A 57671-nucleotide genomic window follows, 5' to 3' on the forward strand; every position below is an offset into this window, starting at 1 on the left:
GACCCCTTATCGGGGTTACGGACAGTGCCTGGTGGGTAGTTTGACTGGGGCGGTCTCCTCCCAAAGAGTAACGGAGGAGCACGAAGGTGGGCTAATCACGGTCGGACATCGTGAGGTTAGTGCAATGGCATAAGCCCGCTTGACTGCGAGAATGACAATTCGAGCAGGTGCGAAAGCAGGTCATAGTGATCCGGTGGTTCTGAATGGAAGGGCCATCGCTCAACGGATAAAAGGTACTCCGGGGATAACAGGCTGATACCGCCCAAGAGTTCATATCGACGGCGGTGTTTGGCACCTCGATGTCGGCTCATCACATCCTGGGGCTGAAGTCGGTCCCAAGGGTATGGCTGTTCGCCATTTAAAGTGGTACGCGAGCTGGGTTTAGAACGTCGTGAGACAGTTCGGTCCCTATCTGCCGTGGGCGTTGGATGATTGAGAGGGGCTGCTCCTAGTACGAGAGGACCGGAGTGGACGAACCGCTGGTGTTCGGGTTGTATCGCCAGATGCATTGCCCGGTAGCTAAGTTCGGAATCGATAACCGCTGAAAGCATCTAAGCGGGAAGCGAGCCTCAAGATGAGTCATCCCTAGACCTTTAAGGTCTCTAAAGGGTTGTTGAAGACTACAACGTTGATAGGTCAGGTGTGTAAGTGCTGCGAGGCATTGAGCTAACTGATACTAATTGCCCGTGAGGCTTAACCATACAACACCCAAGGGGTTTTCCTTCTCATAAGAGAAGAGACGGACTCTGCAAACGCTTGAATGAGTGTGAGAACAACTAGTCAGATTTTTCCCAGATTGCTATTTATTGCCATAAGGCGATAAATAAAACAGAATTTGCTTGGCGACCATAGCGTTATGGACCCACCTGATCCCATGCCGAACTCAGTAGTGAAACGTAATAGCGCCGATGGTAGTGTGGGGTCTCCCCATGTGAGAGTAGGACATCGCCAGGCTTCAAATTTTAAAAGGCCATCCGTAAGGATGGCCTTTTTTCGTTTATAACGAAAAAAGTAATGACAGATATTCAGTTTGATATATCGTTTCCTGCGTTTCCTGCGTTTCCTGCGTTTCCTGCGTTTCCTGCGTTTCCTGCGTTTCCTGCGTTTCCTGCGTTTCCTGCGTTTCCTGCGTTTCCTGCGTTTCCTGCGTTTCCACTATTCTCTTTATCTTGACGAAAAAAAACCGCCTTGCGGCGGTTATATGTTTGAATGATTATTAGCTTTTCATCATTAGTTGATAGCCAATATAACAAGCAAACAAACTGACGGTTACGTTAAGTACGATGTTTAAGCCAGCCTTAATAAACTCACCTTGCTGCATCATTACAATGTTATCCATTGAAAAGGTTGAGAAGGTAGTTAATGCTCCAAGAAAGCCTAAGCCAATCATTGGGCGCCATGGTGCTGCCTCAATCATTCCTTGATTTAATCCCGACATTAATAGCCCCATAATTAGCGAACCAATAATATTGACGGTTAATGTTCCGTATGGGAAGCCACGGCCAAATAAAATAACGCAAAGCTCCGAAATTAAGTATCGTGAGCAGGCGCCGAATGCACCACCAATTGCGATGAATCCTAGTAATATATATTGGCTCATTGGTATCTCGTTTCAGTTAAAAGTGATAATTAAAAACCGTCATAATAATCGCTTGTTGAGTTGGTTAATACTCTCGATAACTGCAATCATTGATTTAAGCGTAAATTAAAATGTCGGCACATAGTTGGTTGTATAGCTACATTTATAGCATCATAATCACAACTAAGAAATTAACTACTGGGCGTTGGCTCATGGAGATAGGCTATGTCGCTATATCAAACAATATTACTTGCTGTTAATCCTGAAGATAAATTTGCGCATAAATTAATGGTAAAAGCTGGAATCATTGCGGACCAAAATAATGCTGAACTGCATGTTGCTTATGTTGAGCCTGGTGTTGGTAATGTGAGTTTTATTGATGTTGAGATTGAACTGCAAGAAGAGCACGATGCAATTGCTAAACAGCGGATGTCACAATTATCAGAGTTAGCGGCAGCTTCATCTTACCCTGTTTCGGGATTACATATTGCTAATGGTGATATTACTAAGCATATCGAAGAATTAGCTGAAAAAGTTGAAGCTAAGTTGGTTATTACGGGTTATCACAAATCTACTATTCATCTTTTTGGTGATGTAAGTGAAACATTAGCTCAGCACCTTAAGTGTGATGTACTTATCTCACAATAAACATTGTAGTGATTACCATGAAATTAAAAGCCGTGGAAAATTGCACGGCTTTTTGCTATCTGTCACTGTGTGTTGTTCATTGTTAATAAACTGTTGCGATTACAACCAAAGTACTTATACTAATTCACTTACTTGTCGGAGTGCCATATGGCTGAGACCGCATTGCGGGATCCGTTGAACCTGATCAGGCTAATACCTGCGAAGGGAACAAGAGGTTATCTTTACTGCATATCCTTATTGAGGATCACTGTATGTATTTGATGATGCATAACTGTATGCATTGCTCTTGTTTACGCCCATCTGATAAGCATTTTTCCCTATAACATTGAAAGGAAATTGCTGTGTCGAATCGCAAGCAAGCGAGATTGGAAGCGAAACAATTTATCGAGTCATTAACGGCTCAACCCTATCCTAATTCACGAAAAGTCTATATTACTGGTAGTCGTGCTGATATTTCAGTTCCGATGAGAGAGATCGCTTTAGCTGATAGCCTTATTAGTGGTCCTAAACAAAGCCCTATTTTTGAACCGAACCAACCGATTCATGTTTATGATACTTCTGGATTTTATACCGATCCCGACCACTCTATAGATATTTATCGTGGTTTGTCCCCTGTGCGCGAAGGGTGGATCATTGAGCGTAATGATACTGAATTATTATCTGAATTAAGTTCTGACTACGCCAATGAACGCTTACATAATCAGAGTTTGGATTCATTGCGTTTTAATCAGCGCGCTCCAACGCGACGTGCTTATAACGGTAAGTGTGTTACTCAACTGCATTACGCCCGCCAAGGTATTGTTACGCCTGAAATGGAATATATTGCGATTCGCGAAAATATGGGGCGAGTGCCCTCTAATGATGAAACGCTAAATCAACAACATCCTGGCGTTAATTTTGGTGCTAATCTTCCTTTACAAATCACGCCTGAATTTGTGCGCCAAGAGGTTGCGGCTGGGCGCGCGATTATTCCTGCAAATATCAATCACCCAGAAGTCGAACCAATGATTATTGGGCGAAATTTTTTAGTAAAGGTTAATGCTAACATTGGTAATTCCGCCGTCAGTTCATCCATTGAAGAAGAAGTTGAGAAATTAGTATGGTCGACCCGCTGGGGAGGAGATACGGTGATGGATCTCTCGACGGGACGTAATATTCATGAAACACGAGAATGGATCATTCGTAATAGTCCGGTACCAATTGGAACCGTACCGATGTATCAAGCATTAGAAAAAGTAAAGGGCGTTGCGGAAAATCTAAATTGGGATGTTTTTCGAGATACGTTATTAGAGCAAGCTGAGCAAGGTGTCGATTACTTTACTATTCATGCTGGCGTTTTATTACGGTATGTACCTATGACGGCTAAACGGGTGACAGGGATTGTTTCTCGTGGCGGCTCAATTATGGCTAAGTGGTGTTTGGCGCATCATCAAGAAAGTTTTTTGTATGAAAATTTCCGCAGTATTTGTGAGATTTGTGCCCAGTATGATATTTCGCTCTCATTGGGGGACGGTTTGCGTCCTGGCTCTATTGCTGATGCCAATGATGAAGCGCAGTTCAGTGAATTACGCACGCTAGGAGAGCTAACAAAAATTGCGTGGGAATATGATGTTCAGGTGATGATTGAAGGTCCTGGTCATGTGCCGATGCATATGATTAAAGCTAATATGGATGAGCAACTTAAACATTGTCATGAAGCGCCATTTTATACACTTGGGCCTCTGACAACAGATATTGCACCGGGTTATGATCATATTACTTCTGGTATTGGAGCGGCCATGATTGGTTGGTATGGCTGTGCAATGCTGTGTTATGTCACGCCCAAAGAGCATTTAGGATTACCCAATAAAGATGATGTAAAAGTCGGTTTGATCACGTACAAGCTGTGTGCGCATGCGGCAGACTTAGCTAAAGGCCACCCTGGAGCACAAGTTCGTGATAATGCATTATCAAAAGCACGGTTTGAGTTTCGTTGGGAAGATCAATTTAATCTAGGCCTTGACCCACAAACTGCTCGAGATTATCACGATCAAACCTTACCACAAGAATCTGGCAAAGTGGCTCACTTTTGTTCAATGTGTGGCCCTAAATTTTGCTCAATGAAAATCTCTCAAGAAGTTCGAGATTATGCGAAAACGTTATCACCTATAGATATTACGTTGAGTGATAATCCTCGTGTCGGTATGGAACAAAAAGCGGCAGAATTTCGATCTCGTGGCAGTAAGTTGTATCACCCTGCTAAAGAGGATTAATCAATGAACACGTTATCGCTTCCCCCTCATCTAATGCCATTATTAATGCACATCGAACCACTGTTAGTACCTGCTGAGTTATACCAACTAGGCGATACAGTGACAGTAACGGTGCATAGCAACGAACCATTAATTGATATCAAAACTATGACTAAGGCATGCTCATTAGCGTTTAATTTTGTTGCTGCAGATGAAGATTGTGCCCCTCCAACGTATCAAATTTGGGATCAGTGGCTCGCCCCTTTTACTGAATTAGCTCAGTTGCAACAAAAAGTCGCTGCAGATCCTAGCTTAGTGGTCTGTGGATTTCCTGCCAATGATGGTTGTGTGGATATTTGGCATCATCAAGGGCAGGCTCGAGCAGTGTATTGTCGTCATAGTGGTGCCAGTGAGGCACAACGGGCAATGTTATTGGTGGCACTTGCGCTTGATTATCCATTGGAAGATGCAGTGGTATTGGCACGTGCTTATGCGCGGAGTTATCACGAACACAGTTATCAAGATCATAATTATCGTACACAAGGTGAGCTTGTTTGGCCTACAGATGCCAAAGTATTTCCTCGTGCTTTAACGATAAATCATCCTCAAATAAAACAACTTGGATGGTTAATTGATGGTCAAGAGGTAGCTCCATTTGCGGCTTTAGGGTTGAGTAAGCTTGGATTATATCCTGTGCTAGAGAGCGCTGATTGGGTTGAGCGGGTATTACAGCTCGGTGTTAAAACTACCCAATTACGGATCAAAAATCCCCAAGTATCCGATCTGGAACACCAAATCCAACAAGCCATTGTTGCTGGTGAGTTAGCTCAAGCTCAGGTGTTCATTAATGATTATTGGCTGCTGGCAATTAAGCATCATGCTTATGGTGTTCATCTTGGTCAGGAGGATCTTGATAGCGCTGATTTAGTTGCGATTCAACAAGCGGGATTACGGCTTGGCATTTCTACCCATGGTTATTATGAAATCTTACGTGCGCTTGAATATCAGCCCAGTTATATCGCTTTAGGCCATATTTTTGTGACATCAACTAAAAATATGCCGTCATTACCTCAAGGCGTGAGCCGATTAGCACTTTATCAAAAATTGATTGGTGATCGAGTACCAACAGTGGCAATTGGTGGCATTACCATTGAGCGTGCAGCAAAAGTGTGGCGCACTGGGGTTTCTGGCGTGGCTGTTGTGAGTGCGATTACTCAAGCTGCCGATCCTGCACTTATGATCACTGAATTGCACAAGATATTGGTGCCCAACACTGAAGATGTGGCTGCAGGAGGGCGGAATGATAAACACTGCGCTCTCTGACACTGAATTTATGCGTTATAGCCGCCAGTTGATGGTGGCTGATATTGCCGAATCAGGACAGCAACAACTGAAAAATACTCAGGTGTTAATTGTTGGCGGTGGTGGTTTAGGTTCTGCTGTTGGGCTTTATTTGGCGGCGGCTGGCGTGGGTACGATTGTCATTGCTGATGATGACGTAGTTGAAGTGTCGAATTTACAGCGCCAAGTTTTGTATCGTGAAGCAGATGTTGGGTGTAATAAAGCGCAGGCTGCGTGTGCTCAAATGCGGGCGTTAAATCCACTTAATCGTTACCGCGCGGTCACAACGAGATTAGCTGGTTTGCAGTTAGCGTTGGAAGTTGATCAAGCTGATATTGTGGTTGATTGCAGTGATAATTTTTCGACCCGCTATGCGATTAATGATGTCTGTTTTACAGCGAGAAAGCGCTTAGTTTCAGGGGCTGCGATAGGCTGGCAAGGACAGTTAATGACGTTTGACTTTAGAACTGGGATTGGACCTTGTTATCAATGTTTATTGCCTCAAGCTGTACCAAATACGGACAAAGTGCGTAATTGTCGTAGTGGTGGCATTGTGGGGCCTGTAGTAGGAATTATTGGCACCATGCAGGCGCTTGCAGTCATAAAAGCGATTGTTGAGACGAATATGGTTGATGTAAATCACCTTTCTCAATTTGATGGTTCACAAGGGCAGTGGCGTCAATTTGGAATCAATATTGATCAACAGTGTCCCGTCTGTGGTGATCACCACCTTGTTAATGGAGGTACAGTGTAATGACAATGATAACCGTCTGGTTAAATAATCAAGCTGTGGAGTGTCATTCACAACAATGTCTAACCGAGTTAGTTGAGCAATTAACCCTACCAACGGTGGGCGCTGCAATTGCGATAAATCAAGCCATTGTTACGCGTAGTGAATGGTCAACAACAGTGTTGAACCATAACGATCAGATCACGCTCTTTCAAGTTATAGCAGGAGGCTAACATGCTCACTATTGCCGATAAAATATTTGATTCGCGGTTGTTTACTGGAACTGGAAAATATTCTCATCGTGATGTAATGACCGCATCGTTATTAGCCTCGGAATCTCAATTGGTTACCATGGCTCTGAAACGGGTCGACTTAGCCCATCAAGCGGATGATATTTTAGCGCCTTTAATGGCTGCTGGAGTCAATCTTTTACCCAATACTTCGGGGGCTAAAAATGCCCAAGAAGCCATATTTGCTGCGCAATTAGCTCGTGAAGCGTTAGACACTAATTGGCTTAAATTAGAGATACACCCTGATCCCAAATACTTAATGCCTGATCCGATTGAAACCTTATTAGCGGCAGAAGCGTTGGTGAAACAAGGTTTTGTGGTATTGCCTTATTGTCATGCTGATCCGGTGTTATGTAAGCGCTTGGAAGAGGTTGGTTGTGCGGCGGTGATGCCATTAGGGGCACCGATAGGTTCAAATAAAGGCTTGGTATCACGTGATTTTTTGCAAATAATCATCGATCAAGCGCAAGTGCCGGTAATTATAGATGCAGGAATTGGTGCTCCGTCTGATGCTGCAGCGGCAATGGAAATGGGAGCAGATGCTGTCTTAGTTAACACCGCTATTGCGACTGCTGTTGATCCAATTGCGATGGGGGAAGCATTTAAATGGGCGGTTATTAGTGGTCGTATGGCTTATCAAGCGGGATTAGCGGATAAAGTGAGTCATGCTGTTGCATCCAGTCCATTAACGGCTTTTCTCGATAGTGAATGCTAAGGAGTGAGAATGAGCTTTGTGAATGTATGGCAGCAATTGGACTGGGATGATATTCGCCTATCGATTTACGCTAAAACGGCTGCTGATGTTGAACGAGCACTGGCTAAACCGCAGTGTGATCTTAACGATTTTAAAGCGTTAATCTCACCCGCCGCGGAGCCTTATTTAGAATCATTGGCAAAACAAGCAGCGTTATTAACTCGGCAGCGGTTTGGCTATGCGATACATTTTTATGTGCCATTATATCTCTCTAATTTGTGCGCTAATGCGTGTACTTATTGTGGTTTTTCAATGGAAAATCGAATTAAGCGACGCACATTAACTACCGCTGATATTGAGCGAGAATGTAAAGCGATCAAAGCACTTCTGTTTGATAGTGTGTTGTTGGTAACCGGTGAGCATCAAACTAAAGTTGGGATGGACTATTTCAGGCATACATTACCTCAAATTAAATCCCACTTTAATCATATTGCGATGGAAGTTCAGCCGCTTGAACAACAGCAATATCGAGAGCTGAAAAGTTTAGGTTTAGATGCGGTGATGGTGTATCAAGAAACCTATCATGCTCGAACTTATGCCGAGCACCATTTACGAGGTAATAAAACCAACTTTGATTATCGGCTTGAGACACCTGATCGATTAGCGCAAGCTGGCATCGATAAAATAGGGATTGGAGCGCTATTAGGAATGGATGATTGGCGTACGGACAGTTTTTTTGTTGCGAACCATTTGGCCTATCTTGAGCGCCAGTATTGGCAGAGTCGTTATTCGATTTCATTTCCACGGTTGCGACCCTGTACTGGTGGTATTGAGCCTAAATCAATAATGACTGATCGCCAGTTAGTGCAATTAATCTGTGCTTATCGGTTATTTAATCATGAGGTTGAGTTATCGTTATCCACTCGTGAATCAGCTTATTTTCGCGATAATGTATTACCACTAGGGGTAACTAGCCTATCAGCGGGTTCGAAAACCCAGCCGGGCGGTTATGCTGATGACACGCCAGAGTTAGAGCAATTTGCAATCAGTGATGATCGCAGTGTGGTAGAGGTTGCTATGGCGGTGAAGCAGCGAGGATTTGAGGTGGTGTGGAAAGACTGGGACGCGGTTTACTCGGGGTAACCACATTTGAAGGTCACAATAAGCCAGTGCAAAAGGTGATGCACTGGCTTTTTTATTATTAATGCGACGTTATTATTAGCGTTGTAATGGTGCTGTTGCTTGAGTTAACCATGCTAAATCATCACCGTCTAAGGCTGGGCTAATAACCTCAAACACGGTGTGGTGGTAATGGTTAAGCCACGCGAGTTCGATATCTGTTAATAAGCTTAAATCAATTAAACGCTTATCAATCGGGGCGCGAGTTAGCGATTCAAATCCCATTACCGACATATCACCTTGGGTTGCCACTTCTACTACCGCTTCAAGGTTTTCAATACGAATACCAAATGCATCTGCGCGGTAATATCCAGGTTCATTAGACAACACCATACCTGGCAATAATGCCGTTGGATTATAGGCTTTGGCAATCCGTTGCGGTCCTTCATGCACACTTAGAAAGTGACCGACACCGTGACCAGTGCCATGATCATAATCAAACCCATACGCCCATAAATGTTGACGAGCTAACGCATCAAGTTGGCTACCTGTTGTGCCTTTTGGAAAGCGCGCTGATGCTAATGCAATATGACCTTTTAATACTAAAGTAAAGGCTTGCTTCACCTCTTCACCCGGCTGACCAATGGCAATAGTACGAGTAATATCGGTAGTACCGTCTGGATATTGACCACCTGAATCGACTAAGTACACGGTATCCATTTGCAGTTTACTTGGCTGCGGTTGGTTAAGGTGATTGTAGTGGCACATTGCCGCATTGCCTGCTGCCGCTGAAATGGTATCAAAGCTCACATCACTGCAACTTGGATCTAACTGACGGAATTGCCACAGTTGATCTGATAATTGGGCTTCATCCAGTAAATGACCTGTCGCAACTTGCGCATCAATCCAGGCTAAGAATTTACTAATCGCGACGCCATCACGAATATGACACGCTTTCATACCCGCCATCTCGGTGGCATTTTTAGTCGATTTTGGCAGTAAGGTTGGGTTTGCTGCTTCAATTAATAGGGTTCCTGCCTCTGTTAATTGTTGCGCTGCCCATGCGTTACTATTTGTTGAATCAAACAGTACTCGTTTACCTGCAAGAGCGGCTAGCCCAGTTGCTAGTTGCTCCGGTTTACAGATGGTCACGCCAGCACCTACATGGGCGGCAAAGCCTTCTGGTAAGCGGTGATGGTCGATATAAAAATCAACTGAAGCATCGCTGTGAATAATTGCAGCTGAAAGTAATACAGGTAGGCAATGGACGTCATCACCACGAATATTGAGTAGCCATGCAATACTATCGAGCTGGCTTAAAAAGGCAGCATTGGCTTTTTGTGTTGTTAGTAAAGCAGCAATTTGTTGGCGCTTATCTGTACTTGCTTGGCCAACAAATTCAAGCCCCATTAATTGGGCGTCAGACAATACAGGCGCTGGGCGGTCTAGCCATAGTTGATCAATGGGGTTTTCATCAATACACACTAAGGCTAATTCACCATCAATAGTGGTGGTGGCATTTTTAAGCCATGCTGCACTATGAAGGCGAGCATCAATCGCAATTTTGCTACCAGCGGCTAAATTTTCTAATGCCCATTGTACTGGTGGTTGCTCAATAAGATGGCAGTATTGAAAAACATCACTTGGGACTTGTTTACGTACTTGCACTACATATCGACCATCAACAAAAACAGCAGCATCATCACGAGTAATAATGGCAGCACCAGCTGAGCCAGTAAATCCAGTTAACCAGTGTAGGCGTTCATTATGATCAGGAATGTACTCACCTAAAAACTCATCTTCGTGAGGGATCAATAATGCATCTAACTGATTTTCAGTGAGCCAGTGGCGGATTTGTTCAACACGTTGCGAAATTGCTGCTTGCATGTTTTTCGTCCTTTAATTAAAGCATCATCGAGGCGATGACATAAACGGTGAACTTACATAACACCAGCGAATATTTAGCTGAGTGAGTAAGTTGATGCGGTTACGTTAGCGTGTTTGGCGGTTGGCTTCAATTAGCGAATCAGTAATTGATTGGCATTTATTATATTTTCGATAGGGCGGTGTTATTTCGGCGAGCATAGGAGCAATAGCAATCATTGCTGATATTCCCAAAAGGAAAAGTGCTATTGAATATATACCATTTCTATTCATATCTCTAAAGCCGTAAACTTGGCGCGATCATCTTTTAGGAACAACATATGACCTCGTCGACACCCCCTACTACCGATACCAAATTAGTCACTTTAATGGTGGTTTTGGTGCTATTTAGCCCGTTGGCTATTGATATTTATTTACCCGCTTTCCCAGCTATTGCCGATAGTTTTGGGGTTAATGCTGTGCGTGTACAAGATACCGTGACATGGTTTATGTTCAGCCTTGGTTTGGGGCAATTATTGGCAGGACCATTAGCGGATCGTTTTGGACGCCGCCCGATTGCGTTAGCTGGGATTGTTATTTATGGTTTTAGTGCCTTAATGGCGTATTTAGCCACCAATTTAGACATGCTTTTAACGGCGCGTTTATTACAAGGGTTTGGTGCTTGTGCGACTTCTGTTGCGGCATTCTCTGCGGTGCGTGATAGTTTTGGTGCTGAAAAAAGTGGTCGTATGATCAGTTACTTAAATGGTGCAATCTGTTTTATTCCCGCTTTAGCACCGTTATTAGGAACCTGGTTAACCCATGAGTTTGGTTGGCGTTCAAATTTTAGTTTTATGGCAGGCTTTGCACTCGTTGCTGGGCTGTTTATTATGACGATGTTTAAAGAAACCCGTCCTACGAATACTCATGTGAGTGGTTCAACATTAAGTCTGAGTCGTTATTGGTCGGTATTACGTGAACCTACTTTTTTATACCATGCGAGTCTGTGCATGTTATCAATGGCGGTTATTTTAGCGTATGTGACGTCGGCTCCTGTATGGTTAATGAGTCACCTTGGTGCTGATATGAACCAATTTACGCTGTGGTTTGGCATTAATGCGGCATTAAATATTACAGCATGCATGGTTGCGCCTAAATTTATGGATCGTTTTGGTACGCGAGCAACATTGCAAACCGGATTGATTATTTTAGCTGCCGCTGGTGGTTTAATGTTGGCTCTGAGTACAATCAATCAAGCATGGGCATTTATGGTGCCTATTTTTATCTGCTCATTTGGGTTTGCTTTTGTCTTAGGCTCTGCGGCAGGTAAAGCATTAGCGCCTTTTGGTGATCGTGCAGGTACTGCTGCGGCATTGTTAGGCCTATTTCAGATGAGTGGTGCTGGCGTGATGGTAAGTTTGACTCAGCGTTTAGATTTAGCAACGCCAATGTTGATGACCCTACAGATGTGGTTACTGATTCCTGGTTTATTTGTGTTGTGGTCAAAATGGGGTAAAAGCTGGCATCAAACGGTACTCACAACCGATAAGGTGTGAGTGATTGCGGCCAAAGGTTGCTTGAGTAGACGTTATGATTAAGCCTGTCATTGTGACAGGCTTTATTTTTATGGGGCAAATGATGAAGGGGGTGTTTATGATGCATTTAACGCGTTGAGTGGCAACAATAAACAGTGATAGTACTATCAATAAAAATCACTGAACTGGACATTTATCCAGTATCGACTTAGCCTTACAACAGAAATGGAAGCGTGTTTTTTGTAGAGTATTTGATATGACGGAATGGTTGAGTGGTGGCATGATTTCCCTGTTGGCAGCGATCTCTGGCGCGACAGTGGCGAGTGTTATTACCACACTATGGTTAAAGGGACGTTTTGAGCAAACATTACAATTACATCAGCAGCAAGCAGAGGCTGATAGTCGGTTATTGCAATTACGTGAGCAACAATTACAGCAGCAGTTAAATGAGCGTAATCAAGAACTCGAGCAGATGGATGACGAGCGTGATCGCCTAACCCATGAAATTCGACAACTGCATGGTAATTTATCGGCTGCGGTTGAAAAAATGCGTCATTTTGAAGCGCTTCAAAATGAAAAACTGTATTTATCAGAACAATTAGATAACGCACGAATCATTAATGCTGGTCTTGAAGCGGATTTACGTGAACAAGATGCCCGTCATTTTGAAGAACAAAAATCGGCCGAAGAAAAAATTCAATTATTAGAAAATGCCGAAGAGCGATTACGGGTGCAATTTGAAAGCCTTGCTAATAAATTGTTTGAACACAAAACTCGGAGTGTCGATGAGCAGAATAAAATCAGTCTTCAGCGTTTATTAATGCCATTGAAAGAGCAGCTGGAAGGTTTTAAAAAACAAGTTAACGATAACTTCACACAAGAATCCCGCGAACGTCATACTCTGGTCCATCAAATTAATCATCTTAAACAACTCAATGAGCAAATGGCGCAAGAAGCGGTGAATCTAACTCAAGCGCTTAAAGGTGATAATAAGGCTCAAGGTAATTGGGGAGAAGTGGTACTCGCGCGGGTATTAACCGAATCAGGACTGCGTGAAGGGCATGAATATCAAACCCAAGTCAGCCTAGAAAATGAAGATGGCAAACGCTATCAGCCAGATGTGGTGGTGCATTTACCTCAGCAAAAGGATGTGGTGGTTGATGCTAAAATGTCATTAGTGGCTTATGAACGGTTCTTTAATGCCGACACTGTGGCGGCGCGAGAACTGGCAATGAGTGAGCATATTGCTTCAATGCGAGCACACATGCGAGGTTTAAGCCGCAAAGATTATCATCAGTTGCATGGCGTTCAAAGTTTGGATTATGTGTTGATGTTTATTCCGGTTGAACCTGCTTTTCAAGCCGCGATTGCCGCTGATCCTAAACTGATTCGTGATGCAATGGATCTCAATATTATGTTGGTTAGCCCAACGACTTTGCTGGTGGCACTGAGAACCATTAATAATTTATGGCGTAATGAACGTCAAAATCAAAACGCCAAAGAAATTGCTGATCGAGCAAGTAAGTTATACGACAAATTACGCTTATTTGTTACCGATATGGAAGGATTAGGTACGTCATTAGATAAGGCCAGTCAAAGTTATCATAGCGCCATGAATAAATTAGTCAGTGGGCGAGGGAATGTTATTCGTCAAGCTGAAAGTTTTAAGTTATTGGGGGTAGAAGTGAAGCGTGATATTAGCTCGCAATTAGTTGAAAAATCGCAGTCACAATTGCATGATGCGAGAGGTTTTTCACATATCACTTCAGCGACTGAGTCTGATTTGTAGTGCTTAAAGAGTAAACCACTTTGAGCAAACGACAACCATCAAGTACACTAAGCCAGTTGAATAAATGAATTTAATCCTCGTCAGCTATTTTATTGTGATAATGGAATGAGCGCGAGGACACATAATGGATTGAGCATGACGGACACCACACAAGACACGACCCACTTTGGCTTTCGTACCGTGGCCAAAGAGGAAAAAGCAACCATGGTTGCTGAAGTATTCCATTCAGTAGCGGCAAAGTACGACATTATGAATGATTTAATGTCGATGGGTATTCATCGCGTTTGGAAGCGTTTCACGATTGACTGCAGTGGTGTGCGCCGTGGTCAACGCGTGCTTGATTTAGGCGGTGGTACTGGTGATTTAACCGCTAAATTTTCTCGTATTGTGGGTGACAGTGGACAAGTTATTTTAGCCGACATTAATAACTCAATGCTAAAAGTTGGCCGCAGTAAGCTACGTGATAGTGGCGTGATTGGTAACGTTGGTTATGTTCAAGCAAATGCCGAAGAACTGCCTTTTCCTGATAATTATTTTGATTGTATTACGATCAGCTTCTGCTTGCGTAACGTTACCGATAAAGAACAAGCATTACGTTCGATGTACCGTGTATTAAAACCCGGTGGTCGTTTATTAGTGCTAGAGTTTTCTAAGCCGATTTTAGAGCCTTTATCAAAAATATATGACGCTTACTCATTTCATTTATTACCGAAAATCGGTGAAATCATTGCTCATGATAGCGAAAGTTATCGCTATTTAGCTGAGTCTATTCGTATGCATCCTGATCAAGAAACATTGAAAGGAATGATGGACGATGCTGGGTTTGATCAGACAACCTATTACAACTTAACTGGCGGTATTGTTGCTTTGCACCGTGGTTATAAGTTCTGAGGCCCCTATGCCAATAGATGCATTTGTTACTGGCGCGGTAGAAACAGCGCTTAATCAATTAGTAAAAGACGATGCTGATAGTCAGCGTCGTTTGTCACGCTTACGCGGAAAAGTGATTAGCGTGGTTCTGAATGAATTTGGCAAAACGCTATATTTTGTTTTTAGTCAGCAAATTGATGTATTAGCGGCTTATGAGGGTGAGGTCGATTGTCAATTGGCCCTCAATTTAACGGCGCTGCCTGAATTACGCCAGCAAGCCAATCTCACTCAGTTAATTAAAGCTGATAAGTTATCTCTTGATGGTGACTTACAACTCGCCCAGCATTTTTCTAGTTTATTAGGTGGATTAAAGCCAGATATCGAAGAAAAGCTCGCTTATTACAGTGGGGATGTTGTGGCGCATACGGTGGTTAGCGGCATCAAATCAAGTGGACAGTTTATTCAGCAGCGATTACTAAAACGCCAGCGAAATGTAGCTCAAACACTAACGGAAGAGTGGAAATTATTACCACAGCCATTAGAGATCGCGTATTTTGCTGATCAAGTTGATGACTTGAAATCAGATGTTGCCTGTTTTGAGGCCCGATTAAATCAGCTACTTGAGCGATAATAGCCATGATGACTATTCGTGAATTTAAACGTCTTTACCGTATTATTGAAGTGCAATTACGTTACGGTTTGGATGATTTTATTCCGCAAGACCCACGAACAGTATTGCCAAAAAAATTACGTAAATCGTTATTCTGGATTAAAAATGAATATCCAGATAAACCGTTAGGTGAGCGATTACGGTTAGCGTTACAAGAATTAGGTCCGGTGTGGATCAAGTTTGGGCAGATGATGTCGACTCGACGTGATTTGTTCCCTCCCCATATCGCCGATCAATTAGCGTTATTGCAAGATCAAGTGGCCCCGTTTGATGGTCAATTAGCGAGACGTACGATTGAAGCATCATTAGGTGGCCCGATTGAGCAATGGTTTGATGATTTTGATGAGGTAGCGTTAGCTTCAGCTTCGATTGCACAAGTTCATACTGCGACCATGAAAGAAAATGGCCGTGAAATTGTATTTAAAGTCATTCGTCCTGATATTCGTCCTATTATTGAAGCAGATATTAAGCTGATGTACAGGATGGCCGAGATAGTTTCTCGGCTTCAACCACAAGCACGGCGATTACGTCCAGTTGAAGTGGTAAGGGAATACGAAAAAACCTTACTTGATGAACTGGATTTAATGCGTGAAGCAGCGAATGGAATTCAACTTCGACGTAACTTTGAAGGTGATGACACTCTGTATGTGCCTGAGGTCTTTACTGATTACAGCAGTGTAAATTTACTGGTGATGGAGCGAATCTACGGGATTCAGGTTTCTGACCTTGATGCCTTAAAAGCTAACGGTACTGATCTGAAATTATTATCAGAAAATGCGGTAAATATATTTTTTACCCAAGTGTTCCGTGATAGTTTCTTTCATGCTGACATGCACCCAGGGAATATTTTTGTTTCCTATGAGCACCCACATGATCCACAATGGATAGCATTAGATTGTGGTATTGTCGGCACGCTTAATCGTGAAGACAAACGTTATTTGGCTGAAAACTTACTGGCTTTCTTTAATCGAGATTACCGAAAAGTGGCCGAATTGCATGTTGATTCAGGTTGGGTACCCGCAGATACCAATATTGACGCGTTTGAAGTTGCTATTCGTACCGTGTGTGAACCCATATTTGAAAAGCCGTTATGTGAAATATCATTTGGGCATGTATTGTTGAATTTATTCAATACTGCACGTCGATTTAATATGGAAGTGCAGCCGCAATTAGTGTTGTTACAAAAGACATTGCTTTATGTTGAAGGTCTTGGACGCCAGCTGTACCCACAACTTGATTTATGGGCGACAGCAAAACCATTTTTAGAAGATTGGATGTCACGTCAAGTTGGCCCACAAGCCATTATTGATGCAGTAAAGAGTAAAGCGCCATTTTGGGCTGAAAAGTTACCAGAATTACCTGAATTACTTTACGACAGTTTGCGCCAAGGCAAGGTTATGAATCAACGACTCGATACACTCTATGATAATTTCATGGATAGTCGGCGTAACCAAGGTAAGGCAAGATTTTATTTTGGTATTGGTGCCACCATGATGGTGTGTGCTGCCATACTTTTCGGTGATCATGTTACCACCTATCCTGCTATTGCAGCTGGAGCAGGAGCGGTATTTTGGTTGCTGGGATGGCGAGCCTGTCGACAGTAGTCGCTGTAGGTTTCGCCTATACTTATAGTTGCGTGTAACAACGCACTCCGTTATTAACCACATAAAGCTGAGGTAAAATAAGCATGGGTGGTATCAGTATCTGGCAATTATTAATTATTGCACTGATCATTGTTCTGTTGTTCGGAACTAAGAAGTTACGCACATTAGGTGGCGACTTAGGTTCTGCTGTTAAGGGTTTCAAAAAAGCGATTGGTGATGATGATTCAGCACCTGCAGCTAAAAAAGAAACAACAGATGCAGATTTTGAACAAAAGAAAATTACGGATGAACAGCAAGCAGCTGATCAGACAACAACGAGTCAAAAAGACAAAGAGCAGGTTTAAGACGTGTTTGATATCGGGTTCTGGGAGTTAGTGCTGATCTCCGTGGTGGGATTGGTAGTACTGGGGCCGGAACGTCTACCCGTTGCGATACGTACTGTATCGCAGTGGATAGGTGCAGCCCGTAATATGGCAAACTCAGTCAAAGATGAATTGTCTCAGGAACTGAAAATTCAGGAACTGCAAGCCAATTTAAAAAAAGCTGAGCAAATGGGAATGAAGGACATCGCGCCTGAATTGCAAGAGTCGGTTGATGAACTTAAAAAAGTCGCCTCTGATGTGCAACGTCCCTATGCTGATAAAAGCGAGCAACCCTCAGCAACGACTTCTAATAAGCAGGAATAAATTACATCACTATGTCGACTGTCGAAGATTCGCAGCCGTTATTCAGCCATTTACTTGAGCTGCGTACACGGATCCTGCGCTCTCTCATCAGCGTGCTAGTGGTTTTTGTCTGTATAGTTTGGTTTTCGAAAGACATTTACGCGTTTGTAGCAGCACCTTTGGTTGAACGTATGCCAATCGGTGCCACTATGATTGCAACAGATGTTGCGTCACCGTTCTTTACACCGATAAAACTCACTTTAGTTACCGCTGTGTTTATTGCTGTACCAATGATTTTGTATCAACTGTGGGCGTTTGTAGCTCCTGGTTTATACAAGCATGAACGTAAGCTTATTATGCCATTACTGGTTTCCAGCTCATTGCTGTTTTATGCCGGTGTTGCGTTTGCTTATTTTGTTGTGTTTCCATTGGTGTTTAAGTTCTTTACCAGCGTCGCTCCGCAAGGAGTTGAAGTTGCAACAGATATTTCAAGTTATCTCGATTTCGTATTGTCGCTATTTATGGCGTTCGGTATTGCATTTGAGATCCCTGTCGCGATTATTCTGTTGTGTTGGACCGGTGCTACCGATCCTGAAACGTTACGCAGTAAACGCCCATATATTATCGTGGCAGCGTTTGTGGTCGGTATGTTGTTAACACCGCCTGATATTTTATCTCAGACCTTGTTAGCGGTGCCGATGTGCTTGCTATTTGAAGTCGGCTTATTCTTCTCACGTTTTTACATTCGTAAAGATGATGAAGACGAATATGGCGATGAAGATGAGCCGCAAGACATAAAGAGCATCAGCAAAGAATAGGGTTTATCCCCCTGTGATGATGAAAAAAACCGACCTTGGTGTCGGTTTTTTTATGTCTGTAATAATGTGATTATCACATAGTCAGTCAATTCGAGGCTCGATATACTGAGGTAAAGACGAGTTCATCAAAGAATGGAAAAAAATGATAGATATTGGTATTAATCTGACCAACAGCCGCTTTGATAAAGATCGCGCCGATGTTATTACTCGCGCGCAAGCAGTTGGAGTAAAAGGACTGGTTATTACCGGTACCAGCATTGAAGAAAGTATTGCCGCTCAGCAACTGGCTCAGCAGTGGCCTGATTATTGTTATAGCACTGCAGGCGTTCATCCTCATGATGCAAAATCGGTAACAGATTTCGCTTTACCTCAGATTCGTGCTTTAGCACAACTGTCACAGGTGGTTGCCATTGGTGAGTGTGGGTTGGATTTTAATCGTGATTTTTCACCACGTCCGCAACAAGAAGCGGTGTTTGAAGCCCAACTGGCGTTAGCTGCAGAGCTTAACTTACCCGTGTTTATGCATTGTCGTGATGCTCATGAGCGTTTTTTAGCTATTTTAAAACCATGGCGCGATAAATTACCCGCAGCAGTTGTGCATTGTTTTACCGGCTCACAGCAAGAACTCACTGATTGTTTAGCACTTGATTTACATATTGGTATTACCGGTTGGATCTGTGATGAACGCCGAGGCACTGAGCTGCGCCAAATTGTGAAACATATTCCAAGCCAACGGTTAATGATTGAAACTGATAGTCCTTATTTATTACCGCGTGATTATCGTCCTAAGCCTAAATCGAGCCGTAATGAACCGTTGTATTTACCCCATATTGCTGCCGTTATTGGTGAGTGTCGTGGTGAATCAGCCATAGATGTTGTCAATAATTCTTACCAAGTCAGCCAAGCTTTTTTTGCAATTTAATCCCACCTTGGTGGTGTGAGTGATATTATCAATATTCATTAATCTGTAAGGAGTTTACCGTGTCAGTATCTATTCAAGGTGCGTTTCCCGGACGTCGTATGCGTCGAGTCCGTAAGCATGATTTTAGTCGTCGTTTGATGGCGGAAAACCAGTTATCAGTTAATGATCTTATTTACCCAATGTTTGTACTTGAAGGCACTAATCGTCGTGAAAGTGTCGCTTCAATGCCGGGTATTGAGCGTTTATCAATTGATTTATTGTTAGAAGAAGCAGCGTATATCGCCAGTCTTGGTGTGCCTGCAATTGCGTTATTTCCAGTGGTATCACAACCGTTTAAATCTGAATTAGCTGAAGAAGCATATAACGTTGACGGTTTAGTGCAAACTGCGGTTCGTGCATTAAAAGCGCATGTACCAGAGCTGGGTGTGATTACCGATGTCGCTTTAGATCCGTTCACGGTTCATGGTCAAGATGGCATCATTGATGATGAAGGTTATGTGCTTAATGACATCACCACTGAGATTTTGATCAAACAAGCGTTATCTCATGCTGAAGCCGGGGCTGATGTTGTTGCTCCTTCTGATATGATGGATGGTCGTATTGGCGCAATCCGTGAAGCATTGGAACAAGCGGGTCATATTAATACGCAAATTATGGCTTACTCAGCTAAATATGCGTCAAATTACTATGGCCCGTTTCGTGATGCAGTAGGATCAAGCAGCAATCTTAAAGGGGGGGATAAAAAAACCTACCAGATGGATCCTGCTAACAGTGATGAAGCGTTGCATGAAGTGGCAATGGATATCAGCGAAGGTGCTGATATGGTGATGGTGAAGCCGGGAATGCCGTATTTAGATGTGGTACGTCGTGTGAAATCAGAGCTACAAGTGCCAACGTATGCTTACCAAGTGTCTGGCGAATATGCGATGCACATGGCTGCTTTCCAAAATGGTTGGCTTAAAGAGCGTGAAACAGTGATGGAATCACTAATGTGCTTTAAACGTGCAGGTGCTGATGGCGTGTTGACCTATTTTGCGAAAACAGTCGCAGAATGGTTGGCGGCAGAAGGCGCTGAGCGCGGATTAAATTTGAAAAAATAACGTTTATTGAACGTGATAAAAAGCGAGCTAAGGCTCGCTTTTTTTATGGCAAATTTTCACTATGGCTTTACATTTCGATTGATCGGATTTTGCAGTGAAATTAAGGTTTCTGTTGATTGTACTTCTTCAATGGCTTGCAGCTTATTGATCAATACATGCTGCAGTTCTTCAATTGAGTGACACATCAATTTAACAAAAATATTGTAAGCGCCTGTGGTGTAATACGCTTCGACAACCTCATCGAGCTGATTGAGTTTTTCAAGCGCTGAGTGGTAATCACGCGCAGCATAAAGGTTGATACCAATAAAGCAGCATACGTCATAACCTAATAATTTTGGGTTAACGATTACCTCGGTCCCGGTAATAATGTTGGAGGCCCGCATTTTTTCAACCCGCACATGGACAGTTGCAGGGCTGACGTTAAAACGTTTCGCCATTTCAGCATAAGGCACTCGCGCATCCGTCATTAACGCGTTAAGAATGTCGCGATCTAAATCATCGATGCGAACAGCTATATTCATCACAATTCCTTTTCAGCGAGGTAAGTTATTCGCTACTTAAGACCATGGTCTATCTTATCCTTATGTTAGGTTGTGATACCAGAGCCAAGCGTGATTTGTAGTGCTATAATTCGCCGCCTAAAGCTTCTATCTCCAATAATGGGTGAGATAGATATTGTTTGATATCGGAGAATGCAGTGCAACTAGCCTTACTTTGTGAAGTTCCTCAACGTCAGTCTGAATTAGATCAACTCGCCGCCCGCTGGGGATTGACGCATGATGAGCACAGCTGTTTTGCGTTAGTGTTAACCGCTAACCAATTAGAGCTGCGTAAGTTAGATGAACCTAAACTTGGTGCTGTATTTGTCGATTTAGCCAGTGGCGCGGTAGCACACCGTCGTAAATTCGGTGGTGGTCGTGGGCAAGCTATTGCGAAAGCGGTGGGACTAAAAAATGGGTTAACCCCAACGGTATTAGATGCTACTGCCGGTTTAGGCCGCGATGCGTTTGTGCTCGCGTCGTTGGGTTGTAAGGTGCAATTAGTGGAGCGTCATCCGGTGGTCGCAGCTTTACTTGATGATGGCTTAGCCCGTGCGAAAGCGGATCCTGAAATTGGTCATTGGGTCAGTGAGCGGATGCAGTTATTACATGCATCAAGCCAAGATGCATTGTTGCAATTGGCGGCGGATAAAGATTTTGTTGCTCCTGAGGTGATTTATTTAGATCCGATGTACCCGCATAAAAAGAAATCGGCATTGGTGAAAAAAGAAATGCGCGTTTTTCAAACCTTGGTGGGTGCAGATTTAGATGCTGATGAGTTATTTGCGCCAGCGTATGCATTAGCCACTAAACGGATTGTGGTTAAACGTCCTGACTATGCTGAATTTTTAGCAAATGCGAAGCCATCGATGGCGATTGAAACCAAGAAAAACCGCTTTGATATTTATGTGAAAGCGAGCATGAAGAATAATGACGAGCCAAAATAAAAATTTACAAATTTAAGCTTCAAGCGCACACTCTATGCTGGAATTACGAATCATTATCGTTTAATGTTCGTGGAACTGGTTATTTGAGTGAGGGTCTGTTGATGGTTAAATCTTTATGTAAGTATCGTCGTGCTGAAATTGCCGATCAATTTGCGACGATCACTAAGATAGTCAGTGAACCAACATTTATTTGCGCGAGTTGCACCCGTGTGGCGAGTGATAAAAACTATTTATGTAAACCGAGCCGTTTAACCAATACGGTATCAGCAACAGCCGCAACATTGACACCAATGCCAACACCCACGCCGATGATGACGTTGGCGGCCTCAACTGCGCCGACTTCTGATACGATCAATGTGCACCAATTACCGATGCCAACTGCGGTGGGGCAAAGTCGAATTGAGATGGTAACCATTGTTGAACAAGCTGAGGTGCTTGAACAGCCCGATAGGTTGTTAGAACAAACGGAAAAATTGAAAAAATTAGCTAAGAAAAAAAATAAACTCTTAAAAAAAGCGGCTAAAGCGGTGAAGAAGTTTGATAAGCAATTACGTAAAACAAAGCAAACGCTTGGGTTAACATCCTGATTTAGCGTTCACTGCATTATGATCACCAATAAAAAAGCCTCCCTAGGGAGGCTTTTTTATTAGTATTTGTTTATTAATCAGCGTGTTTAATTAATACAGCCATCATAACGCCAACAATCACAGACACAACAATACCTGAAACAATGATCCAAGGAAGCATATCCATAACAGTTATCCAAATGTTAAATAAAAAGGGTAGAGTGGCTATTGAATCGTGTTTGTTGGTTGGGAGCAATGGGGTAGATATACCTTGTAATGGCTGTTTACATATAGAAACATGTTAATGCTAAAACTGTTATCCAGACGAAAAAAAAGCGCCACTAAGGCGCTTTTTTCAGATTTAAAATTTAAGCTTGATCAGGTTTTGCTAATTGCAGTGCTTGACGAGAAACTTCAGCGGCAGCTTGTTTATCGCCAAGTTGCTCAAGCGTCGCTACCAGATGAGCATAATCGGTGACGTCTGGACGTAACGCGATCGCTTTTTCTAGGTGCTCTTTAGCCGGTTGCCATTGTTGATCAGCCATTAACATCTGTCCCAATGCACTTTGTAGGGTTGGATTATTACCGTTGTTGGCTAATAAATCTTGTAGGCTCACAATGGCTGGGTGACGATCTGGCAGTGTTAATTGTGGCATTAAGCTAATTAGCGCCTGCTCAGGGTTTTTCTTAACAGCATCACGCAAGATAGGGAAGGCATCTGCATCAGCATGGCGAACCATCATCTGTTTAACAAAGCACGCGACTAGCGCTGGATTGTGTTTGTCTTTACGGTTGAGGCTGTTCCAGTAACCCATTAAACCATCACTGCCATTTTGTTGGCTAAGATGGTGCATTTGACCACATTGCGCTTGCACGTCGAGTTGAGCAGCTTCTGCGGCAGTGATGACATCTGCTTTAGTCAATTGGGGTAGCAATACTTGCAGTGCTTTCCAATCTTCTAATTGCAAGTAACACTGCTTTAGTAGGCTTAGTATCATTGGATTACGCGGGCTAGTTGGCTGTACATCTTGCAATGTTGCAAGGGCCTGTTCAAATTGTTGTTGACGAATTTGAAGCTTAGCGCGAGTCAGTGCGACAGCAAGGCTTTCAGTATCTTGCTCAGCTGCGAGTTGTAAGTATTGATCTCGCTGTTGAGTTTTACCCAGTCCTTGTGCAGCTTCTGCAGCAGCTAAGTAGTTTAGAATTGGCGCATCGCTAAATTTTGCTGATTTAGACAGCATTTTTTCAGCTGCTTTCCAATCACCTTCGGCAACTTTCAATAGGCCTTCTGCGGTATTGCGACGTGCATTGCGAACTTGGCGACCGCTGAACCAACCACGGGTTGAGCTACCAAAAGAAAACAAGCGACGTAAAATAAATTCAAGTACAAAGAAAATCGCAACGATGGCAATCGCAACGATAATCAGTGTTGTTAAACTCATTTCAATGGTTTGATTGGCAAACGAGATCAATACATAACCTTGGTGGCCTGCAAGATCAGGGCTGACAATGATACCGGCAATCAGAGCGATGACCAATAACAACAATTTAACCATTATTTAGTCTCCTCTTTAGTGGTGTAAGTCACTACCGCTTTGTTATCGGTTGCTGTGTTTTCAGCTGCGGTTGCTTGTTGGATTTGTTTCTCAACCACTTTCTTCACCGCAGGTGCAGCATTTTTAACTGCCGCTGGTGCTGCTTTTGCGGCAACAGGTTCGCTAAGGGCGGTCATTTTATTGCGTAACACTTTATTCACGAGTTGGGTGATCAAAGCTTGTGATTGCAATTTAGCTGGGTAATCAACGGCAACATTTTGTTGTTCTAGTTGTTGTAGACCAGCAATGAAGCTTTGTGTTTTTGGTGATGACAAGTCGTAGTACTGTTGTGACCACTTGATCGCCGTTGCAATTGAATCACGGTAAACTTGGCCTTGGTCGCGATATACTGCGGCGATAGCTGTCTCAAGTTTGTTGGTGATATTTTGCTGCAGGTAGAAATCTTGTTGCGGTGATAGTAACGGTACAACACTGCCATCACGCTTACGGTAAGTAATGAAATTTTCACTAAAGTTTTTAAGTGAGGTCATTAAATTGTTTTTCCAATCATTAACCGATTGGCTAACGGTTGGATTTTGCTGTGGTTCTGCTTTAGCTAATACGGCATTGGCTAACGGTAAGCTATCAATGCTATTTTCAAGGCTGTTAAGACGCAATACGATGCCATCACGATCAACCACCGTGATTGATTTTAACGCAGTAATATCATTACTCATTGCCTGGCGCAGATTTTTAAGGCTTGGATCATTGAGTTCTGCAATGCGGTGATCAGCGGCTTCAAGTAATAGTGTAGCGCTGGTAACGTCATGCTCTAGCCATAGTTTACGGCCTGCCATTTTAACTAAATAATCGGCTTCAGCTAATAGCCAATCGTTAGGCTCTTGGCCTTTTAAATCTGCAATGGCTGTTTGAATTGAATCAATCGATTTTTGCTGTTGGCTAATGCCTTGCTCAACTTTCTGCTGGGCAGTGCTAAGCTCGTTATTGACCATTGAAATGGTTTGCTGTTGGTCAGCTTGCATTGCAGCTTTCATGGTCGCAATTTGTTGTTGTAAGGCGGCAACTTGCTGCTGTTGTTGTAAACCTTGCTGGTGGCCGTGGTAGTAAAGACCACCGCCTAGTGCTAATACTAATGCGATAGCAACCCAACCCGTTTTACTGCCTGATTTTTTTTGTTTAGCGGCCGTAGGCGCTGCTTTGGTCGAGTTTGAAGTACTATTTTTTGAGGCATTAACAGCAGGCTTGTCTTTAGTTACTGGCGCTGCTGTTTGGTTTGTGTTGATTTTTTTGTCTGTCATCCTAATTATTCCATTAGCTTACGTTGCTTTTTAGGAACGTGAATAACGCCTGATTAGCGGCGCTTCCCACGGTGGAAATATGTTTGTAGCCAAGTGTCGATGCTTGGTCTGCGATTCGTCGACTTGGTACGAAAAGGTGGCAATTATAAAGCCAAGCCAAATCTTCAGTTGGAATTAATCCCGTTAAGTATATTAATTGTTCACTGCTTGTGACAACTAGAGCGTGAATTTGCTGTTGTTGCCACTGTTGAGCTAATCGTGTTGCATCGAGAGTCAGCCAGTTGCGTTGATAAGTTTCGCAATAACTGACTTGGGCCTGACGAGCGGTTAATGCTTGATAGATTAATTCGCGGCCACCATTGCCTCGTAAGATTAAGACTCGGCGTTGACGAATATTCGCAAGTTCAGGTAAGGCTAATAGTGCTTCACTATCATGCTGACCTTGTGGTGAACTCACGGGTTGCTGGCAGGCTTGTGCTAACGCTGCCGCGGTCTTATCGCCAACGGCTATATAATGCATGTTTTTTGGCCATTCTGCACCTTGTGATGTCAAGTAATCAGTCGCAAAGCGCACCGCATGATAGCTAACTGCGATGATGTAGTCACCTGGTTGCAGTTGTTGAATTTGTTCTATTAATTTATTTATATATTTTCCTTGCTGAACCTCAAGCAAAGGTTGAGCAATAGCGCTGATCGCCACTTGATTAAGTTGTGCGGCCAATTGATCGCATTCTGGTGCAGGACGGGTGATCAGCACGGTCATTAGGCGTTACCGTATAAGCGATCAAGGATCTCTTTAGCACCGTTAGCTAACAATTCATCCGCTAAGGTTAGACCTAATTGTTCTGCATTTTCAATTGGGCCGCTAATTTCAGCACGAACAATGATGCTACCATCAGGTTCTCCGACAAGTGCACGTAACCAAATTGTGTCGTCTTGTAATTCGGCATAGCTACCAATAGGCACTTGGCAACCACCTTGAAGGCGATTATTCATCGCTCGCTCACATAAAACGCGCGTTGCTGTTGGTTGATGATTGAGTGGTGCAAGCAGTTGGCGTACGCGTTGGTCATCCAAGCGACACTCAATACCTACTGCGCCTTGACCGACTGCTGGGAGGCTAGTTTCAGGGGCAATTTCACAGCGAATACGATCATTCATTTTCAGGCGTTTTAGGCCAGCAGTTGCTAAAATGATGGCGTCATATTGGCCTTCATCAAGCTTACGTAAACGAGTATTCACGTTACCGCGCAAATCGTTAACGATTAAATCGGGACGTTGAGATCGAAGCTGACACTGGCGGCGTAAGCTGGAGGTACCAACAATCGCACCTTGGGGTAAATCATCAATTGAATCGTAGTTGTTTGATACAAAAGCATCACGTGGATCTTCGCGCTTACAGATAGTCACTAAGCCAAGACCTTCGGGGAACTCCACGGGTACATCTTTCATTGAGTGCACCGCGATATCCGCGCGACCTTCTAGCATTGCGATTTCAAGTTCTTTGACAAAGAGGCCTTTACCCCCCACTTTTGCTAAAGGCGTATCTAAAATAATGTCGCCTTTTGTTACCATTGGTAATAGCTCAACAACGAGCCCAGGATGAGCTTGTTCTAGTTCAGCTTTGACAAATTCTGCTTGCCACATAGCTAATGGGCTTTTACGTGTCGCAATGCGAATCGGTTGAGTTGTCATCATAGTAAAGAGGGTCCGTTAACCAAGGTTATTATTTTTTCTGTCGAGTATCGTACCACTACCTAAGCATGGATGATAATTCGTGTATTGCGGTTCCTGATTCCAAGCGTTATTGTGTAGCTAATGGGACGAGAAAATGTGATATTTATCGCAATAAGTCGTTGCTCAGTTACTAATTACAGCTTCAGTATTGGTTGTTCGTTACTGAGACGATTTAACGTCTTACTATTATGGATGAATCATAGACAGTTGTTATTGGCCATGCATGGCATTATCTTTACCGTAGGTATTAAAAATGATACATTGATCACGTTTTTTTCTCATTTTGAATAAAATTTACGCTATTAATGTCAAACTGCGGGCCGCACTAACACTGCTAGCTCTTGGAAGAGTAATTTGCAAAATTATATCAAGACGCTAAAAGGTAGACTGGACTCACTGACTGAGCTTCGCATTGAACGTGCGCGGTTGGCCATGAGTGAACCGTCGGTACAGATTTTTGATCTGTTGCCTGTCTTATTACATTATAACCACCCAGCCTTGCCCGGGTATCTTGATCAACAAGTACCGCAGGGAATTGCGCATTTTGTCGCCACTGACGTGCAACAGCAATTTATTAATGATTGTGCACGCGCGACACTGATGCCCGTGGATCCGATCGTGGTTGCTGATGCTGACTGCCCAATTACCGGCCTTTATGCCATGGGTAGTACTTCTTCTATGGGGCAAAGTCTCACCAGCGATCTTGACATTTGGGTGTGCATTCCCACCTCATTAAACTGTCAAAGCCGAGAAGCACTCGACAGTAAATGTAGCTTGGTTTCTAAATGGGCGATGGAACAAGGGGTTGAAGCTAACTTCTTTTTGATCGACGAAAACCGTTTCCGCGACAATTTTTCTGAAGCCATGACAGGTGAAAACTGTGGCTCAAGTCAGCATTTATTACTTCTTGATGAATTCTACCGTTCTGCAGTATGTCTAGCAGGTTTACCTTTATTATGGTTTATGGTGCCACCAGAGATGGAAGAGTGCTATGACCAATATATCGATGATCTAGTTGCGAAAGGCTATATTGAGCGTGACCAATGGATTGATTTTGGTGGCTTGATGCGTATTCCTGCCGAAGAATATTTTGGTTCTAGTTTATGGCAGCTCTACAAAAGTATCGACTCGCCCTATAAATCGGTATTAAAAGCGATTTTGCTTGAAGCCTATTCATGGGAATACCCGCATACACAATTATTAAGCCTTGATGGTAAGCGCCGTTTCTTTGCCGAAGATCGCAGTGAATACTGTATGGATGCTTATTATTTGATGCTTGAAAAAGTGACCCGTTATTTAGAGCGTATTGATGATCATCGTCGACTCGATTTAGTTCGTCGCTGTTTCTATCTTAAAACCCATGAGAAATTAACCCGTAAACCGACGTCAGGTTCTGTGGAGTGGCGTCGACAGGCATTACAGCATTTAACCGAGCAATGGCAGTGGTCGACAGAGGTTGTTGCGGCGCTTGATAATCGCCGTAATTGGAAAGTCACCCAAGTTAAGCAAGCGCATAATGAATTACTTGATGCATTGATGCTCAGTTATCGAAATCTGATTCGTTTTGCTCGGCGCAATGATATTACTTCGGCGATTAGCCCTGAAGATATCAGTATTCTGGCGCGTAAATTATATGCTGCGTTTGAGGTTCTGCCTGGAAAAGTGACCTTATTAAATCCACAAATATCACCGGATTTACATGAGCCTGATCTGAGTTTTATTCAAGTTCCTGAAGGGCGAACCAATACTGCGGGTTGGTATTTATATAAGCAGCCGATAGAAGCTAAATATATTTTAGGCCAGCCATCATTAGAGCATAACCGCTACTTATCGAAATTAGTCGCGTGGAGCTATTTTAATGGTTTGCTAACAGAATCGACCCATTTGCACACCGTGGCACGTAATGCTGATATGGATTTGGATAAGCTGTATCAATTGGTGAGTGATATTCGTAATACCTTTCCAATTCGTCGTCCACATCCAGGTTTACAAGCATTATCAAGCCCGTGTGAGATTCGTCAATTAGGGTTGTTTGTTAATTTAGAAAACGACCCAACGACGGAACTGAAAAATCGATCGGTACGGTTTGATTTTAAAACCACTGATATTTTTAGTTATGGACCAGAACAGAAATGTTTAGTTGGCAGTGTTGATTTGGTTTACCGTAATTCGTGGAATGAAGTACGAACCCTAAATTTCAGTGGTAATTATGCGATGCTGGATGCGTTGAAAACCATGCTCGGTAAAATGCACCACGATGCGATTCCACCAGAAGCGATTGATGTGTTCTGCTATAGCAAACATATGCGGGGGTTAATTCGTAACGTGGTCTATCAATTGGTGGCTGAGTGTATTGAAATGCGCTTAAAACCCGTTGAAGAAGAAAAACGACGTCGTTTTAAAGCGGTGCATATGGCTGATGAAACCTATGGTTTGTTCTTTGAACGCCGTGGTGTTTCTGTACAGCGATTGGAAAATTCAGTCGATTTTTATAGCTGTATTTCATCGAATAAAGTCAGTGATATTCCTAAAGTGGTGATGGGTAAAACCGATGAGCCGCATCCACCGGAAATTGTTGATGCTTATGCCAGTGAAGGGTTGATTCAGTTCTTTTTTGAAGATTGTGAGCAAGGTTTTAATATCTACATTTTAGATGAAACCAATCAAATGGAAGTGTATCGCCAATGCAATGGCAATAAAGATGAGATGGTGCATGGTGTAAACCGTTTTTATACCTCATCGCAAGATCGTTTTAGTTATAGTGCTAATTTTATTAACTTTAATTTACCTCAGTTTTACGATATCGCACATAACGACAAAGGTGAGCTACAAGTATTGCCGTTTAAGAGTGGCCAAGTGTCTCGCCGTCAGGATAATACTGAATCGACAAATAATGGCATTAGCTTTAATTAATCTTATTGTTTGTACTGTATCGAAAAAAAAGCCTTCATTATTGAAGGCTTTTTTTATGGCTGTAATGCAACAAAAGCGTATTACCAAGTGACAGTCTCACCTGCATGTAAGCTGCATTCTTGTTTTAATAGCGCAAATAATTCGGTATTGCTACGAGTACAACGCCATTCATTACCAGTGTATTTAAAGTGGTAACCACCTGATTTTGAAGCTAACCATAGTTCGTGTAATGGTTCTTGGCGGTTAATCACAATTTGACTACGGTTGGCAAATTCAAGTGTAAGCACGTTGCCAGTGGTTTCTGGTTCAATATCAACACCGGATTCATCGATGCCTTCTTCGATCTGCATTAGAGCGAGATCGGCCAGTTGGTGGAATTCAGTATCATTCATCCTATTGCGTCCTATTGCTTTTCTTGTTCTTGGTGCGATTATAGAGGTCATTGGACGGATAATCACTGGCTTTGAATTATGCATAAAGGTTTATTAGCAATTTTGGTCTTAGGATCGTTAATTTTAGCTGGCTGTGGCCAAAGTGGCCCACTTTACATGCCAAAAGACGCACCACAACAACATCAGCCACAATAATAAGTTAGCTGCGATGGTGATTGCGTCGCAGTTTAATCGTCAACCAGACAGGGAAGGACAACATTGGATTATTTTAATTACCAGTCAGATGGGCAATTATGGGCGGAAGACGTCGCATTGGCCAAGTTAGCAACACAATATGGCACTCCGCTGTATGTGTACTCACGAGCAACGTTAGAACGCCATTGGCATGCCTTTGATCAAGCGGTTGCGACCCATCCACATTTGATTTGTTATGCGGTAAAAGCAAACTCTAACCTTGGGGTATTAAATGTCCTTGCACAGTTAGGTTCTGGGTTTGATATCGTGTCTTTGGGTGAGTTAGAACGTGTTTTAGCAGCGGGCGGCGATCCGGCTAAAGTGGTTTTTTCTGGCGTGGGTAAAACAGCGCAAGAAATGCAACGTGCACTTGAGCTGGGAATTAAATGTTTTAATGTTGAATCTGAGCCTGAATTAGATAGGTTAAATTATGTGGCGGGTCAATTAGGGAAAATTGCCCCGATCTCATTACGCATTAACCCAGATGTTGATGCTAATACTCATCCTTATATTTCAACGGGTTTGCGCGATAATAAATTTGGTATTGCGCGTGAACGTGCACTGGACGTTTACCAATTAGCGCACCAATTACCGTATCTTAATGTGGTCGGTATGGATTGCCATATAGGCTCTCAGTTGACGGAAGTGAAACCTTTTATTGATGCAACTGAACGGTTGTTAGCATTAGTTGATGAGTTAAAATTAGCTGGAATTGAGATTAAACATTTGGATCTCGGTGGTGGCTTAGGGGTGACATATAACGATGAACAACCCCCATTACCCGCAGAGTATGCGACCGCATTGTTATCTCGTTTGGCGGCTTATCCTGAACTTGAATTAATTTTTGAGCCAGGACGAGCGATTGCTGCGAATGCGGGTGTATTGCTGACCAAAGTGGAATTTTTAAAGCATACTGAATATAAAAACTTTGCCATTGTTGATGCGGCGATGAATGATTTAATTCGGCCGACATTATATTCCGCTTGGCAAGATATTGTGCCAGTGATCCCACGTCAGGGTGAGCGTCAGTGTTATGATTTAGTGGGGCCTATTTGTGAAACCGGTGATTTTATTGGTAAAGATCGTCATTTATGCTTAGCGCCAAATGACTTACTTGCGGTAAGGTCTGCGGGTGCTTATGGTTTCGTGATGGCATCTAATTATAATTCTCGCCCTCGTGTTGCTGAAGTGATGGTTGATGGTGAGCAAGTACATTTAGTGCGTGCTCGTGAAACGTTAGACCAACTTTGGCAGCATGAATATCTCGTTGAATGATTGTCGTCGCAACTGATGCTTAATAATTAAGGAACATCATGCAGATTAACTTCTCCAAAATGCATGGGCTCGGCAATGACTTTGTTGTTGTAGATTGTGTAACACAAAATGTATTTTTTTCACCGGATGCGATTCGCCGTTTAGCGGATCGTCATCGTGGGATCGGTTTTGACCAATTATTGGTGGTTGAACCGCCTTATGATCCTGAAACGGACTTTCATTACCGTATTTTTAATGCTGATGGTAGTGAAGTCGAACAATGTGGCAATGGCGCCCGTTGTTTTGCTCGCTTTGTTTCAATGAAAGGTTTAACCAACAAATACCATATTTCCGTGAGTACTAAAGCAGGAAAAATGATATTGAAGTTGGAAAGTGACGGCCAAGTTACGGTTAACATGGGCGCCCCTAATTTTGAACCCGCTAAAATTCCGATGCGAGCGAAACAGGCAGAAAAAACCTATTTATTGCGTGTTGGTGAACAAACGTTATTTTGTGGTGCTGTCAGCATGGGTAACCCACACTGTGTCACGATTGTCGATAGTGTGGCGACAGCTGCGGTTGAAAAGCTGGGGCCATTACTGGAATCTCATGAACGTTTCCCTGAGCGAGTGAACGCAGGTTTCATGGAAGTGATTGATCGCGGCACCGTGAAATTACGTGTTTATGAACGTGGTGCGGGTGAAACTCAGGCTTGTGGCAGTGGTGCTTGTGCCGCTGTTGCTGTTGGTCGTAGCCAAGGTTTACTCGATGAAAATGTTAAAGTCTGCTTACCGGGTGGTGATTTATATATTCGCTGGGCAGGTGAAGGCAAACCGTTATTTATGACCGGTCCCGTTGCCCATGTGTTTGATGGCCAATTTATTCAATAATGATCTTTAACGAGGGTCATTGTTATCAATGACACTCATGATCGAGGTTTATGTGAATACGCTTCCCCAAAGTTTTGAACAACCTCTGGCTCGTTTTTATGAATATTTGCGTAGTGAACGTGAACTGAGTTTGCACACGCAACAGAACTATAAACGTCAATTAACTTGTATTGCAGAACAATTGCTAGAGCTAGGGGTTGAAAACTGGCAGCAAGTTGATGCGGGCTGGGTGCGCCAAATAGCCAGTAAAGGTATGCGTAGTGGTCTTAAAGCCAGTAGTTTAGCAATGCGGTTGTCAGCTTTACGCAGTTTTTTTGATTATATGGTGCATCAGCAACTATTGCCGGCCAACCCAGCTAAAGGCGTGGCTGCACCACGCAAAGCACGTCCGTTACCCAAAAACCTTGATGTTGATGAAATGAATCAATTACTTGAGGTTAAGGATGACGATCCATTAGCGATTCGTGATCGCGCGATGATGGAATTAATGTATGGTGCCGGATTACGTTTATCGGAATTGGTTAATTTGAATGTCCGTGATATTAGCTTAACTAAAGGTGATTTGCGGGTTATTGGTAAAGGCGATAAAGAACGGGTTGTGCCTTTTTCAGGTTTGGCGCGTGAGTGGGTAGCGAATTGGCTCAAGTTGCGTGACAATATTGCCCACGCTGATGAAACAGGGTTATTTGTGTCTAAACTCGGCCATCGCATTTCAAACCGTAATGTACAAAAAAGAATGGCAGAATGGGGCCAGAAACAGGCCGTATCTAGTCATATTAATCCGCATAAATTACGGCATAGTTTTGCAACCCACATGTTGGAATCTAGTGGTGATTTACGTGCTGTACAAGAGTTATTGGGTCATGCAAACTTGACCACCACTCAAATTTATACCCATCTTGATTTTCAGCATTTAGCCAAAGTCTATGATGCTGCTCACCCACGCGCGAAACGCCGTTAGTGTTTTATCGCGTGTTCACTCTCAGGAACTCCCATGCAGTTTTATCGTCAGTTAGGCCAGATTAACGCCCTTACTTTTGATCTTGATGACACCTTGTATGATAACCATCCGGTGATCGTGCGTGCAGAACAAGCGATGTTTGATTGGTTAGCACAGCTATTACCCGCGTCAATGGTGATCAGCCGTGATGATTGGCAACGCTTAAAACAACAACTTGCTGCGGTTGATTCTAGTTTGAGTCATGATGTCAGTGCGTGGCGTTATGAAGCGTTAAAAATTAACTTTATGCAGTTGGGATGGCGGCTTAAAGATGCTGAATTAGCGGCCCGCCAAGGGTTAGATTTGGTGCTAGTTGAGCGCAACAAAGTTGATGTTCCCGCTGAAACTCACCGTGTGTTGGCATTGTTGAGTGCTAAAGTTCCGTTGGTCGGGATCACTAATGGTAATGTCGATCCGCAACAGATTGGTTTGGCCGATTATTTTAGTGCTATTTACCAAGCAGGACGCGATGGGTTAGCTAAGCCGAAAGCTGATTTATTTACCTGTGCGATTAATCATTTAAATATTCCGGCTGAGCAAATTTTGCATGTTGGTGATCATTTACATACAGATGTTTTTGGTGCCAAACAACAGGGTTTACAAGCTTGTTGGTATAACGACCAGTCGCGAGTATTAACGTCGACCCCGAGTAATTGTTTACCTGATATTGAAATTAGTGCGCTTGCTGAATTATTACCATTAGTCGGCTTAACGACAGAGTAAATGTCCACGATTTAGCACCCAGTGCGATTAGCCTTGTTGGGTGCTTAGCCGTTTACGGTATGATATTGCTATTTCGATAATGCTGACTTATCCAGTGATCGACTGAGAGTTTACCTGCGCCCCAGAATATAGTAACTAATAACATCATTCCCCATAATTGGTGATCATAAAACCCTTGCGGCCATAAAGCAGGGTATGACACTACCGCAATAATATTAAAACCAAATAATAGTATGGCCATCGGCCGTGCGAATAGTCCAAGTACTAAAAAAATCGGCACTATTAATTCAATCGCTGTTCCACTATAGGCCGCCCATTGCCAAGGTAAGACAGGCACCTGATATTCGTATTCAAATAAATACAGGGTGCTATCCCAACTACCATATTTGATCAGTCCTGATTTAAAGAACGCAATGGCAACCCAGACGCGACTAAAAAGTAACAGTAATGGTTGCAGCGGTTGTACGAGTTGTTGAAAAAAAGTGTCGATGGTACGAATAAAATTAATCATCACTATTAACCTTACGAATATCGTCAATTAAGTGGTGGTGTAATAACTGTGGTAGTAGATCTAATTGCGTTGTTGTTAACGCGGTAATTGGACGTTGCTGCTGACAATCAGTGACTAAAGTGACTAATTCTGGCGTGACATGCTGCTGCCAAATTTGCCATTGGTAATGTTGCATCAGGGCGGTTTGCGGCTGATTAATATCCAGCGTTGCTAATAATTGGTGTTGATCTGAATGCGGATGGTTAACGATTTCCCACAGTGACACCACCGCATATTGGCTGCTAAAGGTGTCGGTTGAGGTTGGAATATGAAAATAATATTGCTGTGAAGTAATAGAATTGGCTTGATGTTCAAGTTGACGTAATTTTTGCAGTGGTAAGTTGCCAGCGTGGCAAGCTAAACGGCTGACACAATCGCGTTGCCATTCTAGCCGTGCGAGATCAACTAAATAAGGCAGAGTGGAAACCAATGTTGGTTGAGCGGCGATAGTATCGCTAAAGTGAGCACCATAAATAGTGACATCCCCTTGTGATAACGGATGATTAAGTATGTGCTGTCGCGCGAGGTGGTTGAAACAATCATCACCAACCATGGCGCTAACGGTAGCATAGACAGCTGCCAGAACATCGGTTAAGCCAATAATAAAATTATTACAGTACAGTTGTAGTCGTTGCTCTGCACTGAAATGGTCATTGACGATAGTGGTGGTTAAATCATGCGGTTGATAATGCAATGCCGCCGCAAACTGATGTTGTAATTGCTGCAAATTAGGCGTGGTTGCAGATGATGGCATTGGCTAGCTCCTTATCGATAATGGCTTGAGCCTTATCGGCTTCAGCCAATAATATTGCCAAGGGTGGAATATCTGCATCCCATTCAATTAATGTTGGCGTCTCACTACCATGACAGTGAACCCACTGTTGATATAAGAGCCACACTTCATCACTGATGGGTTGGCTATGCGTATCAATCCAGATTTCACCTTGAGGCAGTTGTTTACGAATAAAGCCCGCAAGATGTATCTCTTGCACTACTGCAGGATTAATAGCCGCTAAATAAGTTTGGCAATCAAAACCATGGTTAAAACTGCTGACATAAATATTGTTTAAATCTAATAACAACCCACAGTCTGTTCGTTGTTGCACGGCCATTAAAAATTCCCACTCTGGAATGGTTGAGTGTTGAAACTGTAAATAGCTTGATGGGTTTTCAATTAACATTGGCCGTTGAAGTACATCTTGAACTTGAATCACTTTATCGCAAAAATTATTGAGGGCTTCTTCGGTATAAGGTAATGGTAAGAGATCATTAAAATAGTGACCATCAACTGAACTCCAACTGAGATGATCTGAAATTAAGAACGGCTCTGTTTCAGTAACTAATTGTTTGAGTTGTTGTAAATGCTGAATATTAAGTGGATCGGCGGATCCTAATGACAGCCCAATACCATGACAGCTAATCGGATAATGAGGCTGTAATTGGCGTAGTTGTTGGCGTGCTAATGAATGGGGGTTGAAATAGTTTTCACTGTGGATTTCCAGCCAGCCCAGTTGTGGCCGTTGAGTGATCATTTCAATAATATGAGGTGAGCGTAAGCCCACCCCAATTGATTGCTGGGATGAAAAGTCCACCAAGTTATGCTTCCTCAGTTGATCCGCCATGGAGGCGATCACATAACCCTTTTGGAACGACTACAAACGCATCTTTCTGAGCATCTTCTTTAGCCGAGCCTGCGCAAGAGCTGGTTTTAGTAGCGCAGTCATTTTTACCCGCTTTACTGACGCCATAACATTTTTCTTTAGCCATTTTTTTTCCCATTTCGTCAGCGACGGCGGTTGTTGAAGCTAATGTTCCTGCTAACGCAATTAATCCAGTCATTGCTGATGCTAAGGCTATATTGGTCTTTTTCATGATAGTTCCTTGATTATGATTGAGTGTTGGTTTGCTACGCGTTGGTATTTTTTTAATGGCGTTAATGCGCCTTCAGAATAATAGACAGGGTAACCACGATATTTATTACACTGGAATGTTAATTATTTTAGTGTTGATGTTGTTTTTATGTTTCTGGTTTTTGCGAAAATCGATACAAAGATATCGAAGCAATCTTTATCGGGGCTGGTATAATCGTCACCATTGTATAAATAACCAGTAGATAGCGATGGACGTTTCACTTCTATTAGATGGCCTCAATGACAAACAACGCGAGGCGGTGGCTGCGCCGTTGGGTAATCACCTAGTATTGGCGGGAGCAGGTAGCGGTAAAACCCGTGTGCTAGTGCATCGCATTGCTTGGTTGTTGGCGGTTGAACAAGCATCACCGTACTCGATTATGTCGGTCACATTTACTAATAAAGCGGCCGCAGAAATGCGTGGTCGAATTAATGAATTAATGCACGGCTCAAGTGCAGGTATGTGGAATGGCACCTTCCATGGTTTATGTCATCGCATGTTACGCGCCCACTATTTGGATGCGCGCCTACCTGAAGATTTTAATATTCTTGATTCTGATGATCAGATGCGGTTATTACGCCGCTTGATTAAAGCGCAGAATTTAGATGAAAAGCATTGGCCTGCCCGTCAAGGTGCGTGGTATATCAACGGCAAGAAAGATGAAGGCTTACGCCCGCAGCACGTTGAAACCTATAATGATCCGGTTGAGCAAACGTGGTTACGTATCTATACCGCTTACCAAGAAGCCTGTGATCGTGCGGGGATGGTTGATTTTGCCGAGTTATTACTGCGCTCGTTTGAGTTATTACGCGATAACAAACATATTCGTGAACATTACCAAGCACGCTTTAAACATATTTTGGTGGATGAGTTTCAAGACACCAACAATATTCAATTTGCATGGCTAAGGTTAATGGCGGGTCCTGATTGTCATGTGATGATCGTCGGTGATGATGACCAATCTATTTATGGTTGGCGTGGCGCACAAGTTGAAAATATTCAGCGTTTTTTAAATGATTTTAATAACGCATCCTCAATATTTTTAGAACAGAACTACCGCTCGACTGCCAATATTCTTAATGCTGCCAATGAATTAATTGCCAATAATACTGCTCGTATGGGTAAGAATTTATGGACTGAAGATGGCGATGGCGAGCCAATTTCTTTGTATTCTGCTTTTAATGAACTCGATGAAGCCCGCTTTGCTGTTGGTAAAATTAAAGAGTGGCGTGAACAAGGGGGAAGCCTCAGTGATACCGCCTTCTTATACCGCAGTAATGCGCAATCGCGAGTATTAGAAGAAGCCTTAATTCAAGCGGGCATGCCATACCGTATTTATGGCGGCATGCGCTTCTTTGAACGCCAAGAAATTAAAGATGCGTTGTCTTATTTGCGTTTAATTGCTAACCGTAATGATGATGCTTCGTTTGAGCGGGTGGTTAATACACCGACGCGTGGTTTGGGTGATCGCACTTTAGAGACGATTCGTTTAGCAGCACGTGATCGCGGTTTAACCATGTGGCAATCAAGTCTAGCGCTATTAGATGAAAAAGTGCTAGCGGGACGCGCGGCAAATGCATTACAGCGTTTTATCGAATTAATTAATGCCTTAGAAGACGATACCGCTGAATTGCCAATGTACCAACAGACGGATGATGTCATTCGTCACTCTGGTTTGCGGGCAATGTATGAGCAAGAAAAAGGCGAAAAAGCGCAAGCACGAATTGAGAACTTAGAAGAATTAGTCACTGCAACCCGTCAGTTTGAAATTCCAGAAGAAGCCGCTGAAATGAGTCCATTATCTGCTTTCTTAGCCCATGCGGCTTTAGAAGCGGGTGACGGTCAAGCGGATGCCTTTGAAGATGCGGTGCAATTGATGACCATGCACAGTGCTAAAGGTCTAGAATTTCCGATTGTCTTTATGGTGGGGGTTGAAGAAGGGATGTTCCCAAGCTCACGTACCATTGAAGAAGCGGATCGGTTAGAAGAAGAACGTCGCTTGTGTTATGTCGGCATGACACGAGCAATGAAGAAACTGTATATCACTTATGCTGAAATGCGCCGCTTATATGGTAAAGATAACTTCCATAAACCGTCGCGTTTTATTCGTGAAATTCCTGAGCAATATGTTGAGGAAGTACGAATGAAGGCGCAGGTATCACGTCCGGTGAGCAGTGGCCGTTTTAGCCAAACTCAAGTGAATAATAATTTCAATGAGACAGGTTTTAGTCTAGGACAGCGGGTGCAGCATGCTAAATTTGGTGAAGGCACAATAATTAACTTTGAAGGTAGTGGCGCCCAAAGTCGAGTGCAAGTCGCCTTTAATGGTGAAGGGATTAAGTGGCTAGTGACCCAATACGCGAAGTTAACCGCCCTATAATATCTTTAGAATAAATAAGCCCGCCAGTGATGACCTATATGGTTAATCATTGGTGGGCTTTTTTTATGTGTTGAGGTTGCTATTGAGCGATGACCTTACCTTCGCGACGCGGATCAGCGGCACCAATTAACTGTTTTGGCGCAATACTGATCGCTTGAATACCCGAGTTAAGATCTTTGACTGCGGTTTTATAACCTAATTGTTCAAACTTAGGCGCCCATGCTGCGGCTGAGGTATTTTGCTCAAGCTCAAAGGGACCAAAGCGATTATTGATGTTAGGTAAGTTAATGGCTTGCTGTAAATCCATTCCCCAATCAATGTAAGCCACTAAGGTTTTAGCAATATAACCAATAATTTGACTGCCGCCAGGTGAGCCAATGGCTAACACCGGTTGATTATTATGCATCACAATTGTCGGTGCCATTGACGAGCGTGGTCTTTTGCCCGGTTCAATTCGATTTGCTATCGGTTGACCATCAATGTGGCTGCGAAATGAAAAGTCGGTTAATTCATTATTAAGTAAGAAGCCACCGACCATTAACCGTGAACCAAAACTGTTTTCAATGGTAGAGGTCATAGAGACCACATTTCCTTGGCGATCGACTATCGCAAAATGGGTGGTTGACGGTAATTCAATGGCTTCATCGGTCGTTTGAAGGTTGGCATGATCCCATGGTGGTGATCCTGCATCGACGGTGGTTAATTTTTTATTAGTGGCTAACAATTGTGCCCGCTGATGAATGTAAGCCGCATCAAGTAAGCCTTTGGTTGGCATCGGTACATAATCACTGTCGGCCATATAACGGCCGCGATCAGCAAACGCTAATCGAGATGCATCACCAATTAAGCGCCAACTATTAATATCCTTAGCGCCCATTTTAGCTAATGGGTAATGATTGAGCATCGCCATTATTTGGCCAAGCGTTAATGCGCCAGAACTGGGTGGTCCCATACCACAAATTTGATATTGGTGATAAGGCGCGCAGATTGGTGCCCGTTGTTTAACCTTATAACTGGCTAAATCAATGCTACTGAGGACACCGGGATTACCAACGGCATTTTGGACGGTATTAACAATTTCGCGTGCAATGTCGCCTTGATAAAATGCTTTTGGGCCATAATCAGCAATTTTACGCAGGGTATCGGCATAAGGTTGATTAATTAATTTTTGGCCCGCTTGAATCGGTTGACCTTGGGGATCAAAAAAATAATTTTTAGTGACAGGCCAGCGTTGCAAGTGTGTGGCATCTTTCGCGACTAATGCAGCTAAACGAGGGCTAACAATAAAGCCATTTTTAGCCAGTTTGATGGCCGGTTGAAACAGTTGTTTCCACTTTAATTTTCCGTATTGGTGATGACTATTCCACAATAATTTTATCGTACCAGGTGTACCGACAGATCGGCCCCCGACAACCGCGTCATAAAATGCTAAGGGCTGCCCATTTTTGTCCTGAAATAAGCGTGGCGTGACCGCAAACGGTGCGGTTTCACGACCATCAAAGGTCGTCATTTGGTGGTTGTCGTTATCCCAATACACTAAAAAACCACCGCCACCAATACCGGATGATTGTGGTTCAACCAAGCCTAAAACTAATTGGGTGGCAACCATCGCATCAATGGCATTCCCTCCTCGACGCAACATTGCCGCTCCAGCTTCACTGGCATAGTGATTCGCACTAGCAATCATCCATTGTTTACCTTGGACTAATTGTGATGGCTGTTGAGCGACGCTGGTTTCAGGAATAATATTATCACTCAGCTGTTGCGCGGAAACGGTAAAGATCGGAACTGCGCAACTGCACATGGTGGCAAAACGTAATAGTGTTGACGTGATTTTGAGCATAACAGATCCTTGTAATCAGCAACGCAAAAGAGGGGGGACGCTATGTAGTCTTTTAATGTGATTAATGATGGCAGAAAAACCCCCGTATATCTCATTATTTTTAAAAATTATTAGTGATATTTTAATTAAAGATGTCGGTTTTAATGAATTACAGCCGTTGTTATGACTGTAACTAAATAAATACCCAAGATAACTTAAGTAATAAACCGTTAAATGTTGAGGTTAATGTAGCCGTTGTTGAATAACTGACCGATGACAAATAAGTAAATGAGTAAATAGTGATGGTTTTATTTTCTTATTAATTATCTAGTTAATTAATATATTGATAGCGGTAGTCGAAAAAGTAGAACAAGAGAACACGCTAAAATGGATAAAATTAGCAGCAACTAAGGATTGAGGCCGAAAAGGGTATTGATAACGGTTAGTGTGCTGCTGTTTTCGGTGTGGTTATATAGCTGGGCTCTCGCTGAATATGTGTTTTTAGTATGAGAGTGTGATCAGCAAAGCGAGGGGCTAACTCGCATCTACTACTCATTTAGGTATAGAATGGCAGCCCTGTTTAGCGAAGAGTCTTACCATGTCTGTTGTTGTTCCTTTGCCCGTGACGCCATCATTATTATCTAGCCAAGAAATTTTGCAGGATGTGTTTGGCTATCAAGAATTTAGGCAAGGCCAACAAGCAGTGATTGAAGCGATCACTGCGGGTAATGACTGTTTGGTGATTATGCCCACTGGTGGCGGTAAATCTCTGTGCTATCAAATTCCGGCGTTAATGCTGTCGGGATTAACCTTGGTGATCTCACCGCTAATTTCGTTAATGAAAGATCAAGTCGACCAATTGAATGCCAATGGTGTCAGTGCTGGTTGTATTCACTCAGCAATGTCGCGTGAAGAGATTCAAGCGACGTTTGATGCGATGCAAAATGGCGAGTTGCAATTAGTTTATGCTTCACCTGAACGGGTGTTAATGCGGGATTTTATTGAACGGTTGCAGCAACTGGATTTAACGATGGTGGCAGTGGATGAGGCCCACTGTGTTTCTCAATGGGGACATGATTTTCGACCAGAATATGCAGCATTAGGGCTACTAAAACAGCAATTTTCACCGTTGCCTGTGATGGCGTTAACGGCGACGGCTGATGACGCAACACGACAAGACATTATTAGTCGCTTGGGGTTAACCGATCCTCATTGTTATTTAGGCAGTTTTGATCGACCTAATATTCGCTATACCCTCTGGGAAAAACATAAACCGTTAACGCAATTAAGCCGCTATTTGGCGACGGTGCGCGGTCAGTGCGGGATTATTTATTGTAATAGCCGCAAGAAAGTGGAACAGATTAGCGAAAAATTGTGTGAAAGTGGCATTCGTGCCGCGGCGTATCATGCGGGCATGGAGTATCAACAACGCAGCGCTGTTCAAGAGGCTTTTCAGCGAGATGATATTCACGTGGTTGTGGCGACGGTCGCATTTGGGATGGGAATTAATAAACCCAATGTGCGGTTTGTGGTCCATTTTGATATTCCGCGCAACATTGAATCGTATTATCAAGAAACAGGACGAGCAGGACGCGATGGTTTACCTGCTGAAGCGCTGCTGCTTTATGATCCTGCCGATTTAGCGTGGTTACGCCGTTGTGTTGATGAAAAACCTCATGATGCACAGCGTGAGGTGGAATTACATAAATTACATGCGATGGGAGCTTTTGCTCAAGCGCAAAGTTGTCGTCGCCAAGTGTTATTACATTATTTTGGTGAAGATCAACGTCAACCTTGTGGGAACTGCGATGTGTGCCTTGATCCCCCGCAACAATTTGATGCCGTTGAAGCCGCTCAAAAAGCCTTATCCTGTGTATACCGTGTGAATCAGAATTTTGGTATTACCTATGTTATTGATGTTTTACGAGGTATGCAAAATCAACGTATTCGTGAATATGGCCATGATAAATTAACCACTTATGGTATTGGACGTGACTATAGCCATGAATATTGGGTGAGTATTTTACGCCAATTAATTCATCGCGGTTTTTTAACTCAAAATATTAGCCGCAATTCGGTGTTACAACTCACCGAGCAAGCGCGACCATTATTACGTGCTGAAATGGCGTTATCATTGGCGGTGCCACGGCTTGATACTGCGGTTCGTAGCAGTAAAGTAGATCGAATGGCCAATCGTCAGTATGACAAAAAATTATTTGCCAAGTTACGTAAGTTACGCAAAGCCATTGCTGATGAGGAAGATATTCCACCTTATGTGGTCTTTAATGATGCCAGTTTAATGGAAATGGCAGAACGATTACCCAGTTCAAAAGGTGAATTTTTAGCGATTAATGGGGTTGGCCAGCGTAAGTTAGAAAAATTTGGCATCGTATTTTTACAATTGATTGGTGATCATTTAATGGCGGTCGATGAACATAACTAATGGAAGCTAATAATGGATTATGATTTTAGTCAAACGGAAATAAATATTGAGCAAGGCACGTTAGCGATAACGCTTCCTTTGTTTGAGTTTGATAATTTTCCAGCGGTCGCTAAGGTATTGTTGCAGCGCCTAGATGCAATATTAATAGAGCAAGAGCCAAGTGCCGACCTTCAACAATGGCTAATTGATGTTGAAGGCTGCCAGTTATTACTTAAAGCTGAATATTACAGTGCATCGATGTGGTTGGAGTTACTGACCTTAAATGACATTGAGCATTTAATTTTTATTCAACAGTTATTGTCTCACTACTAGGCAAATAAATGCTGTGCTGTATAATCGCCGCCCTGGTGTTGCTGGTGGTTACCACTGGCAATGAAAATGTTTGGGTTCCCTCCCCCCAATGACAAAAAGGTCTTTCATGACTGCTTTATCCAAATCCAACGCAACAACATCTAATGTAACAACAACTGTTTTTTCTGCAGCCCAACAGCACAAGGCATTATCATATTTGGTTGCGTTTCATTTGTTAGTGATCGCCTCCAGTAATTATTTAGTCCAATTACCGTTTACTATTTTTGGTTATCACACCACTTGGGGTGCGTTTACCTTTCCGTTTATTTTTCTCGCGACTGACCTGACGGTACGCATTTTTGGTGCTGGTATGGCACGAAAAATTATTTGGCGGGTAATGGCGCCAGCACTAATTGTGTCGTATGTGTTATCTGTGCTTTTTTTTCAAGGCCAATATCAAGGCTTTGCTCATTTGGCCGAATTCAATCTTTTTGTTGCCCGTATTGCGATCGCGAGTTTTATGGCGTACCTATTAGGGCAAATATTGGATGTGTCGGTGTTTAATCGCCTGCGCCAAATGAAACAATGGTGGATCGCACCGACTGCGTCGACCATTATTGGTAATGCGCTTGATACACTCGCTTTTTTCAGTATTGCGTTTTATCACAGCCCAGATGCATTTATGGCTCAAAATTGGACTGAAATTGCGCTGGTGGATTACAGCTTTAAATTAATTATTAGTTTGGGTTTATTTGTACCTTTATATGGGGTACTGCTTAATTATTTAATTAATAAGCTAACCACATTAAAACAATCATCACTGCCGAATACGGCAAGCGTGATTAAATAGCGATGATTGATTTGTAGAATAAAGAATAAATCGGCTGTGGCCGATTTTTTTTACGTTTTTTAAGTCAATAAAGGGATGCTAATAATGACTGAAATAGTGGTGCGGATTGGAACGGTAGATGAAGCGGTTACCGTATTGGCAGGGATTAATGAATTAAGCTCTGGTGTTGATGCTACGACGATACGGCAACGATTTTCTCATCAGCCAGCGTTGATTTTGGTGGCTGAATATCAACAACAATTAGTTGGTGTGAAAATTGGTTATGCTTTATCTGATCACGTTTTTTATAGCTGGCTTGGGGGAGTATTAGCCTGTGGACGTGGACTGGGTATTGCTCAAAAATTATTAGAAGCCCAAGAAGCATGGGTAGTGGCACAATCACAATATACGGTGATTAACGTTAAATCACGTAACTGTTTTCCAGCGATGTTACGGCTATTGTTTAGAAATGGCTATGCTATTGAAAATATGGAAAAGAAAGGGCAATTACGTGATTATCGATTATGTTTTACCAAGAAGGTTAACTAACAGTTTTTATTCCAAATGAAAATTATTCTCAATTAAGTGTTGCAACTTAGTTGAGAATGGTTATTATTAACGGGCTTTCAAACAACAGAGAAACCCCTTTTTCTGTTGCTTGGGCACGACATTGCTCACATTGCTTCCAGTGTACTTCAGCTTGGTAATGGTGCTTAGTGTAGGGCTAAAAACCGATTACTACTTCTGCTGAGCGACGCATCACACAGTGCGTCGCTTTTTCTTTTTTAAGTGGTTAGTTTTTATTATGTCGCTTAGGCTAATTTTATTAACTCTCGTACCAGTTTATTAATCCCTGTTGCCGCTTCACTGATATTGGTTGCCAACATATAAGCCGGCGTAGTTAATAGACGTCGTTTCTGATCCAATACAAAATCATCAACAGGGCACTGAATATGCTCACCCCCCATGGCGTTAAATGCGGCTGCGGTGTCAGGATCATCACCGATCGTAGCCTTTGCGCCTGGGCCATAGATCTGTGGGATCAATGTTGGTGCAATACATAAATAGCCTGCAGGCTTATTGGCTTGAGCAAAAGCTTGGCAGGCCAGTTTAACGTCTTCATTGATCTGACATGCACTGCCATGAAGGGCAAAATCAGATAAATTGTTAGCAACACCAAATCCGCCAGGAACCAGTAGTGCATCGTAGTCATTAATGTTTAATTGAGTGACATTTGAAATATTGCCACGTGCAATTCGTGCTGATTCGATTAAAACATTACGAGTTTCATGACTCACCTGACCGTTAAGGTGATTAATGACTTGGTGTTGATCGATGTTAGGAGCAAAGCAGTGCCAGCTTGCTCCTTGTTGCTCAATCGCCAATAAAGCTAATACCGCTTCATGGATCTCGGTTCCATCAAATACACCAGAACCGCTTAAAATTACCGCAATTTTCTTCATAATGGCATCCTAACTAATCAAATAGACTTATATTGTTGTTATTATTGGCTTGGTTAAGATTATCTAGCTAAGGTTGTCCACAATCAATGATCAATATGGGATCGAGGATCTAATTTAAGCTTTCTTATTAAGTATATGAAAATAAATACAATCATGAGTAATTTTTATTTTCAGATAAAAAACGATCAACTGGAGTAAATTAAATACTAACAAAGTTATCCACAGAAAATGGACGAATAACACAAAACAGCAGTTAACAGTTGCGGTTGAGCATGGCATTCTAGTAAATATTGCATTTTTTCTGTGGTGTAGGGATAAAATTGGTCGATAATAGACCTAACCTGAACTACTTTCGCTCGGATATAAGAATAACCCTATGGCTACGATTCCTGAAAATCCATTGATCCTTATTGATGGATCCTCTTACCTTTATCGCGCTTACCATGCCGCACCCAATTTCACTAATTCAGACGGTGAACCAACAGGTGCAATTTATGGTGTGGTTAATATGTTACGCAGCATGTTACGTCAGTTTTCAACTGATCGTATTGCGGTTATCTTTGATGCTAAAGGTAAGACATTCCGTGATGATATATACCCTGAATATAAAGCTAATCGCCCACCGATGCCGGATGATCTTCGCGGTCAGATTGAACCATTACATGCAGTGATCAAGGCGATGGGATTGCCGTTGATCGCGATCTCTGGCGTTGAAGCGGATGATGTGATCGGTACGTTGGCAACTCAGGCTTCTAAACAGGGAATGCCGGTATTGATCAGTACTGGTGATAAAGACATGGCGCAACTGGTTGATCAACATGTTACTTTGATCAATACCATGACGGATGTAGTGATGGATGCCGCTGGCGTTAAGGACAAATTTGGTATTGGCCCTGAGCTGATTATCGATTACTTAGCGTTAATGGGGGATAAGGTTGATAATATTCCTGGCGTTCCTGGTGTCGGTGAAAAAACGGCGACAGCATTATTGCAAGGTCTTGGTGGCTTAGATACTTTGTATGCCAATCTTGATGATATTGCGCCGCTAGGCTTTCGTGGCTCAAAAACCATGGCTAAAAAGCTGCTTGATAATAAAGAAGCGGCTTACATGTCGTATAAATTAGCGACTATTAAGCTGGATGTTGAATTAGAACTTGCCCCTGAACAATTATGCAAAGGCGTACCAGACACTGACGCACTGACTGAATTGTTTGGTAAATTACAGTTCCGTCGCTGGCTAACTGAAATGTTGGATGGCAGTGATGGCCGCATTGTTGCTGATGAAAGTGCCGCAACCACCACAACTGAGCCAAAAGTTGTTGCACCAACCATTGATCGTAGTGGTTATGAAACCGTACTTGATGAAGTAAGTTTTAATAACTGGGTAGCCCAGTTAAAAAATGCCGACGTATTTGCGTTTGATACTGAAACTGATGGTCTTGATTACATGACAGCCAATTTAATTGGGGTTTCATTTGCGGTAGAAGAAGGTAAAGCGGCTTATGTCCCTGTGGCTCACGATTATTTAGATGCGCCAGCGCAACTTGATCGTGATTGGGTGTTAGCACAATTAAAACCATTATTAGAAGATAAGACTTTAGCTAAAGTCGGTCAGAATTTAAAATTTGATGCCAGCATTGTTGCGCGATATGGCATTGATATGCAGGGTATTAAATTTGATACCATGCTTGAATCTTATGTTTATAACAGCGTTGTCGGTCGCCATGATATGGACAGCCTTGCGCTGCGTTATCTTGAGCATAAAAATATCAGTTTTGAAGAGATTGCGGGTAAAGGTAAAAAGCAATTGACCTTTAACCAAATCGATCTTGAGCAGGCGGGTCCTTATGCTGCTGAAGATGCTGATATTACGTTACGCCTTCACCATGCGTTATATCCAAAAGTTGCCGCTGATGAAAAGCTGAATAAAGTGTTTGAAACGATTGAAATGCCGTTAGTCCCTGTTTTATCTCGTATGGAACGTACTGGTGTTTATATTGATAGTGCTTTGTTAGGCGCGCAATCTATCGAGTTGGCACAAAGGTTAGATGAAATTGAAAAACTGGCTTACGAATTAGCAGGTGAAGAATTTAATTTAAGTTCTCCTAAGCAATTACAAGCAATCTTGTTTGAGAAAATGGCTTTACCAGTTATTAAAAAAACTCCATCAGGCACACCATCGACCAATGAAGAAGTGCTACAAGAACTTGCTTTAGATTACCCATTACCAAAATTATTATTAGAATACCGTGGCTTAGCAAAACTAAAATCCACTTATACTGATAAATTGCCCAAAATGGTGAATGTAGCAACTGGTCGAGTTCACACGTCTTATCACCAATCTGGAACCGTAACGGGACGCTTGTCTTCAAGTGAGCCGAACCTGCAAAATATTCCGGTTCGTAATCAAGAAGGACGTCGTATTCGTCAAGCGTTTGTTGCCAAACCGGGCTATAAAATTCTTGCTGTCGACTACTCTCAAATTGAATTGCGTATTATGGCGCATCTTTCTGGTGATCCAGCGTTATTGGATGCATTCCGTCATGGTAAAGATATTCACGCAGCAACGGCGGCGGAAATTTTAGGATTAGCGATTGATGATGTGAGTACCGAACAACGTCGACGTGCAAAAGCGATCAACTTCGGACTGATTTACGGCATGAGTGCATTTGGTTTAGCCAAGCAACTTGATATGGGTCGTAATGAAGCACAAGATTATATGAATGTGTATTTTGAACGCTACCCTGGCGTTTTAGAATACATGGAAAGTACCCGTAATAGTGCGGCTGAGTTAGGTTATGTTGAAACTCTATTTGGTCGTCGTTTGTATCTTCCTGATATTAAAGCGCGTAATGGCTTACGTCGTAAAGCTGCTGAACGCGCAGCGATTAACGCCCCAATGCAAGGTACTGCGGCTGATATTATTAAATTAGCCATGATTGCGGTTGATGAATGGGTACAACAGCAACCACAAGGGCAAGTTAGTTTGTTAATGCAAGTACACGATGAATTGGTGTTTGAAGTAGAAGCCTCAGTATTAGACAGCGTTACCGCTAAAGTACGCGAGTTAATGGAGCAAGCGGCAACCTTAGCCGTACCATTAATTGCCGATGCGGGTTGTGGCGATAACTGGGATCAAGCTCACTAATTAATCAGGTTGTATCTTGATTATAAAATTATAGCTGATCGTAAGATTGGCTATTTTTTTGTTAAAATTAACAACACTTATGTAAAAATTACTTACAATATTATGAAAAAAAACTACAACAAAGACTTCCAAAAACTGAGCAATTGATATACAGTTGATGACGTAGGGTACAGAGGTAAGATGTTCTATCTTTCAGACCTTTTGTTTCACGTTATTGGATTTGGCTGATTCAGCTGCCCCAGTCTATTTATTGGACTGGGGCGTTTTTTATGGTGCCAACATCAAATTTATCTGCGCTATAGCGATATTCTCGCATTAATTTCCTTTTTTATTATTTCTATCTCGATGTTTATCGCGGCTTATTTGTGTTTGTTTTTTACACTAAAGTGACAAGATTGCTGATTTTTTATGATAAGCCTCACTTATTTTTGGTTGGTTGATCTATCTTTGAGGCTGATTTGTATTTGTTAGCGCATTTTTTAGAGCAAATACTTTAAATTTAAAATGGGCAGGCTATAATAGTCACAGCTTCTTGTTCATATTTGGTTTTGTGGGTTAGTGATGATCACTAGCCGACAAACAAAGACATGGAATAGCCATTCTCGACATTGAGAATGGCTTTTTTTTTGGTTTTTTTTTAAACAACCAATGATGTAATTTTATTCCACAAAAAGATTAAATTATTAACAATTAGCAAACTTGTTTTTTGTCTAAAATAATGTGTTGTCATCAATTGGATTAGCAGAATTTAATCGGGAGAGTGTTAGGAGTACGACGATAGATGTCTTTTAAGATGATGTACTGCAAGTGGTGATCATGAGTTTTATCGAGTGAAATGTTCACCATTAACCCCACCAAAAATGATGGGGCTAGATGTTATTTATTGCATTGTGTAATGGTTTTATTCTGCAGAGGGTAGATTAAAAACATCACTATCGTCAGCGGCCAGTACACGTTGACGTTCTAGTTCTGGTGCATACCATTCATCAAGTTTACGACGAACTTGATCAACGCCAATCCCTTTCAATGAAGAGAAAGCTTCAACCTGAACGTTACCGCCAAATTCTTTCGACATTTCACGGATTTTTAATACTTGTGCTTTACGCGCACCGCTTTTTAATTTGTCAGCTTTAGTTAGCAATACTAAGACTGGCAAACTGCTTTCAATCGCCCAATTAATCATTTGCTGATCAAGATCTTTCATTGGGTGACGAATATCCATCAGAACCACTAAACCTTGTAAACATTCACGGCGTTGTAGGTATTCACCTAATGCTTTTTGCCATTTCAGTTTGAGTTCAAGTGGTACTTGAGCAAAACCGTAGCCAGGTAAGTCAATCAAGTTACAGCCGCCAATGACTTCAAACATGTTGATTAATTGAGTACGGCCCGGGGTTTTGGAAGTACGAGCCAAACCTTTTTGATCGGTTAGGCGATTTAGTGCACTTGATTTACCCGCATTGGAGCGACCAGCAAATGCGATCTCAACGCCGGCATCTTGTGGCAAGTGACGAATATCCGGTGCACTTGTGATAAAACTGGTATTTCTATAGTTGAGAGGTTGATTCACTGTTAACTCCGTCAAGCGCTTATGTTGTAAAAAAAGCGCTTTTTTGTGAAATTGTCTAAGATATATTAAACCGTGTTTGGTTTATGGTCGTATTGTATACCATGTCACTGAGCATTACTTGTGGTACGGAAGCTCTATAATTATAAATGGAATGTCATGAAAAAATTAGTTTTAATATTTACCCTTGTGGCAAGTTATTCTGCTTGGGCACAAGGTGATGTCGATGCGGGTAAATTAAAAGCTACCACCTGTGTTGCATGCCATGGTAGTGACGGTAATGCAACAATAGGTCAATACCCTAAGTTAGCAGGTCAACATGCTGATTATTTAGCGAAGCAACTTGCTGATTATAAATTAGCAGTGACCAGCAGTGGCGCTCAAGGTCGTAGTAATGCGGTTATGGCGGGTATGGCTGCTGCACTCTCCGCTACCGATATGGCTGATCTTAGTGCTTATTTTTCCTCTCTGCCTCTTTCTGGCAATACCACCCCTAAAAATGTCATTGCGATAGCTGAGCCTTTATACCGTTTTGGTGATCCTGAGCGGGGTATTGCCGCGTGTATCAGTTGTCATGGCCCACGCGGTAATGGCACCAGCTTATCGGGTTTTCCCAAAATTTCGGGCCAAAATGCACAATATACTCAATTACAGTTACAAGCATTTCGCTCCAGTGCCCGTAATAACGACCTCAATGCCATGATGCGCTCGGTGGCTGTTAAGCTCAGTGATGATGAGATTTCAGCACTCTCCGCTTACGTTGGTGGTTTACATTAGAAGTAAAATGATCCTTATGATGACAAACGTTGCTTAATATTACTGTTTATTAATATTTTAGTAACGGTGGATTCGCCTGTAGGGTTGTAAGAGATCGACCATTGCAAAGGGAGGTTATAATGATTTGATTTGTAGTCGATTATTTTTTTGTTTTATAGAACAGAGACTTGTTTATTGACGACAATTGCAGATTAAAAAGTGTGATCTTGATACATTGTTTTAATGATGGCTTCAGGTAAATTACTCCCTGTCGACAAGGAGTGTGACACAGGAAGGAAGCGCTAGGATAGCTTAAGCAGTGACGCTTAAAGGAATCACAGGAAGTCTGGTCAGGAGACCAGGGTAGACGCGGGATGCGTAAGGATTGTCAAGGTAGACACTCAAGGAAAGAACGTAGCTATTATAATATAGCTCAGGTACATCAGGATGATGTATCGCATAAGGATGGTGGTATAGTTATTGGAGCGTAACATTGCGATAGGGATCGCCAACTTAGGATGAGTTGTGAAGCCATGGATGGGTATAAATGGACGCGAAAAATCACTAGGATAGTGACGAACGATATTGGCATGGATAGCAATTATAATAAATGGATATTTGTTAAACCGGGACGTTGCTTGCTGGTTACGGAAAGACTAGACAGAATTATAAGCTCATAGCTTACCCCATAGAGCGATAGGTGCAGACCTGTCGCTTTTTTTTTCGTCCAAATTTCGTGGTAAGTGATGGTTATTATTATGATTTGGATGTGATATTTTACTTTTAGTTTCGATAAAATAGCCGAATAAATTGAACAATTTGTCAGCAGAACTACATCTTAACCGCAATTGGGTATAGAATAGCCCGCTCGATTTTGCACCGCTGCTGCTGTTCGTCAACATTCAGTCGTTGTGGAGAAGACAATGGATAGATGTCCACTTTGTAAGAGTAAAGATAATCGCTGGTTGGTGGCAGACACTAAACGTGATTATTTTCGTTGTTTACACTGTGCATTAATTTATGCCGATCCAACAACTCATTTAACGTCGTTCCAAGAAAAATCTGTTTATGATCAACATCGGAATAACCCTGATGATGCAAGTTATCGACAATTTTTAGGGCGATTAGCAACGCCACTTGTAACTCGATTACCATCACCACCGTTATTGGGGTTGGATTTTGGTAGCGGTCCAGGGCCGACCTTGTCAGTGATGTTGGCTGAAATGGGGTATACTATGACAATCTACGATCCCTATTTTGCGGCACAACCCGCGGCATTAGACGGTCAGTATGATTTTGTTACTTGCACAGAAGCAATCGAGCATTTTTATCAGCCTGCGAAGGAATGGGGGCTGTTGCTACGTTTAGTCAAACCCGGCGGTTGGCTTGGGATCATGACCAAACTAGTAACCGACACTGATGCCTTTGGGCATTGGTACTATAAGAACGACCCAACCCATGTTAGCTTTTTTAGTCATGATACGTTTTGCTTTTTAGCGCAACGAGATGGTCTTGAAGTTGAGTTTGTTGGAAATGATGTGATTTTGCTGAGGAAACCCCAGTAATGACCCGTAAGAAAAGAGCGCGCACCGTAGGTTCAGAAGGCCCTGCTGTATACCGTGAGAAATCAAATAGTAAAGTTGATGTTGAGACACGTGAACGCCAAAAAGCGAAAAAACGTAAAGGCTTAAAATCAGGAAGTCGTCATTCTGCTGTTGAAGATAATAAACAGCGTAATGGTGGTCAGAAAAAAGATCCACGTTTAGGTAGTAAAAAATTAGTTCCGCTAATTGTTGAGCCTAAAAAGCCCCAAACAAAACAGCAACGTCGTTTATCTGCTGAGCAAGAACTTGCGATGCTAGAAAATGATGCACAATTGATGGTATTACTCGATCGAATTGATGCTGGTGAAAAATTAGGTTCTGGCCTACAAAAACAAGTTGATCTTAAGTTAGACCGTATTGAACGTCTAATGAAGCAACTTGGTTTATTAGATGATGTTGAAGAAGAAGCATCAGCGCCTGTTGCAAAAAGTGCTAAATCTAAACCTCGTTCAGATGATGATTTATTAGCGCAATTTGAAAATATGGATTTTGATAATTTCGATAAGGAGTAACCGTTGCAGGGAATCACACTTCTATTTGTTATTGGTGGCGTCATTGTTGCTGGATTAGCACTTTACGCTGGATTGTTATTAGCTAAGCTTTATAAACAGCAACAACGGCATAAATTGTTTTTGGCACGTGCTGCTGAGCAACAAGCTGAAGCAATCAAAGCTAGAAACGACAATATATTAGAAAGCGTCTTTATTATCGCAATGGCATGTAAACAAGAACAATGTGATATGTCTGAAGCCGCGATTCGGTTATATAAATTAATGGAAGTGTTGCAAGCAGATAAACAAGTTGATTTTGCCGCAACGTATCCGGCCTTAACCGACTTGTACCAAGTGGTTAAAGATATGCCGCGAGGCGATGCGCGCCAGCTAATAGAAAAACAAAGCCGAATGCGACTCGATCTTGAACGCATGAAAGCGGAGTCCCGTCTACAAGCTGAGATTAAACTTGAATTGGATGCCATCCTGTCAACTAAGGTTTAACTCGTCATCGTTATTATTAACACCGCCATTTATTGGCGGTGTTTGTTTTTGTTCAGAGTGTAAATTGAGCAGCAGGGAAGGGATGGGTTTTACTTTTCACCAAATGGTGACACACTCTAGTTATTCTACATTCACACATTGGAACAATGTCATGTCAAATGAGCAGATTATTTGGGATCAGGCCCTGATTGAAAAATATAATTATTCAGGCCCGCGTTATACTTCTTACCCGACCGCACTAGAATTTAATCAAGCATTTACTTCTACTGAATTTGAGATGGCATGTCAGCAATATCCTGATCGTAAACTATCGCTTTATATCCATATTCCCTTTTGTCATAAGCTTTGTTATTACTGTGGCTGTAATAAAATCATTACTCGCCATCAGCACAAAGCCGATCAATATTTAGATGTGCTTGAGCAAGAAATTAAGCAACGTGCGACTTTGCTTGGCGATCGTCATGTTAGCCAGTTACATTTTGGTGGTGGTACGCCCACATTTTTAACAGCAACTCAAATTACTCGGTTAATGACAGCACTACGCAGTGCATTTAATTTTGATGCTGATGCTGAAATCAGTATTGAAGTTGACCCTCGTGAAATTGAATTGAGTATTCTTGATCACCTTCGCAGTGAAGGCTTCAACCGTTTAAGTATCGGAGTGCAAGATTTTAACAAAGATGTACAGAAGTTAGTTAACCGTGAGCAGGATGAAGATTTTATTTTTGCGATGGTAGAGCGTGCACGTGAATTAGGTTATCGCTCAACTAACCTCGATTTAATTTATGGCTTACCATTACAAACTCAAGCATTATTTGCTGAGACATTGCAGCAAGTATTAACTATGAAGCCTGGGCGATTATCGGTGTTTAACTATGCTCATATGCCGACTTTGTTTGCAGCCCAACGTAAAATTCATGAAGATCAGTTACCGTCAGCGACAGAAAAATTAGCGATTTTACAAGATACGATTGCAACGTTAACGGGGGCAGGGTATCAGTTCATTGGCATGGATCACTTTGCACTACCAAATGATGAGTTAGCTGTTGCGCAGCGTGATGGTATTTTGCACCGTAACTTCCAAGGCTACACCACTCAAGGTGATTGTGACTTGTTGGGTATGGGGGTTTCTGCTATTTCAATGATTGGTGATTGTTATGCGCAGAACCAAAAAGAGTTGAAGTTGTATTATAGTCAAATGGCAGAGCAGCAAACGGCATTGTGGAAAGGGGTAACCTTAGACGCGGATGACTTGTTACGTCGTGAAGTCATCAAAGCACTCATTTGTAATTTCCAGTTAGATAAACGAGCGATTGAAACTGAATTCAATATTGATTTTGATAGCTACTTTAGCGAAGACTTACAATTATTGCAGACATTCATTAATGATGAATTAGTGACTGTGGGTGACAATATTATTTATGTTGAGTTAAAAGGCCGTTTATTGATTCGTAACATTTGTATGTGTTTTGATAAATATTTACGTGTTCGCGCTCGTCAACAGCAATTCTCACGTGTGATTTAAGCCTTACTCATGTGCTATAAAAAACGCCTCGGTTTCACGTGAAACCGAGGCGTTTTGTTATGTGTATCATTGGTCGTTAGCGCAGTATTATTATCACTTGTTATGATTAGCCACGTTTACTGGCAATATCACGTAGCGCCTGCTTTTCTGTCGCAGATAAGAATGCTAGTTCTAGTCCATTGATTTGCGCTTGACGAATTTGAGCGCCGCTTAAGCCAACTTTTGGCGCAGCAACTTCATATTCATAGGGCAATTCAATGCCTTCAACCGCAGGATCATCGGTATTTAAGCAAGCTAAAATACCGTGCTCAAGGAAAGCTTTAACAGGGTGTTGAGTAATGTCTGCTACAGTACTGGTTTGAATATTAGAAGTAATGCAAGATTCAATACCAATGCGATGTTCAGCAAGGTAATCCATTAATTTAGGATCGTTAACCGCTTTGACACCGTGACCAATACGGACAGCGCCAAGCTCATTGATTGCTTGCCACATACTTTCAGGCCCAGCTGCTTCACCCGCATGCACCGTGATTTGTAATCCTGCATCACGTACTTGTTTAAAGTGCGAGATAAACTGAGTGCCGGGTTGGCCAAGTTCATCACCTGCAAGGTCAATCGCAACTAATTGGTCTTTGTGGCTAAGCAGAGCATCAAGTTCTTGTTGGCAAGCTTGAGTACCAAAAGTACGGCTCATGATACCAATCAGGTTCGCTTTAATACCAAAGTCACGGCAACCTGCGGCAACACCATCCGCAACAGCTGCTACAACACCAGCAATCGGCAGGTTGTGTTTCATCGCCATATAGTACGGTGAGAAACGTAATTCAGCGTAATCAATTTGAGCATTAAGTGCGTCTTCAACGTTCTCGTAAGCAACACGACGACATGCCTCTAAATCACCTAATACCGCTACACCCCAATCTAATTTACTTAAGAAGGCAACTAAACTTGGTTCCGCTTCAACAATTTGCACGTGTGGGCGCAAGGCTTCAATTTCTGTTGCTGGCAGGGCAATATTAAATTGCTGACCAAGTTCTAAGATAGTTTGGGGGCGAATATTGCCATCAAGGTGGCGGTGAATATCCGTTAGTGGAAGATCTTTGTTTATCATGATTATTATACTTTCCAAAGATAATGGTGACCTAAGTATACGCAATCACTAAATGACATTCACCACTGTTGCAGATAAATGTGCATTGGTGCAAATTGATACCACCGTCAGATCGTACTGTTATCATAAATTTTAATCATGAATGTGTAATTCTTTCAGTTTGCGGGTGAGGGTATTTCGGCCCCAACCGAGTAATTTTGCCGCTTCTTGTTTATGACCATGAGTGTGCTGTAAAGCTGTTTCCAGCAGAATTTTTTCAAACTGTGGCAGTGCTTCTGCTAATAAGTCAGTTTCGCCTTGCTGCAAAGCATGTTGCGCCCATCGTTCTAAGCCTTGATGCCAGTGTTGAGGTTCTGTATCGGCACTGGTGGTAACTGTTGTCTCGGTGATTTCTAGCGGTAAATCTGATGGCAATATTTCATTACCACTGGCCATGACAGTGAGCCAACGACAGATATTTTCTAATTGACGCACATTACCCGGCCACGGTAGTTGGGTTAGCTTTTCTGAGGTTTGTGGGTGCAGTGATTTTACTTCGACGCTGAGTTCATCAGCGGCACGTTGTAAAAAGTGGTGTGCCAGTTGAGGAATATCTTGGCGACGATCTTTGAGTGATGGCAAATGAACTCGAATCACATTTAGACGGTGAAAGAGGTCTTCACGAAAATCACCAGCGGCAACCAGTTGTTCTAGATGTTGGTGTGTGGCCGCAATAATACGTACATTGACCTTAACTGGTGCATGTCCACCAACGCGATA

At 42.5% G+C, this 57671-nt stretch carries 55 protein-coding genes, 2 rRNA genes and 1 riboswitch (1 of these 58 running past the window's edge); of the genes, 40 read left to right on the plus strand and 17 right to left on the minus strand.

Going from position 1 to position 57671, the window contains the following annotated elements; all coding sequences use genetic code 11:
- The 3 genes from CZ809_RS17385 to CZ809_RS21405 all read left to right on the plus strand — a co-directional run.
- Positions 1-701: ribosomal RNA gene (locus CZ809_RS17385) — 23S ribosomal RNA — on the plus strand; the annotation flags it as partial.
- Positions 702-838: 137 nt separating this feature from the next.
- Positions 839-954 (plus strand): 5S ribosomal RNA (gene rrf, locus CZ809_RS17390).
- A 60-nt stretch (positions 955-1014) separates the two neighbouring features.
- Positions 1015-1173: a hypothetical protein gene (locus CZ809_RS21405; RefSeq protein ID WP_235865968.1), complete on the plus strand. Its 159-nt coding sequence runs from the start codon at positions 1015-1017 to the stop codon at positions 1171-1173.
- A gap of 43 nt (positions 1174-1216) precedes the next feature.
- Here the strand turns inward: CZ809_RS21405 and crcB are convergent, their stop codons facing one another.
- Complete coding sequence (gene crcB, locus CZ809_RS17400; protein ID WP_045036888.1) at positions 1217-1600, minus strand: fluoride efflux transporter CrcB; 384 nt, start codon at positions 1598-1600, stop codon at positions 1217-1219.
- Between the two features lie 204 nt (positions 1601-1804).
- Between crcB and CZ809_RS17405 the strand changes: the two genes are divergently transcribed.
- From CZ809_RS17405 to thiH, 7 genes are all read left to right on the plus strand, one after another.
- Positions 1805-2227: a universal stress protein gene (locus tag CZ809_RS17405; RefSeq protein WP_080158811.1), complete on the plus strand. Its 423-nt coding sequence runs from the start codon at positions 1805-1807 to the stop codon at positions 2225-2227.
- Positions 2228-2353: 126 nt separating this feature from the next.
- Positions 2354-2451: riboswitch (TPP riboswitch) on the plus strand.
- A gap of 117 nt (positions 2452-2568) precedes the next feature.
- Positions 2569-4479 carry a phosphomethylpyrimidine synthase ThiC gene (gene thiC / locus CZ809_RS17410; protein ID WP_080158812.1) on the plus strand — a complete coding sequence of 637 codons (1911 nt, stop codon included), beginning with the start codon at positions 2569-2571 and terminating at the stop codon, positions 4477-4479.
- A 3-nt stretch (positions 4480-4482) separates the two neighbouring features.
- Entirely contained in the window at positions 4483-5781 is a 1299-nt protein-coding gene (gene thiE, locus CZ809_RS17415) for a thiamine phosphate synthase (RefSeq protein ID WP_080158813.1), read from the plus strand.
- Positions 5759-6553, plus strand: a complete 795-nt coding sequence (locus tag CZ809_RS17420; RefSeq protein ID WP_080158814.1) for a HesA/MoeB/ThiF family protein — start codon at positions 5759-5761, stop codon at positions 6551-6553. The genes thiE and CZ809_RS17420 overlap by 23 nt, the downstream gene beginning before the upstream one ends.
- Entirely contained in the window at positions 6553-6762 is a 210-nt protein-coding gene (thiS, locus tag CZ809_RS17425) for a sulfur carrier protein ThiS (RefSeq protein WP_235865969.1), read from the plus strand. The genes CZ809_RS17420 and thiS overlap by 1 nt, the downstream gene beginning before the upstream one ends.
- Before the next feature lies 1 nt (position 6763).
- On the plus strand, positions 6764-7534 hold the full coding sequence (locus CZ809_RS17430; RefSeq protein ID WP_080158815.1) for a thiazole synthase: 771 nt from the start codon (positions 6764-6766) through the stop codon (positions 7532-7534).
- Positions 7535-7543: 9 nt separating this feature from the next.
- Positions 7544-8656: a 2-iminoacetate synthase ThiH gene (thiH, locus tag CZ809_RS17435; RefSeq protein ID WP_080158816.1), complete on the plus strand. Its 1113-nt coding sequence runs from the start codon at positions 7544-7546 to the stop codon at positions 8654-8656.
- A 75-nt stretch (positions 8657-8731) separates the two neighbouring features.
- On the opposite strand, the gene CZ809_RS17440 is transcribed toward thiH, so the two are convergent.
- Complete coding sequence (locus CZ809_RS17440) at positions 8732-10519, minus strand: aminopeptidase P family protein (RefSeq protein ID WP_080158817.1); 1788 nt, start codon at positions 10517-10519, stop codon at positions 8732-8734.
- Positions 10520-10836: 317 nt separating this feature from the next.
- Here CZ809_RS17440 and CZ809_RS17445 point away from each other — a divergent pair, with 317 nt between their 5' ends.
- From CZ809_RS17445 to hemB, 10 genes are all read left to right on the plus strand, one after another.
- Positions 10837-12051, plus strand: a complete 1215-nt coding sequence (locus CZ809_RS17445; RefSeq protein WP_080158818.1) for a multidrug effflux MFS transporter — start codon at positions 10837-10839, stop codon at positions 12049-12051.
- A gap of 235 nt (positions 12052-12286) precedes the next feature.
- Positions 12287-13819 carry a DNA recombination protein RmuC gene (gene rmuC / locus CZ809_RS17450; protein WP_080158819.1) on the plus strand — a complete coding sequence of 511 codons (1533 nt, stop codon included), beginning with the start codon at positions 12287-12289 and terminating at the stop codon, positions 13817-13819.
- Positions 13820-13954: 135 nt separating this feature from the next.
- Complete coding sequence (gene ubiE, locus CZ809_RS17455) at positions 13955-14710, plus strand: bifunctional demethylmenaquinone methyltransferase/2-methoxy-6-polyprenyl-1,4-benzoquinol methylase UbiE (RefSeq protein ID WP_080158820.1); 756 nt, start codon at positions 13955-13957, stop codon at positions 14708-14710.
- Between the two features lie 7 nt (positions 14711-14717).
- Positions 14718-15320 carry a ubiquinone biosynthesis accessory factor UbiJ gene (locus CZ809_RS17460; protein WP_080158821.1) on the plus strand — a complete coding sequence of 201 codons (603 nt, stop codon included), beginning with the start codon at positions 14718-14720 and terminating at the stop codon, positions 15318-15320.
- A 5-nt stretch (positions 15321-15325) separates the two neighbouring features.
- Complete coding sequence (ubiB, locus tag CZ809_RS17465; RefSeq protein WP_199190812.1) at positions 15326-16963, plus strand: ubiquinone biosynthesis regulatory protein kinase UbiB; 1638 nt, start codon at positions 15326-15328, stop codon at positions 16961-16963.
- Between the two features lie 83 nt (positions 16964-17046).
- Positions 17047-17307, plus strand: a complete 261-nt coding sequence (tatA, locus tag CZ809_RS17470; RefSeq protein WP_080158822.1) for a Sec-independent protein translocase subunit TatA — start codon at positions 17047-17049, stop codon at positions 17305-17307.
- A 3-nt stretch (positions 17308-17310) separates the two neighbouring features.
- Positions 17311-17649 (plus strand): Sec-independent protein translocase protein TatB, encoded by a 339-nt coding sequence (gene tatB / locus CZ809_RS17475; RefSeq protein ID WP_065168413.1) that lies wholly within the window; start codon positions 17311-17313, stop codon positions 17647-17649.
- 11 nt (positions 17650-17660) lie between these two features.
- On the plus strand, positions 17661-18446 hold the full coding sequence (tatC, locus tag CZ809_RS17480; RefSeq protein WP_080158823.1) for a twin-arginine translocase subunit TatC: 786 nt from the start codon (positions 17661-17663) through the stop codon (positions 18444-18446).
- Between the two features lie 142 nt (positions 18447-18588).
- Positions 18589-19368: a TatD family hydrolase gene (locus tag CZ809_RS17485; protein ID WP_080158824.1), complete on the plus strand. Its 780-nt coding sequence runs from the start codon at positions 18589-18591 to the stop codon at positions 19366-19368.
- A gap of 59 nt (positions 19369-19427) precedes the next feature.
- Positions 19428-20468, plus strand: coding sequence for a porphobilinogen synthase (gene hemB / locus CZ809_RS17490; RefSeq protein ID WP_080158825.1), 1041 nt, complete (start codon positions 19428-19430; stop codon positions 20466-20468).
- A 59-nt stretch (positions 20469-20527) separates the two neighbouring features.
- Here hemB and asnC read toward each other — a convergent pair whose 3' ends face one another.
- Complete coding sequence (gene asnC / locus CZ809_RS17495; RefSeq protein ID WP_080158826.1) at positions 20528-20989, minus strand: transcriptional regulator AsnC; 462 nt, start codon at positions 20987-20989, stop codon at positions 20528-20530.
- A gap of 176 nt (positions 20990-21165) precedes the next feature.
- Here asnC and CZ809_RS17500 point away from each other — a divergent pair, with 176 nt between their 5' ends.
- Complete coding sequence (locus CZ809_RS17500; protein WP_080158827.1) at positions 21166-21954, plus strand: class I SAM-dependent methyltransferase; 789 nt, start codon at positions 21166-21168, stop codon at positions 21952-21954.
- Between the two features lie 101 nt (positions 21955-22055).
- The gene (locus tag CZ809_RS17505) at positions 22056-22541 is read left to right on the plus strand and encodes a hypothetical protein (RefSeq protein WP_080158828.1); all 486 of its coding nucleotides are present in this window, start codon (positions 22056-22058) and stop codon (positions 22539-22541) included.
- A 347-nt stretch (positions 22542-22888) separates the two neighbouring features.
- On the opposite strand, the gene CZ809_RS17510 is transcribed toward CZ809_RS17505, so the two are convergent.
- Genes CZ809_RS17510 through hemC form a run of 4 tightly spaced genes read right to left on the minus strand, consistent with a single transcriptional unit; the run spans position 22889 to position 27069 of the window.
- Positions 22889-24076 (minus strand): heme biosynthesis HemY N-terminal domain-containing protein, encoded by a 1188-nt coding sequence (locus CZ809_RS17510; protein WP_080158829.1) that lies wholly within the window; start codon positions 24074-24076, stop codon positions 22889-22891.
- Positions 24076-25374 (minus strand): uroporphyrinogen-III C-methyltransferase, encoded by a 1299-nt coding sequence (gene hemX, locus CZ809_RS17515; RefSeq protein WP_080158830.1) that lies wholly within the window; start codon positions 25372-25374, stop codon positions 24076-24078. The genes CZ809_RS17510 and hemX overlap by 1 nt, the downstream gene beginning before the upstream one ends.
- Positions 25375-25387: 13 nt before the next feature.
- Complete coding sequence (locus CZ809_RS17520; RefSeq protein WP_080158831.1) at positions 25388-26137, minus strand: uroporphyrinogen-III synthase; 750 nt, start codon at positions 26135-26137, stop codon at positions 25388-25390.
- A complete protein-coding gene (gene hemC / locus CZ809_RS17525) occupies positions 26137-27069 on the minus strand; it encodes a hydroxymethylbilane synthase (RefSeq protein WP_080158894.1) in 933 nt (310 codons plus the stop codon). Before hemC ends, CZ809_RS17520 begins: the two co-directional genes overlap by 1 nt.
- Positions 27070-27465: 396 nt before the next feature.
- Here hemC and CZ809_RS17530 point away from each other — a divergent pair, with 396 nt between their 5' ends.
- Positions 27466-30024: a class I adenylate cyclase gene (locus tag CZ809_RS17530; RefSeq protein WP_080158832.1), complete on the plus strand. Its 2559-nt coding sequence runs from the start codon at positions 27466-27468 to the stop codon at positions 30022-30024.
- 80 nt (positions 30025-30104) lie between these two features.
- Here the strand turns inward: CZ809_RS17530 and cyaY are convergent, their stop codons facing one another.
- Positions 30105-30416: an iron donor protein CyaY gene (cyaY, locus tag CZ809_RS17535; protein ID WP_080158833.1), complete on the minus strand. Its 312-nt coding sequence runs from the start codon at positions 30414-30416 to the stop codon at positions 30105-30107.
- A gap of 78 nt (positions 30417-30494) precedes the next feature.
- On the opposite strand from cyaY, the gene lptM reads away from it, so the two are divergent.
- The 5 genes from lptM to yigB all read left to right on the plus strand — a co-directional run bounded on the left by lptM (position 30495) and on the right by yigB (position 34517).
- Positions 30495-30611 carry an LPS translocon maturation chaperone LptM gene (gene lptM, locus CZ809_RS17540; RefSeq protein ID WP_080158834.1) on the plus strand — a complete coding sequence of 39 codons (117 nt, stop codon included), beginning with the start codon at positions 30495-30497 and terminating at the stop codon, positions 30609-30611.
- 63 nt (positions 30612-30674) lie between these two features.
- Positions 30675-31925 carry a diaminopimelate decarboxylase gene (gene lysA, locus CZ809_RS17545; protein ID WP_080158835.1) on the plus strand — a complete coding sequence of 417 codons (1251 nt, stop codon included), beginning with the start codon at positions 30675-30677 and terminating at the stop codon, positions 31923-31925.
- Between the two features lie 38 nt (positions 31926-31963).
- Entirely contained in the window at positions 31964-32794 is an 831-nt protein-coding gene (gene dapF, locus CZ809_RS17550) for a diaminopimelate epimerase (RefSeq protein WP_080158836.1), read from the plus strand.
- Positions 32795-32831: 37 nt separating this feature from the next.
- A complete protein-coding gene (gene xerC / locus CZ809_RS17555; RefSeq protein ID WP_144396206.1) occupies positions 32832-33755 on the plus strand; it encodes a tyrosine recombinase XerC in 924 nt (307 codons plus the stop codon).
- Between the two features lie 33 nt (positions 33756-33788).
- Entirely contained in the window at positions 33789-34517 is a 729-nt protein-coding gene (gene yigB / locus CZ809_RS17560) for a 5-amino-6-(5-phospho-D-ribitylamino)uracil phosphatase YigB (RefSeq protein ID WP_080158838.1), read from the plus strand.
- A 52-nt stretch (positions 34518-34569) separates the two neighbouring features.
- On the opposite strand, the gene CZ809_RS17565 is transcribed toward yigB, so the two are convergent.
- From CZ809_RS17565 to CZ809_RS17580, 4 genes are read right to left on the minus strand one after another with little or no spacing between them, the layout of a single operon-like run.
- Entirely contained in the window at positions 34570-35028 is a 459-nt protein-coding gene (locus CZ809_RS17565) for a DoxX family protein (RefSeq protein WP_080158839.1), read from the minus strand.
- Positions 35021-35821 (minus strand): HvfC/BufC N-terminal domain-containing protein, encoded by an 801-nt coding sequence (locus tag CZ809_RS17570; RefSeq protein ID WP_080158840.1) that lies wholly within the window; start codon positions 35819-35821, stop codon positions 35021-35023. Before CZ809_RS17570 ends, CZ809_RS17565 begins: the two co-directional genes overlap by 8 nt.
- Positions 35796-36689 carry an MNIO family bufferin maturase gene (gene bufB / locus CZ809_RS17575; RefSeq protein ID WP_080158841.1) on the minus strand — a complete coding sequence of 298 codons (894 nt, stop codon included), beginning with the start codon at positions 36687-36689 and terminating at the stop codon, positions 35796-35798. The genes CZ809_RS17570 and bufB overlap by 26 nt, the downstream gene beginning before the upstream one ends.
- Positions 36664-36939, minus strand: coding sequence for a BufA1 family periplasmic bufferin-type metallophore (locus CZ809_RS17580; protein ID WP_080158842.1), 276 nt, complete (start codon positions 36937-36939; stop codon positions 36664-36666). Before CZ809_RS17580 ends, bufB begins: the two co-directional genes overlap by 26 nt.
- Before the next feature lie 247 nt (positions 36940-37186).
- On the opposite strand from CZ809_RS17580, the gene uvrD reads away from it, so the two are divergent.
- Complete coding sequence (gene uvrD / locus CZ809_RS17585) at positions 37187-39358, plus strand: DNA helicase II (protein ID WP_080158843.1); 2172 nt, start codon at positions 37187-37189, stop codon at positions 39356-39358.
- Between the two features lie 79 nt (positions 39359-39437).
- Here the strand turns inward: uvrD and ggt are convergent, their stop codons facing one another.
- A complete protein-coding gene (gene ggt / locus CZ809_RS17590) occupies positions 39438-41162 on the minus strand; it encodes a gamma-glutamyltransferase (RefSeq protein ID WP_158258958.1) in 1725 nt (574 codons plus the stop codon).
- 616 nt (positions 41163-41778) lie between these two features.
- On the opposite strand from ggt, the gene recQ reads away from it, so the two are divergent.
- The 4 genes from recQ (at position 41779) to CZ809_RS17610 (ending at position 45292) form a co-directional block, all read left to right on the plus strand.
- Positions 41779-43623: an ATP-dependent DNA helicase RecQ gene (gene recQ / locus CZ809_RS17595; protein WP_080158845.1), complete on the plus strand. Its 1845-nt coding sequence runs from the start codon at positions 41779-41781 to the stop codon at positions 43621-43623.
- Between the two features lie 12 nt (positions 43624-43635).
- Positions 43636-43935: a DUF3630 family protein gene (locus CZ809_RS17600; RefSeq protein ID WP_080158846.1), complete on the plus strand. Its 300-nt coding sequence runs from the start codon at positions 43636-43638 to the stop codon at positions 43933-43935.
- Between the two features lie 106 nt (positions 43936-44041).
- On the plus strand, positions 44042-44764 hold the full coding sequence (locus CZ809_RS17605; protein ID WP_080158847.1) for a 7-cyano-7-deazaguanine/7-aminomethyl-7-deazaguanine transporter: 723 nt from the start codon (positions 44042-44044) through the stop codon (positions 44762-44764).
- A gap of 84 nt (positions 44765-44848) precedes the next feature.
- Positions 44849-45292: a GNAT family N-acetyltransferase gene (locus CZ809_RS17610; protein ID WP_080158848.1), complete on the plus strand. Its 444-nt coding sequence runs from the start codon at positions 44849-44851 to the stop codon at positions 45290-45292.
- Between the two features lie 263 nt (positions 45293-45555).
- Here CZ809_RS17610 and elbB read toward each other — a convergent pair whose 3' ends face one another.
- Positions 45556-46206, minus strand: a complete 651-nt coding sequence (gene elbB / locus CZ809_RS17615; RefSeq protein ID WP_080158849.1) for an isoprenoid biosynthesis glyoxalase ElbB — start codon at positions 46204-46206, stop codon at positions 45556-45558.
- A gap of 376 nt (positions 46207-46582) precedes the next feature.
- On the opposite strand from elbB, the gene polA reads away from it, so the two are divergent.
- Together polA and spfP are read left to right on the plus strand one after the other, a co-directional pair.
- Positions 46583-49354: a DNA polymerase I gene (gene polA / locus CZ809_RS17620; RefSeq protein WP_080158850.1), complete on the plus strand. Its 2772-nt coding sequence runs from the start codon at positions 46583-46585 to the stop codon at positions 49352-49354.
- Positions 49355-49534: 180 nt separating this feature from the next.
- The gene (gene spfP, locus CZ809_RS21600; RefSeq protein WP_438616993.1) at positions 49535-49582 is read left to right on the plus strand and encodes a small protein SpfP; all 48 of its coding nucleotides are present in this window, start codon (positions 49535-49537) and stop codon (positions 49580-49582) included.
- Positions 49583-50255: 673 nt separating this feature from the next.
- Here spfP and yihA read toward each other — a convergent pair.
- Positions 50256-50924: a ribosome biogenesis GTP-binding protein YihA/YsxC gene (yihA, locus tag CZ809_RS17630; RefSeq protein WP_080158851.1), complete on the minus strand. Its 669-nt coding sequence runs from the start codon at positions 50922-50924 to the stop codon at positions 50256-50258.
- Positions 50925-51080: 156 nt separating this feature from the next.
- Between yihA and CZ809_RS17635 the strand changes: the two genes are divergently transcribed.
- The 5 genes from CZ809_RS17635 to hemN all read left to right on the plus strand — a co-directional run bounded on the left by CZ809_RS17635 (position 51081) and on the right by hemN (position 55801).
- The gene (locus CZ809_RS17635) at positions 51081-51698 is read left to right on the plus strand and encodes a c-type cytochrome (protein WP_080158852.1); all 618 of its coding nucleotides are present in this window, start codon (positions 51081-51083) and stop codon (positions 51696-51698) included.
- Positions 51699-52600: 902 nt separating this feature from the next.
- Complete coding sequence (locus tag CZ809_RS17640) at positions 52601-53242, plus strand: class I SAM-dependent methyltransferase (RefSeq protein WP_080158853.1); 642 nt, start codon at positions 52601-52603, stop codon at positions 53240-53242.
- On the plus strand, positions 53242-53793 hold the full coding sequence (gene yihI / locus CZ809_RS17645; protein ID WP_080158854.1) for a Der GTPase-activating protein YihI: 552 nt from the start codon (positions 53242-53244) through the stop codon (positions 53791-53793). Before CZ809_RS17640 ends, yihI begins: the two co-directional genes overlap by 1 nt.
- 3 nt (positions 53794-53796) lie before the next feature.
- Complete coding sequence (locus tag CZ809_RS17650) at positions 53797-54276, plus strand: DUF2489 domain-containing protein (protein ID WP_080158855.1); 480 nt, start codon at positions 53797-53799, stop codon at positions 54274-54276.
- 151 nt (positions 54277-54427) lie between these two features.
- The gene (gene hemN, locus CZ809_RS17655) at positions 54428-55801 is read left to right on the plus strand and encodes an oxygen-independent coproporphyrinogen III oxidase (protein ID WP_080158856.1); all 1374 of its coding nucleotides are present in this window, start codon (positions 54428-54430) and stop codon (positions 55799-55801) included.
- Positions 55802-55907: 106 nt separating this feature from the next.
- Here hemN and add read toward each other — a convergent pair whose 3' ends face one another.
- Both add and glnG read right to left on the minus strand, forming a co-directional pair.
- The gene (gene add, locus CZ809_RS17660) at positions 55908-56912 is read right to left on the minus strand and encodes an adenosine deaminase (RefSeq protein ID WP_080158857.1); all 1005 of its coding nucleotides are present in this window, start codon (positions 56910-56912) and stop codon (positions 55908-55910) included.
- 132 nt (positions 56913-57044) lie between these two features.
- A protein-coding gene (gene glnG, locus CZ809_RS17665) for a nitrogen regulation protein NR(I) (protein ID WP_080158858.1) crosses the window boundary here: on the minus strand, positions 57045-57671 show its 3' portion. It continues 786 nt past the right edge of the window; the window shows 627 of its 1413 coding nt (coding positions 787-1413); the start codon falls outside the window, past its right edge; it ends in the stop codon at positions 57045-57047.

The sequence above is a fragment of the Photobacterium piscicola genome (assembly GCF_900166965.1).
Classification (GTDB): Bacteria; Pseudomonadota; Gammaproteobacteria; order Enterobacterales; family Vibrionaceae; genus Photobacterium; species Photobacterium piscicola.

Coding starts and splice junctions, on each gene's coding strand:
- CZ809_RS21405 (WP_235865968.1), top strand. CDS start 1,015: ATGACAGATATTCAGTTTGATATATCGTTTCCTGCGTTTCCTGCGTTT.
- crcB (WP_045036888.1), bottom strand. CDS start 1,600: ATGAGCCAATATATATTACTAGGATTCATCGCAATTGGTGGTGCATTC.
- CZ809_RS17405 (WP_080158811.1), top strand. CDS start 1,805: ATGTCGCTATATCAAACAATATTACTTGCTGTTAATCCTGAAGATAAA.
- thiE (WP_080158813.1), top strand. CDS start 4,483: ATGAACACGTTATCGCTTCCCCCTCATCTAATGCCATTATTAATGCAC.
- CZ809_RS17420 (WP_080158814.1), top strand. CDS start 5,759: ATGATAAACACTGCGCTCTCTGACACTGAATTTATGCGTTATAGCCGC.
- thiS (WP_235865969.1), top strand. CDS start 6,553: ATGACAATGATAACCGTCTGGTTAAATAATCAAGCTGTGGAGTGTCAT.
- CZ809_RS17430 (WP_080158815.1), top strand. CDS start 6,764: ATGCTCACTATTGCCGATAAAATATTTGATTCGCGGTTGTTTACTGGA.
- thiH (WP_080158816.1), top strand. CDS start 7,544: ATGAGCTTTGTGAATGTATGGCAGCAATTGGACTGGGATGATATTCGC.
- CZ809_RS17440 (WP_080158817.1), bottom strand. CDS start 10,519: ATGCAAGCAGCAATTTCGCAACGTGTTGAACAAATCCGCCACTGGCTC.
- CZ809_RS17445 (WP_080158818.1), top strand. CDS start 10,837: ATGACCTCGTCGACACCCCCTACTACCGATACCAAATTAGTCACTTTA.
- rmuC (WP_080158819.1), top strand. CDS start 12,287: ATGACGGAATGGTTGAGTGGTGGCATGATTTCCCTGTTGGCAGCGATC.
- ubiE (WP_080158820.1), top strand. CDS start 13,955: ATGACGGACACCACACAAGACACGACCCACTTTGGCTTTCGTACCGTG.
- CZ809_RS17460 (WP_080158821.1), top strand. CDS start 14,718: ATGCCAATAGATGCATTTGTTACTGGCGCGGTAGAAACAGCGCTTAAT.
- ubiB (WP_199190812.1), top strand. CDS start 15,326: ATGATGACTATTCGTGAATTTAAACGTCTTTACCGTATTATTGAAGTG.
- tatA (WP_080158822.1), top strand. CDS start 17,047: ATGGGTGGTATCAGTATCTGGCAATTATTAATTATTGCACTGATCATT.
- tatC (WP_080158823.1), top strand. CDS start 17,661: ATGTCGACTGTCGAAGATTCGCAGCCGTTATTCAGCCATTTACTTGAG.
- CZ809_RS17485 (WP_080158824.1), top strand. CDS start 18,589: ATGATAGATATTGGTATTAATCTGACCAACAGCCGCTTTGATAAAGAT.
- asnC (WP_080158826.1), bottom strand. CDS start 20,989: ATGAATATAGCTGTTCGCATCGATGATTTAGATCGCGACATTCTTAAC.
- CZ809_RS17505 (WP_080158828.1), top strand. CDS start 22,056: ATGGTTAAATCTTTATGTAAGTATCGTCGTGCTGAAATTGCCGATCAA.
- CZ809_RS17510 (WP_080158829.1), bottom strand. CDS start 24,076: ATGGTTAAATTGTTGTTATTGGTCATCGCTCTGATTGCCGGTATCATT.
- hemX (WP_080158830.1), bottom strand. CDS start 25,374: ATGACAGACAAAAAAATCAACACAAACCAAACAGCAGCGCCAGTAACT.
- CZ809_RS17520 (WP_080158831.1), bottom strand. CDS start 26,137: ATGACCGTGCTGATCACCCGTCCTGCACCAGAATGCGATCAATTGGCC.
- hemC (WP_080158894.1), bottom strand. CDS start 27,069: ATGACAACTCAACCGATTCGCATTGCGACACGTAAAAGCCCATTAGCT.
- cyaY (WP_080158833.1), bottom strand. CDS start 30,416: ATGAATGATACTGAATTCCACCAACTGGCCGATCTCGCTCTAATGCAG.
- lptM (WP_080158834.1), top strand. CDS start 30,495: ATGCATAAAGGTTTATTAGCAATTTTGGTCTTAGGATCGTTAATTTTA.
- dapF (WP_080158836.1), top strand. CDS start 31,964: ATGCAGATTAACTTCTCCAAAATGCATGGGCTCGGCAATGACTTTGTT.
- xerC (WP_144396206.1), top strand. CDS start 32,832: ATGATCGAGGTTTATGTGAATACGCTTCCCCAAAGTTTTGAACAACCT.
- yigB (WP_080158838.1), top strand. CDS start 33,789: ATGCAGTTTTATCGTCAGTTAGGCCAGATTAACGCCCTTACTTTTGAT.
- CZ809_RS17565 (WP_080158839.1), bottom strand. CDS start 35,028: ATGATTAATTTTATTCGTACCATCGACACTTTTTTTCAACAACTCGTA.
- CZ809_RS17570 (WP_080158840.1), bottom strand. CDS start 35,821: ATGCCATCATCTGCAACCACGCCTAATTTGCAGCAATTACAACATCAG.
- bufB (WP_080158841.1), bottom strand. CDS start 36,689: ATGGCGGATCAACTGAGGAAGCATAACTTGGTGGACTTTTCATCCCAG.
- CZ809_RS17580 (WP_080158842.1), bottom strand. CDS start 36,939: ATGAAAAAGACCAATATAGCCTTAGCATCAGCAATGACTGGATTAATT.
- uvrD (WP_080158843.1), top strand. CDS start 37,187: ATGGACGTTTCACTTCTATTAGATGGCCTCAATGACAAACAACGCGAG.
- ggt (WP_158258958.1), bottom strand. CDS start 41,162: ATGTGCAGTTGCGCAGTTCCGATCTTTACCGTTTCCGCGCAACAGCTG.
- recQ (WP_080158845.1), top strand. CDS start 41,779: ATGTCTGTTGTTGTTCCTTTGCCCGTGACGCCATCATTATTATCTAGC.
- CZ809_RS17600 (WP_080158846.1), top strand. CDS start 43,636: ATGGATTATGATTTTAGTCAAACGGAAATAAATATTGAGCAAGGCACG.
- CZ809_RS17605 (WP_080158847.1), top strand. CDS start 44,042: ATGACTGCTTTATCCAAATCCAACGCAACAACATCTAATGTAACAACA.
- CZ809_RS17610 (WP_080158848.1), top strand. CDS start 44,849: ATGACTGAAATAGTGGTGCGGATTGGAACGGTAGATGAAGCGGTTACC.
- elbB (WP_080158849.1), bottom strand. CDS start 46,206: ATGAAGAAAATTGCGGTAATTTTAAGCGGTTCTGGTGTATTTGATGGA.
- polA (WP_080158850.1), top strand. CDS start 46,583: ATGGCTACGATTCCTGAAAATCCATTGATCCTTATTGATGGATCCTCT.
- CZ809_RS17635 (WP_080158852.1), top strand. CDS start 51,081: ATGAAAAAATTAGTTTTAATATTTACCCTTGTGGCAAGTTATTCTGCT.
- CZ809_RS17640 (WP_080158853.1), top strand. CDS start 52,601: ATGGATAGATGTCCACTTTGTAAGAGTAAAGATAATCGCTGGTTGGTG.
- yihI (WP_080158854.1), top strand. CDS start 53,242: ATGACCCGTAAGAAAAGAGCGCGCACCGTAGGTTCAGAAGGCCCTGCT.
- hemN (WP_080158856.1), top strand. CDS start 54,428: ATGTCAAATGAGCAGATTATTTGGGATCAGGCCCTGATTGAAAAATAT.
- add (WP_080158857.1), bottom strand. CDS start 56,912: ATGATAAACAAAGATCTTCCACTAACGGATATTCACCGCCACCTTGAT.